Source organism: Ulvibacterium sp., assembly GCF_965248315.1.
In the GTDB taxonomy this organism is placed as follows: Bacteria; Bacteroidota; Bacteroidia; order Flavobacteriales; family Flavobacteriaceae; genus Ulvibacterium.
In genome coordinates, this window is record NZ_CBDFIX010000002.1 from 2,020,636 (window position 1) to 2,078,306 (window position 57,671).

The window sequence follows — 57,671 nt, forward strand, 5'->3', positions numbered from 1 at the left end:
AAAATAAAACTGAAGGAGTGGAAAAAGTCTACCATTAAGCGCTACACTAATATTAAAAATCTGTTACAGGAATTCGAGGAGGTGTACAACTATAAGTTGACCTTCGGTAAAATCAATAAAAAGTTCTTTACGGAGTTTACTGATTTCTGTTATGAATATAAGAATCACTACACCAATACTTTTAGCAGAAATGTGGGGCTCTTCAAAACATTTATGTTTTGGTCCCAAAAGAACGGATTTGCCTTTAATGATGCTTTCAAAGACTTCAAAAAACCGCAACGCGTTTTGACCCGTGAAGAAGTATTAGGCTTGGAGCAAATACTTGAACTATATAAAACAACCTTTAAAAGTCCGCATTTGGAGAAAGTTAAAGATGCCTTTGTTTTTCAATGCTTGACTGGAATGAGATACGGAGAGTTAAAACTTATCAATAAAAGAACGATAACCCCAACCAACTGTATTTTATTAAAGGAAGAGAAGAATAGTAATAAAGCTACCCGCCTTATTCCGTTGTCCAATATAGCTTTAGAGATATTGCAGAAGTATGATTATCAATTACCGCTGATATCCAATCAAAAACAAAACGATGCCATAAAAGAGGTCATAGAACAAATTGGTCTTACCCATGACGTCGAATACTCCAGGACGAAAGGGGTAGTGCAAGAGCGGTTTATAAAATCATTTCACGAGCGGATTTCAACGCATACTGCCAGGAGAAGCTTTATTACGATTATGCGGAATAAGGGGATAGCAGATAAGACGATTATGAGTATTAGTGGCCATACGGATATCAAATCTTTCAACCAATACCATCAAGTGGATAATTCCGCGAGGATTACTGCGGTAAACGCTGTTTTCAATGAATTCTAAGTTTTATACGTCATTCCCGTAAAAGCTTTTTCAATCGGGTTTGATACGCTTGTGCATAGTTTCTTTTGGTCTTTTCATCAAGATAGGAAAGTTCAATAAGGTCAAGAACTTTCTCTTTGTGCGAGGTGATGGTTTTAAACGCTTTTTCACTTTGTTTTTCGGAAATACCTGCTAGTTCAGCAAGTTTAAAAAACTGCTCTGTAACTTTTCCTGACATCTTATCTGGTGGTAAAAGTCCATCTTCAAGGGCAAAGTCTCTGTCTTCAATGTGAATTCGACTATTCAGTAAATCGTAAGCGGGACTCAACTTAAAATCTCCCAAAGCAGTTTCTATCAGAGAGAAATTTTTAAAATGAGCATCGCCATTTGAAATCAAATAGTTGAAAAGAAGCAGCTTGAAGAGTTTAATTGCTTCCACTTGATAGGCGGGTACATGTTTCTTCAACAGTTCAAATAGTTCCAAGTAATTGCCTGTGTATTTAAAATCTGTTCCATGGGTTTGTGGTGTTCTACCGGCTAATGAAGCAAAATCTTCTATAGCCAACTTAGAGCCATCCTTGTTAACATCAAAACGTTTCGTGATATACGCAGGGTCTCCATTTTTAAAGAACACCAAAGCATTTTCTGCAGTTTCAATTCCAAATACTTGACGTGCAATTTGCATACTTAAATGTTCGTTGGCCGGCATTTGATCTGTTCGTTTTCCTACATTGGGTATGGGTTTTAAAATATACTGTCCTTGCTCTCCTTCGTTTATCAAACGTAGTTTGTTCTTCTCCAGTAATACCGAAAACTTTTCTTGTACACCTGAAATGGATAACCGCTTTTTGTTTTCTTTGAATAGTTCTTCTGTAATAGCATTGGTAGCGGGAGATTCATAAGGTAGGGTAGGGCTAACCTTTCTGCCCTTAAACAAACGATTTAGCGCGGTCTTGCTATAGGTATTGAGTCCTTCCTTTAAGGTACCCGGACAATTGTTTATTACTATACTCATTGCTGTTTTATTTCCTTAACTTGAATCGCTCCGATAGTATCATATTTAGCAGTAGTTAACAGCAGACCGAAATGGTCTTTAGGGTCTATGCGTAATTCAAAGCAAACGTTTTGTTTATTAGACCCTTCAGGTAGCATGTTAAAAAAGAAGGGGAACAGATATTCAGATGTGTATTCTTGTTGGGTTTTAGGTAGGGTAAGACTGATTGATGACTTATCCTTAGATTTAAACCATTGGTCATGATAGCGAAAGGTGAAGTTGCCATTATCGTGTTGCGTCAACAGCCCCGCCTCCTCTCTTTTATATAAAATAACAGCTTGCCTCATTCGTCAGGTGTTCTTGTTTTTACTTGAAATGTGAGTTCCATGCCTAGCGCGTTACCCAGTTTATTCAATGTTTCTGCTGTAGGGTTGCCCTTGCCGCTTTCAAATTGTTTAAGGGTGCGCAGGCCCACACCAGAAAGGTCTGCTAACATTTCTTGGGTAACCTGTAGCATTTCTCTCCGTTCTTTTATGCTTTGTATTAGACTTGTAAAGTGCATCTTATTGCTCTTTTAGTTGTAAAAATAAATAAAAACTATAAGAAATACTATAAAAAGTGCTGTTAATTGCACTAATTAATGATTTTATGTGGTGTTTAAAATGAAAAATTCAGAATAGTGCCTTATAGTGCACCGGAATGCCCTATTCAGGAACATTAGCTTTTTTAATCGATATTACTTGCAAATACACCTATAATCGAGAAAGTCGGTCTAAGAATTCAAAGAGCATTATGCTTCAAATACGTCAATGAATTGCAAGGTTTTAGGTTTATCTTAATGAGTATATTTTTTGAATTAAAAGTTTCTACTCGAAGGATAGGAATATTTGATTTATCAGCCGACTAAGGGAATACACATCAACTGGAAATTTACTACAATTTTGGATTTATTTTTAGAAATAGTAATAGGTTTCTTGTTAAATATTCATATATTAGGATACTCCAAAGCACCAACTTACTTCCTTTTGGTTTTCTCCCCCGAAAATACCCGATAATGGGTATTTATATTTCATTGTAAATAAGCAATTTAGTATTTCACTTTTGATAGCATGCTGTATTGCTAAAAAGATATTGCAACTGTTTTACATTCGGAATAATAAAACTAGTAGTATGGCCACATTTGTACGGTCAAAAACCAATAATTATAACAATAGATTTTTTTAAAATAAAACCATGTCCAGGATAAAATTTAAGTGCAAGGGTAATATTGAGCCCGATGTCCCTTGTGACAAATATGTCTCGACTAAAAGGCACAAAGGCTTATCAATTGCGATTGAAATTCAGGAACTCCAGAGAAAGGTTAAAACTCTTGAGGGGCGTAGTAGTGAAGCAGAGGAATTAAGGAACCAAATCGAAGTTCTTGATAGTGTTCCAGATGTTCCAACGGATTGGGAATTTACACTTACTTGTTCAAGAGGACACGAAGAAGACTATACTTACGATGAGCGCGAACAATAATTCAGAGCAAAAATCCTCCAAGCCCAAAAGAATCGATAAATACTATATGTGAAATAGTTTGGACAGATTCGAAAATAGGAGCAACAGATTGCATGAATCTTTTCGAAAAGAGGTGAGCGTGTCCGGTCGAGGTCAAGCCTAGCAGTGTAATCAGCAGAAGAACATATTCCATAATCTTAATAGTATTTAGAAGTAATTACCTTAAAAATAGTAAATTGCTGAAGAGAAACAACTTCTTGAAACGGAGCGGGATTGTCAACGATTTTGTCAACGCCAAATAAAAAACCCCGCAAATAAAGGGTTTGCAGGGTTGAATAGTGGAGCCGGAGGGACCAGAACGTATCTTTTTAAAGCCCAATAAATAAGCATTTTCCAAGCTTTCCTAAAATTAAGCTCACCGAATAGGTGACTTTACAAAAGCTTAACCTGTTTTGAGGAAAAACCTCAGTTTTTCTAAGGTTTTTGTGTAAGTGCTTTTGAAAGGCTTTTTATAATTTATGATGCCCAAAATTATTAATTGGAATCCCCCTTCACCTTAACCGTGTATATCCTGCCTCAAAACGCTAAAATGCTAAAGGTGTTATTTGAACTATAAAGAATAGTCGTTTGGAGAATGGATTACTTTCTTCTTTAAACAAATTGAGAAGCATAACATTACTAACATTTAAAACTATAAAATGAGTGACCCAAAAAAGTACGTAGAAACGTTGGAATTGGATGAGGGCGGTACCGCCATTTCTTTTTTAGAATCAGGTATAAGTTCTCGACTAGAGAATGGTGAATCTACTCCAGAGGAGGCATTTACCAATTTTAAATCCGTTAACTCTTTTGCCTCCGGAATATCCAAGGCAAGACAAGATGATGTTTTAAACTCTGTTTTATTAGCTCAAAAGGCTGCTCAGAAAGCATTTCCAGAGGACAATCAAATTATAGATTGGCATAAAAAATACTTCGAAGTATTAAGTAACATTGGTTGGTTATTAGAAGGTAAAGATTTCGTTGAATATACCTCGGGGTCAAATATTTTTGAAATTGACAAGGCGGTACTCGATATTTTGGGAGCAGCCCTTACTGGAAGTCAGTTGGCAATTATTTTAAAGGCGATAGACTCTTTGAAGTCCTTGGCAAAAAACGATTCCCGATTCATAGCTTTTGAAAAAAACACTCACTCCCTATCAAAAGGATCATTCCAGATGGGATTGGCCACCGAAGTAGAAGATACTATATCAATTAACTCATCGGCATTTATGCTTGATACCTCCAATAAAATTAATCAAATACTATTCTTTAAGTCCTCTAAGGATAAAACTTCATTTAAATATAAACAGTACAAAGCGACGTTAATCGATGAGCAATATGATCGGGTAAGAATTCCGATAAAGCAAAAACTAGGTGCTGTAGTAGATGATTATATTGCTGATCTCGAAATCTAGAACATGAAACTTATACAAGAAGGTGATTCAAACAATCAAGTAATCTTTCTTCAAAAACTACTCCAGAAAGAGGGTCATTCAATTCCTAGTAGTGGCAAATTTGATAAACGAACTGATATGTATGTGAAAGAGTTTCAAAAGAAACATGGATTGAAGGTCGATGGATTAGTTGGAAGAAATACATGGATGAAACTGCTGGATGTTGCATACAATTTTTCGCTAGGTTATGAAAACTACTTTCTGAATGATAACGAATGGGTTAAAGAGATTACCGAAAAAGACACTATATACCTACATCACACTGCTGGAAGATACAATCCTAAAAAAACAATAGATTGGTGGGAAATTGATACAAATCCGAAGGGTAGAGGATTATGGCGTATCGGGACAGCTTTTGTGATTGGTAGAGCTTCAAGAGATTGTAAAGACTTAATTTGGGATGGTCGAGTTATTCGCGCCTTCAATGAAATCCATTGGGCCTACCATCTTGGCGTTAAAGGGTCAAAAAGTAAACTACTAAACCAAAAATCCATAGGGATAGAATTATGTTCTTTGGGAGGACTTCACTTAGAAGAAGGTGAATATCTGTTTAAATCGAAGAATGGGGTGATTAAAGTCCCTGAGGATAACGTTGTTAAGTTGGACATCCCATGGAGGGGATTTAGTTTTTTTCAAAAATATACAGACAAACAAATCGAAAGCTGCGAAAAGCTAATTTTAACTTTATCATTTTTGTTTGACATACCTATTGTAAATAAACCATATTCTCAAACATCATTTGAAATTGACAACGACGCATTAAATGGATGTCCCGGAATTTGGAATCATTGTAACGTACGTTCAGATAAAATCGATTGTTTCCCACAAACTGAGTTACTAGCTATGTTAAATGGATTATATGAAAAGTCAAAATCATTTGTTCCTGAGGAAGGCAATTTAGAGTCTGCCAGCTTAAGCAACCTTCCAAAAGAGAATTTCCAATTTAGCGAAATTGAGAATTATTCTTATGATTTAATGGATATCAATAGGTAATAATGACAAGTAGTGAGATAAGAGAATTATGTAGTTATATTTTAGTTGAAAAAAGATATAACTGGGTGTCTTTAAATGCATTGTTAATCCAATACACAGATATTAATATAATGCAATATAATGATGGTACTAATCCTTTTAACCTACAGTTGCCTATCATTTTGGGACAAAACATTTCAGTTGATAACCGTAAACTAGAGCAATTTTTAAAGGCCTTGCAGTCCCATTATTCTAATACGCCACTTATCGACAGATTGGTTTTTAAATATTTAAATGATCTTCCGTCATATACTACAAGTGATTCCTTTGAAAAGGAAACATTTTCAATGGAAGCCATAGTTAGTGCTATGCAACCGATGGATGTTGGAATTTTAATTTCTAATATCTATAAAACCAAGAGGTGTGTTTGTATGATTGAGTACATTAATGGTGAAGGAAATACTGTTCATGGTACAGGTTTTCTGATAGGTCCGACAAATGTAATGACTAACTATCATGTTATTGAACCAATAAAAGATAGACGGGATTTACTCTCCAAAGTCAATTTAGTTTTCGACTATGAAAGAGATGGGGATGCGCTAAATGCCAATCCTAGTATTACTTTTAAATTAAGTGTTGACAGACCAATCGAAATATATAGTCCATACTCTCGGTTGGATGAGGACTTAAGCGCAGACCCAAATCAAGAATTAGATTATCCAGATGATCTGTGTGATTTTGCAATACTAAATTTACAAGAAGAGGTTGGTAATTTACCTTTTGGATTAAACAATAATTCAGTTAATATATCTGAAAAAAAAGATGAAGCTCGAGGTTGGCTAGAAATTCCAGTTAACATCAAAGATTTGAACACTTGGGATATTTTCATTATTCAACATCCAGATGGCAGGCCCCAAAAAATAGGTATTGGTTTAGACCAAGTTATCGGTTATAGTCCTAATAAAAGAAGAATCCGTCACAAAGTCAATACTGAAGGAGGCACGTCTGGCTCTCCTATTGTTGACCGGAACTTTAATTTAATAGGTATCCATAATGCTGGCTATGATAGCATTAATCTGAGATTTAACCAGGGTGTTACTATGTTGGCTATTGTTGAATATTTAAATGAAAAAGAGTTTTTTATTGATGGAGGCAATAATTAATAGAATAGACGGTGAACTTTTAAACTCTGTAAGCTCAACAGTTCATCACTACTTTGGCACGGTAACAATATTGGAAAATTTTGTTTTTCAGCAAAATGATTTGGGTGGAAGACTAAGATATAACAATCTTGTACCTGAAAGGGAAAACTATTTAACAGGAATAACAACATATCTAAGAGAGCTAGGTCGTTTAGGGAAACTTAATGTGTTCCTGCAGGCATTCTTTAATGAAATGAATAATCGCAATAATCTCGAGAATGACGATATAGTTTTTTTAAAATCACAGCTAGAGAAATTTTTACTGTTTGAACCAGGATTAGTAATTCAGGGTTTCAATCCACATGTTTTCAATAGGATGATTACAGAGTTTGGTATGCCATTTTTGGATAGAAGGGACTTCAGGGACAAAATAAGGGATTCATTAATAGATAATGGCAGTTCGGTAATTTTTGTTCGAGGTAAGCCTAGGTCTGGTATGTCTTATTTGAAAGAATATTTGGAAAGTATTAAAGGAGTAATACCTGGATTGGAATTGTATCATTTGGATGCATCGTACTATTTGGATAATGAAAATTTGGATAAGGGGTTACTACTGGCTAAATATTTAGGCGAAAGATTTAAGCTAACAATTAATTGGGACGAATATGCAGACCCAAAGCTAAAGTTTGTCCAATTTGTTAGTTTTTTAAAATCAAAAATTGAAGAAAAAAATACTATTCCAGTTATTTTTCTACATGATTTTCATGTCGTTACAAATCTATTGGACAATGCCCATATGTTTATGTATGAGCTGGTAGAAACTTTTGTAACAAATTTTCCAAAAGCAATATTGATAATTGCAGGATATCCATGTGAAAAATTACGCAACTGGAGGCGATTGGTAAGAAAGGTTAAAGTCTATGAAATGGAAAACATAAACCCTAATGATCTATTGTTAATTGCTGCTAAGATTTATGATGAATATCAGTCCCTTCACCACTTTAACAGAGAAGAATTTGTCAACAACTTCGTTAATCAACTTCCTCCTCTTTCAGAAGGTATTAGTGAGATAGGTTTGTACATTGAAGAATTTATTGATAAAGTAAAACCTTAACGTAGTGGATAAAAATCTAGATATAAATAACCTATTTTCAGGGATGAAGACGAAATCATCAAAGGATATTTCATCTTCTCTATTGAATAAGGCTGCAATATTACTAGACTTCGACATTTTAGAAGATTTCAAAAATGCTTCTGAATCAGAACGGTCCGCATTAAAGGAAATTACTGTTAAAAAAATAAATGGTCTTAGAACCCTAAAAAAGCCAAAATTAGAAGGTATTCTAAATGATTTGGGAGCAAAAGGAAAGCTTTTGGAGACGATAAGACAACTAGGCTTGGATGAGAGAGGGTTTGGCGAATTTATTTTAAAGTTCCACAGGAAAGAAATTGACTTAATCGATTTGGGAGAACAGGAAGTTTACTTTTTATCAAAGTATTTAGAAATTTTTCCAGATGAGGAATTATCGAACAAACTAAAGTTATTTCTAGAAAGAAATCAATTTTATAGTTTTTTTGAATCAGTAACAAGTCATTTTGCGGGTAGAGAAAAGGAGATAAGACGTTTAACAAATTATGTTGATTGGCTTCCAAAAGAAAATGTTGTTTCAAGAATTAGACAAACAATAAATGAAACCTTCGGTGACGGTGGTAAACATCCTTTGCTGATAAAGGGAGTTGGGGGGGTAGGCAAAACAACTCTAATAGCGCGGTTTATTTTGTTACATAGTCGGAAGAATAAACATGGTCGACATTTACCCTTTATTTATATAGATTATGATTTGCCAGGTTTTTCTATACAAGAACCAGTTGATCTTTTGTTTGAGTGTGGAAGACAATTGAAGTTACAATTTCCATCGTTCGAAAATTTCATTATTGAAATAGAGTCGGAACTAGCTTATTGGTATGACGCATCAAGGTCAATTGAAAAAGAAGGTTCTAATAATAGGGAACGGTCTTATTTACTTGATAGAATTAATGAAAAATTGCTTTCAATAGGCCTTTCCTTAGAAGACTTTTCCAGACCTGTTTTGATGGTTCTTGACTCTTTTGAGGAAATGCAGTACAAAGCGACTTCTAACGAACTGACAGAATTTTTTTCTTTTGTAAATGAACTGATTGAGAGATTTCCTCGCTTACGAGTTGTTTATGCTGGTCGCGCAGATATTACAGATGAAAACAAGGAGCTTTCCTTTAATTTATTAGAAATCAATTCCTTTGATGAATCATCTACAATAGCACTTTTCAAAGAGTGGGGAATCAAAGATGATAAGATTGCAAAGTTGGTATATAAAAAATTAGGAGGTAATCCTTTGATATTAAAACTCGCTGAAACTGCTTATAAAAAAGACCAGTCCATTCTTGAATCTAAGGAACTCCAAAATTCAACAAAAATTCAAGAATATTTGGTAGTAAGAATATTGGGCCATATTCGTGATAAACGAGCCAAGAAAATTGCGGTTCCTGGAATGCTGTTAAGAAGAGTAAATGCTGATACGATTGAACATATTCTTGCGGAAACCTGTGATTTGAATACCCCTGTTCAAAAAATTGATACACATGAGGCAAATAAAATTTTAGAGGTTTTGAAGAAAGAAGTTTTCCTAATAAAGGATAGCGGTATGGGGGAATTTATTTTCAGACAAGACTTGAGAAAGGAATGTCTGCCTATGATAAAAGCTAGTTTGCCAGAAAGGTCTATTGAAATACATAGGAAGGCTATTGATTTTTATCGTGATAAAGAAGATAATATATCTAAAGGCGAATACTTTTATCATAAACTAATGCTTGGGGAGAAACCCAAGGAATTATTAAACGAATCAGTTTTTAAGAGCATTAGAAGTTTCATTGATTCTAATGTTAATGAGCTACCAGAAGCGTCGCAAATATTCGTGAGACAACTTCAAAAGGCACGCGTACAATCTAAAACTATAGAAAATTCAGATTTTAAAAATAGGGTTGACTACTATTCTAACCGAATAAAGGAGGCATTGGATGGTAGTGATTTGGAATTGTTTTCTCTAGACAAAGAAATAGTGTTGAATAATGAAGCTTCCTCTCCTGAACTTAAATTTTATTATGACTATATGCAATATAGGCTTTATAGGTTTCGAAAAATCTTGTTCTTCAAATATACCTATACGTCAAACCCTGATTTTTATGACTCACCGATTAGTCGAATAGAGTTTATTTTTCTGGAGAGCCGTGTATATGAATCGTTGAGAGACTATGAAACAGCTTGGCATGTTATTAGTAAAAATTCAAATTATTGGAGGGAGCTAAATTTAGATATTCAGGAGGAAAGATTTTTAAAAGCCAAGGTTTTGCTACATTCTTTAAAACTGTTTGCCAGACTAAAGGTTTCTCTTCAAGTTGATAAGCAGGATGTCAAGTCAGAATGGAGAAAGATAATCCAATACTTAGAGTTGCAAAATCAAGTTTTGACTTCAAATTTGGTCTATAATAAAATGTGGAATTATATTTTCTTAAATATAAAATTGATTGATTTTACCAGTTTTTTTGATAGTATGACATTCAAAAGACGATTAACATTTATTCATGAGGCTAATAATCAGCTGTTAGAAGAATTATCAAAGGGATATTTGGGGATTAGTTTGTATGACATAATGCCAACTGGTTCTTCGAAAATTCTTAAACAGGATTTAGCATTGGTTTGGGAGATAACATCTCCTCAAATTAATAAGTTGATGAAAGTGTTAGAATCGAAAAAGATACCAGTTCCTATTCTCATGGAGGCTAGTTTAGATACCAATATTGTTGAAAATTATAGAATCACCAATGTCGGTAAAAAACATAGGTCAATCTTATCTAAAAGCATGGGAAAATTAATTTTTGATCATATTCTAGATGAGGATGATGGAACTTTTATGTATTTGCTATATAGAGCTTTACTAAAAAATAACCATCTAAGAATAGCTGACTTTTTGGTAGGAGAAATAGAAAATATATATAATAGCATCGAATCTAATTAACCCGACTAAGGTATAAAGAAATCTGAAATTCTATAGGAACAGACTAACAATGTCCACGAAAGAATCTCTTGTTCGACAAACTAATTAAAAAGCCTTAAAGAAGAAGCATATTTTCCAATTGTAGCCTTCCCTAAAAATAGGACAGTTTAAAATTCGAAAATAGTAACTTTAAATTTTAACTGTCAGATGAAAAAAAGCAAGTTTACCGAGAGCCAGATTATCAAGGCACTCAAAGAGAACGAACAGGGCCGCAAGGTCGGGGACATATCCCGTGAGATGGGCATCGATACCAGCACCTTTTATTATTGGAGAAAGAAGTATGGTGGCATGGAAGTGGCCCATATGAAGCGCCTTAAAGAGCTTGAGGAGGAGAACCGCAAGCTTAAGCAGATGTACGCCGACGTAAGTCTGGACGTCCGCATGCTCAAGGACGTGCTGTCAAAAAAGTTCTAGGGCCTTCCGACAAGAAGCACCGCGCGAAATACCTACAAGAGGCCTATTCGGTAAGCGTATCACGTTCCTGTCAGGTTCTGGAACTTGCCCGTTCGATGTGGTACCACCACAACAGGAAGGATGACACGGAAGTTGTCGGAGCGTTATCCAGACTGGCGGAAGAACTGCCCACCAGGGGCTTTGAGGTGTATTACAAGCGGCTTCGTCGCGAAGGCCATAAATGGAACCGCAAACGGGTCTTGCGGGTATATAGGTCGATGAACCTGAAACTCAGGCGCAAACACAAGAAACGTTTGCCCGCAAGGACAAAGAACCCATTGGAGGCCCCGATGGATCTCAATGAGGTGTGGAGCATGGACTTTATGGCCGATGTGCTGTCCGATGGCAGGAAGATCAGGGTGTTCAATGTAATGGACGATTGCAACCGTGAGGTGCTTGCCATGGATGTGGGGCTGAACTACCCGGCAAAAAAAGTGGTGGAGACATTAAGCCATTTGGAGGAAGAAATGGGCCTTCCCAAAACGATCCGTTGCGATAACGGTCCGGAGTTCATTTCCAAGACCTTGGCCGATTGGTGCAAGAAGAAAAGAATCGAGCTCAGGTTCATCCAACCGGGAAAGCCCGTACAGAACGCATTTATGGAACGATTGAACCGACATTATCGCGAAGATGTACTCGATGCATATTGGTTCAATGACCTGCACCAGATAAGGACATTGACCAACGAATGGATGGAGAACTACAATACAAAGCACCCGCACTCGGCATTGGACGATATGCCACCAAGGGAATACAAAGACCGTTTCGGGGAAGAATTCTTCCCCGAAACCAACATAATTAATGAAAAATTATTGAATTTAGAGTTGTCCTAAAAAGGGTAAGGCTACATTTTTAGGGAAGGCTACAACCGTCTTATAAAACTATCAAAAAACTTACTATTATGTGACCCAGGTAGGATAGGAGTGGAATGTTTCTTGAATGGGTTTAAATGTTGATACTTAATATTTATATCTAAGGATTTAATATAAATGAATACTTGTTAAAATTTGTATATTCAATTCTATAGGCCTTCAATAACCAATAAAAGTAAATGCAAGTTCAAGAAGTAATATTCAATTTACCCTCGACCTTGAGAAATTTCCTAAGGGGGACAAGTTATAGATTCTTAATTGGATATTTAATCTCTAGAGCTATTCTTGAATTTGGTTTATACTTCGCAAGAGAAGAAGTGAACCAACTTTATTTATATATAAATGAAATACTTGGAGAGTACTTCGGAGGTCTAGTTATTCTACTGTTGAAAATTTTTGTATTCACAGATAGTTTATGGGTTTTTGGGCTTCTTGTTATTTTCATTGCGGTCCTTATCTATGTAAACTTGCAGGAAGCAAAACTTAGATATCAATCTTATAGTCAGGAATTTGATAAGCCAATCGTCTCTGAATTCTATATTGAACGTGACATTGATAAAGCTTTATTTTCAAAAGCCCGAAAGAAGAATGTTCTTTTACTAACAGGTGATTCTTTTTGCGGCAAATCGGAAATTGCAAAAAGATTGGTTTTAAAATTTATCGATAAAGGTTATGGTTATAAAAGAGTAGATAATTTTAGAGATGCTGAAAGTTTTTTGAGCCTTAAAGGAAAAAAAAGAATTTGTCTAATTGAAGATCCTTTTGGCCACAATTTCGCAAATGAAAGCCCTGATGAATTTAGAAAATTACATGATTTAGCTAAAAATCATAATCCTAAAAATATTGTAATTGTTACTACAAGAAAGGAAATCTTATTTTCTATTAAAGGAAGTAAGAGACTAGCTGATTATAAAGTAAAAAATTATGACTGGACAGATTTGACTAATAATGACTTAGTCTTTCTAATAAATATATGGACAAAAATTAGTAAGGACTCCAGCATTTTGTCTAATAATGTCCAAACAATGACTTCCGCTTTATCCACTGGTATAACTTTACAAGTTGGTCAGTTAATTCATCTTTCAAACATTCAAGAATTACAGAATACTGTCAAAACTGAAGCGGAATTAGTTCATCTAGCTCAGGTTGATGCACAGGAACTTAGCGAGGAAATTTTCAGGATACCTAATAATACTTGGTACCTCATATCAATACTTAGCCTAAGTATTGACACCTATGTAGGTGCCTCTAATCAGGACTTGGCTTATATATTATCTGATTTTGAGGAAGAATTAAGTCTAATAAAATATGATTCCCCTTTTGGAAGGTTTCTGGTAGAAGAAAGAACAGATGGTTTTGAGTTTCCTGGATATAACGTATTGAATGATGGTCACAAAAAGTTTAGTGAAGAATTATCTTTTTTGGAAAAAAGAGGTTATTTAAAGTTCATTGATGATGAATATGTTTTTTCTCATCCGCAGTATATAGAAATAGGTAAATACGTGTTCAAAGGTCTTAGCACACCCCAACGGCAACAGATAATACCAAGTGTTTACAAAATTTTTACTTGCCTAAATTTGGAAATAGCTCATATAGGTGCAAAATCATTAGATTTTGTTTGTCAAAATATAAACTCTTCACACCATAAAGAATTATTTGAACAATCTTTTAAATTATTTGAGGATAGTCTTTTCCCTAGGGTAAGCGATGAAAGCTTTCTTTTTCTTTTGAAGAACTTTAAGAATATTCGGGATAAAGAATTTCAAGAGAAAATTATGTATCGTCTGGAGTCTTTGGATGAGAAATCAGGAATCCATTTTCATGAAAATATACCGGTTAGGACTGGGTATTCTAGCGGATTAAGGGACTATTTTGTAGAAATGTCTGAGGTTAAGTATTTAGAGGTCTGTAGACTAATTAGTGAGAAACAAAATGTTGGTCTCGAGGATATTTGGGAAGCTTTAAAACGAGAAAAGCATACAAAAAGAGAAAGAAATTTAAATTTCGATCTTATAAAAGTTAGTTTAAGAAGTAATGAAGTCTTTATTCGGAACTTGGCAGCCTACCTATTTTTCTTAATAGATGGTAGTTCGGAAAATATTGAAATTAGAGAAACCATATTTTTGGACCGCTACCCATCAGTCCTGTTTAATGCTATGAAAGGTTTTTTCGAAGGCCTACCATTATATGAGAACGAAATTTATGAATACTGTCTGGGTTTTTTTCAAACCAAAATTGCTGAGAGTTCTATTTTTTGCGTTCGTGCCAGCAATTTATTGACAACCTTCTCAATTGACTACGGACCAGAAAGTTTAGACTGGGATATGTTAACCAATGAAGGAAAGAAAAAAACATGGCACGCTTGGGGTGAGTTATTCCCTCATTTTCTAAAAACATTTCCTCATGATGTAAAATTCCCTCATACTCCAAGATTCGCAAGCACTATGAGGGACTCAAGGAGGTTTCTCTTACCTAATCAAGGTCTCAATATTGCCACAAATTTATTCGAATATGTTGAAGCAAATTTGAATCGACGTTTATTCGACGGTTTTGAATTGGGTGTCATAGATTTTTTGATTGATGTTACAGAGGAAACTCCAAACATTAGGTTTCCGCTATTTAATCGTATTTTTTCAGTTAATGATACTGGTTTTATTACTTATTCCCTTAGTTGGTTATTGGAAAGTTGGAATAAAATTACAGATGAGGAAAAAGAAGTGATTTTTCGTCTACTTAATTCGGAACGAAATGATTTAAGATGGTTAAAAGCAGTTGCTATAACGGGATATTCCAATCCACCAAAGGAATTGCAGTCAATAATTTTTGATAAGGAAAATTATTTTGAATATTCGAAAAAAAATTTTATCGAAAAAATGAATCCTAGATTATTTATTGATGCTTTAACAATATTTTCTGGGCACCCCCAACCGATATGGTGGTATGGCTATCATCATTCGGGTGAAAAATGGTCTAAAATCTTGAAATTTATTTTAAAGAATAATGTTTCTGAAGGATTTATAATTGCTCTTCGGGAATATCTGAATGATATTGTTAATGGTGCTACAAGTCATATCTGGGGCAAAAAATGGAAGGAACTTTGGATAAATTTGATAAAAGACAACCAAGACACAGATAGACTGACTTTGGAATTGTTGATTATGATTTCGAAGTGTACGTGTAATTATCATAATACTAAATTTCTTGTAGCTGAATTGATAGACGGCTACGAGAAACAGGGTAGGGAAGTAGATTTTCTTAATTTTTGCACCAAACATATTGAGGTGTTTACCACAACTACTCACAATAATGATTTATTTGAGTTTTTTGAACATAAGAACTATTTACAAGATAAAATTATACCTAACCTCGAGGGTCATCAAGAAATAGTAATTATCCTCAACAAAATTGCAAAGAGCAAGGATAGGGATGAACAAATGAGACTTGTAAATTTATTTGTAATTGCTGCTACTAAAAATCCAATTAGATTGAGTATTATTTTTGATTCAATCAATAGACTAATAGAACAAAAAATAATCCTTGATGAAACTTGTATTCAAAGATTACTAGAAATCCCAAATAAAATCTCAGATGTACAAAAGGTATTCAGCGACAAGTATGATGATGAGCAATATGATTTACAAGATTGGAATGGTCTTCATAAAAACTATACCTCGTGAATTTTTCTGGTTTGGCCCTATGAACGATTTGACAAACAATTGGTTGGTGAGGTGGTTTGAAGAAAATGCGGGCCAGCGAGGGCGTGAATTTGTGGCTAACACAAAGAGCGATTGCCCTCGGCTTTGTGTTGGGGCTTGAAACGCCTGAATAGCAAAGCTATTAAGACACAAAGGGCGCGGGGAAGCATATTTTCTTCTTGATTTTTTGTTTCTTTTTTATCAAGAAAAAAGAAAGATATATTCTATTCCTAATCAGTGCTTTTTGTCTAAAAGGTAGCAATCAAAAAAAGTATTATTATCGAAAACTCCCATTTCAAAAACTTGTTCACAAATAGCCAATTTTGTTTCTGAGTCAAAATTAGTTTGATTCATTCTTTCGGCTTCAGCAATGTAATCTAACCACATACGTAAATCAATTATATCTTGATTATCGAATAGAATTTTGGCAATTTTTAAATCAGGCTCAGTGGCCTTTAGTAAAACCGTCCACTTTTCAAATCCAGCCATCCGTGCAATTAGGTGTTGAACTTTCATTAGAGTTAATTTTTCTCCATGAAGATTGAAATCGTGAATAATTAATTCAACATCAAAATACTTGGGTTCATATTCATATGGCCAAGCACTGTCTTTAATGTCGATGACAGGTTTTTTCGTTTTTAAATCTCTGTGTAAGTTTTTAGCTTGAAGCTTAAAGAAATCAATAGTATTCATAATATAATCCTTTATTCCAAAGATTATTATCCAAGAAGTTTTGCGTTCGTATGCTGTTGTGGGATAATAAGCCTTGAGGGTTTATATTATCAATTATGGTGGATGAAATCTTTGCACGAACGAGCAGGCATACCATAAACACCTAAGTAAATTTATACATTATGTTCCAAATATTTCCAGACTGAATATTTTTTTATCAACGATTAGAACATTCTAAATGGAACAAGTGTATAGAAATTTTAAAGCGTGGATTTGCGCCAGGGAAAATTTTATACTCTTGTGGTAAGCTTACGAGAAGTTCCTGAAATTTTTCTCCTCCAAATTTCCAACTAAACCAAAGGTTTCAATAAAATCGAAAAGCTGAGCTTTTAATGGCGCTGGCCAAGTGGCTGAGAATTGCGTATAAAAATAAATGCAAGGGCATTTACTTTTTATGAAAGCAATATGCTGTTGGCCGAGCGGCTATTTTACATAACGGCAAATTATAGATACAAATCTTAGCCTGTACGCAGCACACCGCTTAAAAAGGTTTCTTGTATACCGGCAAACGAATGGTTAACGTGTGCAGAATGATTGTGTGGTATTTGACATAATAGAATCATAGCTTACGAATGCGTGAAAGAAATAAAATGGCGTGTAAAACTGTTATGACATAATTGTTGACGATATGAGCCTAAAGGCAGTCATATCTACAATTATATCAAATACGGTAGTATTGCGCAGTTTTAGCCATATAGGCATTTGTACTATAATTTTTCTTATGTATAATTAGAATTTGATATTCATGAAAGTTAACTCTTTACAAATCGCACCTTTGGTAAAGAGTTTATAGTGAATAGGGATTTTTAATCTCTTCCTAAAGAATTCAAACAAAGAATGTTTAATTTCTCAATTTCTTACTCCGTTCCTTAGCCTCTATTCCCACCAACTTCTCCTTCAAAATCTTCATATCCTCCTCCACCTTCGAATCAATTATCTTTGCATAATGCTGGGTAGTGCGCAAATTTTTATGTCCCAACATTTTCCCAACGGTCTCAATAGGGACTCCATTGGTCAAGGTAACCGTAGTAGCAAAAGTATGACGGGCCAAGTGGGTAGTAAGGTTCTTTTTAATGTCGCATCGGTCGGCAATTTCTTTAAGATAGGCGTTCGACTTTTGATTACTCAATACTGGAATCACGTAATTCTTGTTAACCACCTTAGGGTGGTCTTTATATTTCTCAATAATGGCAACAGCTGTCGGCAATAGTGGAATCGTAAAACCCGTATCCGTTTTAGAGCGTTTCGATTTTATGTAGAAACTACCATCTTTATTCTGATAAATTTCGTCAGGTCTAAGGGTTTGAATATCGATATAAGCCATACCCGTAAAGCAACATAGCACAAACATATCACGAACGATGCCCAAGCGTTCTCCTTCGATTTCTTTATCGATAAGCTTCTGGAGTTCCTCCTCAGTTAGAAACTCTCGTTCTACGGTCTTAAATTGCACTTTGTAGTTATAAAAAGGGTCTTTCGCAAGCCAGTCATTGGCAACGGCGATACGAACAATCTTTTTAAAGTTGTTAACGTACTTTAGGGCGGAGTTGTGATTACAGGCTTTTGTCACCTTCAAAAAGTATTCAAAGCCTTTGATGAATTTTAAATCGATATCCTTTACAGGAATATCCTTTCGACGATATTCTAACTTGACATATTCGGCAACATGGTTTCTGGTGGTAAAATAGCGTTTCCAAGTACCAAGTGCGAATTCAACACCAACTAATTTTTCCATTTGATGATTATGTTCGTCAAAGAGTTGAAGCAGCATTTTATATTTCTTGTCCTTTCCTAGATATTTTTCTTTAACATCATGAACCGTAAACGGTTCACCTTCCTCAATAAGTTGATGCTGAATCTTGTTTACCTTATGCCGAATAGTCGCCATAAACCGATTCAATTCTTCTGCTTCGACATTTTTACCCTTTAATTTATTCATCCGTGAGTCCCATTTGGACGGGTCTATTTTCCGGTTCAAACTTATTGATGTTCGCCGCCCATCCACCGTAATTCTTAGGTATAAGCCTGCTTTTCCGTTCTTGTCGCGACGCTCATCTTTGAGGTAAAAAAGTGTAGAAAAAGAATTCATTGTTTTTTAGGTGTCGATTTATACCAAATAAAGGTACAAAAAAGAAATTACACGATTTTATAAATAACTAAAAAAGAATGAATTACAAAGAAATCGACACCACTTTTTGATTTTTAAAATAGGTGTCGATTTGGTGACTTTTTATTAGGTGTTATATGATATCAAATGAATACAAATAAAATAAAAAATCCTGTAAATCAGATATTTACAGGATTTTGTGTTAATTTGGTGTTGTAAAAGTGGAGCCGGAGGGAGTCGAACCCTCGTCCAAACAAGCAATAACCATGCTTTCTACATGCTTAGGATCTGATTGGTTTTCGATGTACACCTGACCAGAAACCGCCCAATGTACACTTAGCTTCTTTGGGTTTTAGAGACGGTGCCGAAGCTACACCCTCCTTATGTTGACTTTTATGGTGCCCCGGAACGAATCGCCATCAACAAGGGCTATTCTGGGACATCTCGCTTCTCCGCCTTGCGGAGACGAGGCTAAATCCTACTGTAATTCAGATTAAGCGGCAAGAGCGTAATTAGATTCGCCATTTAAAAGTGTGAAATATGAGATTTACGAGCTATATCCCAGCGCTCGGCATGCTTACATCGCCATTGGTCTCGCTGTCAAAACCGGTCGGCCCCATAATGGGATAGGTAAACCATTCTTCCCATTGTTTTTTCAAAGAACAAATTCGTTAGCGTTCCCTGCCCTGGGGCAGGTCGGGCTATCGCGGGTACACGCCTGCCTGTCGTGGGCGGGGTACCTGGCTCTATCCCTAACGCGGCCACCTTCATTTTCATTTCGGCGGGCGGGGCAGCAAAGCTAATAAAAACTTTGCTATCGCCATTATTCCGTGTATTTTAGGACAAAATTTGTACCAAAGTGAACCTTAAGTTTGGAATCATCAGAGAACGGAAAAACCCTCCGGATCGGCGGGTGGTATTGCCGCCAAAGGCCTGTCAAAAAGTCCAGTCCACCCATGCCAACGCACAACTGATCGTGGAACCTTCGCCTATTCGCGTTTTTACGGATGGGGAGTACCAAGAGGCCGGCATTGAAGTCGCTCCCAAAATGGAAGAGTGCGATGTGCTGCTCGGGGTAAAGGAAGTGCCTATCGAGGCCCTGATTCCCAACAAAAGATATTTCTTCTTTTCCCATACCATCAAAAAACAGCCGTACAATAGGAAATTGCTCCAAGCTATTTTGGAAAAGAACATTGAACTGTATGACCACGAGGTCATCACCAATGCCAAGGGCATACGTCTGGTAGCTTTTGGACGCTATGCCGGAATCGTAGGGGCTTATAACGGACTTAGGGCCTATGGACTTAAATCCGGCACATATCAATTACCCAAGGCCGAAACCTTGGTAGACCAGCAGGCCTTGATAAACGAGCTTAAAAAAATGGTGTTGCCGAATATTAAAATCCTATTGACCGGAAAGGGTAGGGTAGGCAACGGGGCCAAGGAAATGTTGGACGGAATGCAGTTACGGGAAGTAAGCGTAACGGAATACCTGAATCAGGATTTTGATGAGGCGGTCTATTGCCAAATCGATGTGCTGGACTATAACCAAAGAAAGGATGGCAAGCATTTGGGAACGCAAGACTTTTTCCAAAATCCTGGGGCGTATGAATCCACCTTTATGCGATTCGCCAAGGTGAGCGATTTATACATTGCCGGCCATTTTTATGGGGATGGAGCCCCTTATCTTTATACCCGGGAGGATGTAAAACATCCAGATTTCAAGATCAAGGTCGTTGGGGATATCAGTTGCGATATCGATGGACCGGTAGCAACTACCTTACGTGCCTCAACCATAGCTGATCCGATCTATGGCTATGACCCCCTATCCGAATCGGAAACCGAATATACCGACCCCAATGCCATTGCGGTCATGGCCGTGGACAACCTGCCGGCGGAACTGCCCAGGGATGCCAGTAACGGCTTTGGCGATGCCTTTGTGGAAGAGGTAATCCCCGCCTTTTTTAATGGGGACGCGGATGGCGTACTGCAACGCGCAAGGATGACCCAAAACGGCAAGCTTACGGAACGATACTCTTATTTAAATGATTATCTAGAAGGCAAATAGTATTGGGAAAGTTGGGTAGATGTCGATCAGAATAGAGGTATTAGAAATATTTATCCAGTTTTATGATAGATTCAACAATAGCTTACATTTTCTCTGAGTGGTGGCTGACCTTCATTTTTGTTTTCCCATTTTTTATGGTACTATACTTTGGAGGAATAGTGTTCATGCGGTCTGTTTTAACGCTGTTGAAAAAAAAGAAGGCTGTCCGGCCTATTCTGAATTACAAAAAACCCAAGCAAGAAAAGGTGGAAGTCAAAAATTCAATGATAAGCATATTAATTTTTGCTTTACAGGCTATTCCATTACAGCTACTCTATGAAAACGGACATGTTCAATTTGGGCAAAACAGCATTTGGAATTGTCTTTGGGAGATCCCTGTTTTATTCCTTTGGAATGAAATCTATTTTTATGTTAGTCATTGGTCGTTGCATCAAAAATGGTTGTTCATGAAAGTACATTATGTGCACCATGCGTCTAGAGAACCTACATTGTATTCGGTATACAGTTTTCATTGGTTTGAGGCTTTTCTTTTGGGTGCCGTAATTTTTGTGCCCATCCTGGTGTATCCATTTCACATATTATCGGTTTTAAGCTTACCGATTATCAGTATTTTATTAAACTTTTTAGGTCATTGTAACCATGAAGTAGAAACTATAAAGAGTCCTGATTATCTAGGCAGATTTACCTTTAGACATAGCATGCACCACAAATGGAGCAAAGGTAATTTCGGTTTTATGCTCCCTTACCTTGATATGATTTTCAATACGACAACACCAAAAAATAATATGAAATGAGCAGACCTGTTTACATAACTGCCATAGGAAAATTTTTGCCCGGTCAACCTATCGGGAACGATGAGATGGAAGACTATTTGGGGTTCATCTCAGGGAAACCTTCTCGAAGTAAAAGCCGAATGTTGTCGCAAAACGGGATCAAAAACCGCTACTATGCGATGGACAAGAATCAGAACACTACTCAATCCGTCGCAGGAATGACCGCTAAGGCCATTGATGATTGTTTGCAAAAGAACGGAATGGACAAAAAGGATATTCAGTTTCTGAGTGCGGCCACCACTCAGGCTGATCTTCCCATTCCCGGTTTTGCGAGTATGGTGCATGGAGCGTCGGAACTTCCCATTTGCGGCATAGCCAGCCACCAAAGTGTATGTGCTGCGGGCGTAATGGCCATAAAAAATGGATTTATGCACGTTGGGTCAGGCGAGGTCGATAATGCCATTGCCTGTGCCGGCGAACTTCCGAGCAGAATGTTCAAAGCGAAACGTTTTGAAAATCAAAAATCAATAGTGGACAATGGCTCGCCTCCATTGGAAACTGATTTTTTAAGATGGATGCTTTCCGATGGGGCTGGAGCTTTTTTGTTGAAGAATCACCCAAATAGGGATGATTTCAATTTAAGAATCGAGTGGATTGAATTAAAATCTCATGCAACATTATTTGAACCCTGTATGTATACAGGAATGAATAAGACCGCTGTTGGCAAACAGGGAAAATCATGGATTGATTATGATAGTTTCAGTGCCGCCGATCAGGCCGGAGCAATTAATCTAAAACAGGACATACGTTTGGTTAACAATATTGTAGGCTTAGGTGTTCAGCATTTTTTCCAACTTGTTGAAGAGGGCAAAGTAGACCCCAAAAGACTTGATTGGCTATTATGTCATTATTCTTCTGAATATTTTAAGCAACCTATTGTTGACCTATTGAAAAAGGGCGGTGTTACGATTCCAGAAAGAAAATGGTTTACAAATTTACACTCTAAAGGAAATACCGGATCTGCATCTATTTTTATAATGCTTGAGGAGCTTTTGTATCACCATGGTTTAAGGGATGGCCAAAAAATTCTTTGTATGGTTCCGGAGAGCGGACGATTCATTACATCGTTCATGATGTTAACTGTTTTAGGACCTACCGATAAAAAGAAGATATTACCATTGAGCAAAGAAGACAAGATTTTGGCTCCTTCGATTTCCACCAAAGGCAAACCCATACAAGAGAGGTTGGTTCGCGGTCTTACCTCGGTATGGGTTGACTTTGAAAATGATCTACGAAGTGTGCCTATCATTAAAAAAATATATAATGGTACGATTACTCTAGAAGAATACCGGCTTTTGTTATTAAATCTTAGACAACAAGTAGTTGATGGATCACAATGGATTGCAAGGGCCGCATCCAATATTAGTATGGAGTATTTTGACGTACGATCCTCTTTTATCTCCCATTCAAGAGATGAACATCGTGATTATCAAATGTTAGAGAAGAATTACATCAATTGTGGGGGAAACAAAGAGGATTTATACAAAGGTGAAAAAAATTTAGGAAGTGAGGCTCTTAGTGCTTTTATGTTCCATACGGCGAGCAATCCAAATCCGTTTGATTTGCTTGGGGCAATGTTTATTATTGAGGGCCTTGGGAACAGAATAGCTGGCAAATGGGGGCGGGCGGTGCAGCAATTGTTAGATTTAAACAATGATCAGGTGTCCTTTTTTACATATCACGAAATCAGCGATAGCAACGAGAACCATTTTGAAAGGTTTGAGAATGCGATTAATTCGGATGCGTTGACCGAAGATTTGGCTAAAAAAGTTTTGAAGACAGCAAAAGTAGTTGCTAAATTGTACCGCATGCAATTGGTGGAAATTGGTAATTATTGAAACATTGAGTTATGCTGCACAAAAGTGAATATTTTGAAACTTTGGAAAACAATCCGAAGGATCCCAGTCATTGGCATGCTTTATATTTAGATAAGAGCGTTCCTTTCAGTGCTGATGCAAAAGCTGCTTTTCTTTATGATTCCGGAAGAAAATCTAGACAATATCTGTTACCCTTTGTTCGGGTATTTGCCAGGTTTTTTATTATGTTAATGCAATTGTTCAAAGCAATTTCCCCTAACCTTATCAATGCTCCTAAAACATTGCATCGATCTTTATACCTAGGGATGAGATATTTAGTCAGCCCCGAAGCTAACTTTTTGATATTGCGCCATTTCTATTTGGGATCCGAAATATTGAAGTTTATCAAGGACAATGTAAAAGGAAGCGAAGAAATGCCAATGAATCCTTTAAAACCCTTATCTGTCAATGATGTCAATGATAATTTATTCTTGGAACATGATTTGAACTTATACAACTTCATAATCAACCTCAATGGCGCTATTGCTGAAAGAGGACTGAAAGTAGAAAAGGTGGACAGACCTGATTTCGGTGCAATAACGGTTGGGGAAATTCCTTTTGAGACTTTTAGGGATAAATGGTCAAATTTTTTGGACTTGTCTACCGCTATTGAAATTTTCACTCCTGTTTACCAATTTTTTCTTACCGATAATGATTTTTGGAGGGCGAGCAATTCGCTGCAATTGGATGAGGTCATAGGTATTTATGCTACTACGATAATGGACTGTCCGGAAAAGCTAGTCGGTCTTAATAATAAGCACCCTATGATACCGTTACCTACCTATGGTGCTGCATTCCGTCTAACATTACATGGGCTGTCAACTGAGATATTACATGCACTTCTGGTGGAGGCGAAAAAGAAAAATGTATAGCATTCAACTGCCTTTTGTGGTCTCGGCTTCTTTAAAAATGATGAGTAAGTATGGTATTCTTGAAGGTGCCAGAATGACCCAAAACGGCAAGCTTACGGAACGCTATGCCTATCTGCAGGATTATGTGGACGGGAAGGAGTAAGGGTTGGCAGGTGGTAAAAAGCAAATAATGATTAGTGAGCGGTGGACAATGAGCAATGAGCAATGAACAGTTGTTAGTTAGTAGTAAACAGTAAAAAGTGAATAGTAAATAGTGAGTCGTTGGCAGTGAACAGTAGGAAAAGAAAGAGCATAAAATATTGGCAACCTGATTTTTTCTTTTTTTAAACCTCAAACCTCAAACCTCAAACCTCAAACCTCAAACCTCAAACCATTAACCCAAACAATGAACCCTGCGGAAGACTACATTCTTAATCAACCGGAACCGTATCGCAGCATACTGTTGCATCTCCAATCAGTTATCGAACATACGGTACCTGGAATAGACCTTAAATTCAAATATCGTATTCCCTTTTACTATATAGAAGGAAGACCTTTCTGCTATTTAAACCATACGAAGGATTATATAGACGTCGGTTTTTGGAATGCGGCCCACCTTACGGTCCATTTGGAACATATGACAGCGGCTGGGCGTAAAATAATGCGCTCCCTGCGCTACCGCTCCTTGGAAGAAATCGATGATACCATTTTAATGGAAGTACTTCAGGATGCCTATCAGGTAAGGGATAAAAGGTTTTGGAAATGAATTTCGTTGGCGGTAGCCAGTTTACAGTATTCGGTTATTGTCAACAATAAAAGGCTCGGAAAATTCTTTTGCGGATTTGATTGCCTAATTTTACCATCGACCACCAAGCACCTTTTGGAATTTGGAATTTCAGTATTGGAATTTAACTACTTGATCCATCCATTGTCCTTGTAGATCTGAATGTACTGATTGCTGAGTTCATCGGAGTCCTTGTATTTTACACGTAGTCCTTCCAGTTTCTCCTTCAACTCGGCTACAACGGTGGCATAGGCCGGATCGTCATAGACATTGTTGACCTCCTGGGGGTCGTTTTTACGATCGTAAAGCTCCCATTCGTCCACATTGTAATAGAAATGCATCAATTTATAATCCTCAGTAGCGATTCCATAATGACGTTTTACGGCATGTACGGCGGGATATTCATAATAATGGTAATAGATGGCATCCCTGTCCCATTTTTCCTTTTCCCCCTTCAATAGGGGTACCAAACTTTCACCCTGCATTTCCTCGGTTGGGGCTGCTCCGGCAACCTCTAAAAAGGTTTGCGCAAAATCCAGGTTCTGCACCATTTCCGTGGTGGTGGTGCCCGGCGTGATTACGTTCGGCCATTTGATCAATAAAGGGGTCTTAAAGGATTCGTTGTACATAAAGCGTTTATCGAACCAACCATGCTCACCCAAATAAAAACCTTGATCCGAGGTATAGACGACCAAGGTGTTTTCATCGAGCCCGGTCTCATCCATATAATCCAGAAGTCGCCCTACATTTTCATCCACAGCGGCAATGGTGGCGAGATAATCCTGCATATATCGTTGGTATTTCCAAATAGTCAGGGTGGAATCGTTCATGCTTGGATAGTCCTTTCTGAATTGCTCGCTTATGGGGCCATAGGTGGCATCCCAGGCCGTTCTTTGTTCGGGAGTCATACGATCCAATGGTGACCACTCGTATTTGTCCTCTACCTTCAAAGCATCGGTTACGGCTTGGGTAAGTTTATTGTCATAGCGCAATTGCATTTCCTTCAAAATCCCCATCTCTGCGGTTTTGGCAGCGGTACCCCTCGTTTCATAGGTATCAAAAAGTGTTTCGGGCAGGGGGAAACTTTTTTTGGTAAATTCGGTATAATGCCTTTCGGCTGGGAGCCAAGTTCTATGGGGTGCCTTATGCAGATACATCAGCAAAAAAGGTCGGGCCGTATCCCTGCGCTTTTGCATCCAATCCAGCGTAAGGTCCGTGATGATATCCGTCACATATCCGGTTACAGTGGTATCCCCTGCTGAGGTAATAAACTTGGGGTTATAGTAGTCGCCCTGACCAGGTAATATCTTGAACTCGTCAAATCCCTTGGGATTGTTACCAAAATGCAATTTTCCGAACATTGCGGTCTGGTATCCCGATTTTTGAAGGAGCTGCGGGAAGGTTACATTAGTAGTATCAAAAGGCATACGGTTATCAATCTTTCCATTGAGATGGCTGTGCTTTCCCGTCAGGATTACGGCCCGGGACGGAGCGCAAATGGAGTTGGTAACGCTGGCATTGGTAAACAACATACCCTCATTGGCAATACGGTCTATATTTGGGGTTTGTATCAGCCTTGCGTCATAGGCACTGATCGCCTGATAAGCGTGGTCGTCCGACATAATGAACACGATGTTAGGTTTTTTCGGAGTTTTGACCATTTCTTTTTCCGGATTGCTCTTACATGAAAGCAGGCAAAGAAGGCTGAAGATGGTGAATGTGACGGTAATTTTTTTCATGGATTCTTGGTTTTATAGGTTTCCAGTACTTTTTTGAACTGTTGTATAAGCGAGGTTACGTCGCTGGACTGGTTGGTAATATCCAAAGGATTGTTCTCAAAGGGGTCATCTTCAAGATTGTAAAACGCTCCGTTTTCATACAACTTCCATTTTCTGTCCTGTACATATCTTCGGGCTTGGAACTTCCCCCAATTTGGGGCATAATCACAAAAAATCCAATCCCTGACCTTGGTTTCCTTACCCAACAACTGAGGATAGAAACTAAGGCCATCTGTTTGGATGCTATCGGGCAGTTTTCCCGTTGCCACTTCCAAAAGGGTCGGTAAAAAATCAGTAAAATCTATAAGATTTTCATTGACACTACCTGGTTTTATTTTTCCTTTCCAATTGGCAATCAAGGGAACATGGGTCCCTGCATCAGTAGTATTGCCTTTGTCTCCCGTTAATTCTATTCCGTTAATAATTGAAGTTACATCGGTGTCCGTTCCGTTGTCCCCGATAAAAAGGATAAGGGTGTTCTGGCGTATGCCCAAGTCTTCCGTTTTCTTAACAATTTTACCTACCAAAAGATCCATATAGCTAACCATTTCCCCAAAATAGGTAGTATCATTTGTTTTCGAAGTATTTTCAAAAGTTTTGAAGTCTGGATTGTTTGGAGTTGGGACAAAAGGATCATGGGTCAAAACCATAGGGTAATAAATGAACATGGGATCCTCCCTATAGGTTTCCATAAACCCCTCCATGTATTCAACAAAGAGATCGGGCCCGTAGGCATCTGGATAGGTAACCGTCCCGTTTTTTTTGCTCGTCAAATGTGGATTTTTGTAGCGTGATCCCCGTTCATCTATTTGCCAAAGGCAATAGTCATCAAATCCAGCTTTTTCAGGGGTTGTGCCGGTTCTTCCACCGGCCAGTTCCTGTTGCCGTTCATTGCCCCACAATTGCCACTTTCCCGTTATCAAGGTTTTGTAACCGGTCTCTTGCATATAGTGCCCAAAGGTTTTTTCTTTTGAATCTAGCAATCCAAAACTGACGTAATTCCTAAAATTGTATTTCCCGGTCATGATCTGCACACGTGAAGGGGTACATAAGGGCGTGGAATAGCAGTAATCAAAACGCATTCCTTCATGGGCTAATTTATCTAGATTAGGGGTAACATAGCTGTTACTACCATAGATACCCAAGGTTTCATAGCCAAGGTCATCCGCCATAATGAGGATGATGTTGGGTTTGTTGGGGCGCTGCTCCAATTCTTTACGCTTTTCGGAACAGGAAATACAGCACAGCGCAATTACGGAAATCGAAAAAAACAACAGGGATTTCAAGAAAGCCGGTTTAGAAATCCCAAGATAGTAATTTTATGGTTGCGCGGTTTTTTTCTTAAGTACTACCAAGGAATTTTTTTGGATGTCCACCGCTTCGTTGAACAATGACTTTAAGGCCTGGTAATCTTTTTCGTTAAAATAGGAACTGTTCAGTGATAGTTCAAAGGAAAATGAGATCTGACTTGTATTCCCGGTACTGTAAAACTTGAGCGTAGCCAGGGTATCACCTAAGGCAATCGACTTATTTTCAGGTAATTCTTGAATAACATACCCATCAGGAATCGTGAGGATAATTTGATACCTATATTTTCTTGGATGACCAAAATCTATGGGATAATTACGTTCTTCCAATTGAAAAGGATTCTTGTCAAAGAATCGGATAAAAAAAGGATTTACATAGGCCATGTCTCCATTGAGTACGTCCTCTATTTCAAACTTGAATCGTTGCGATACTCCTTGTTTGTCAGTTCGTTGCTTTACCAATTCATAGGAGGTAATCGCAAAATTCCCGGAAATTTCCTCTTCTACCGAGTCCAGGTATTCCTCTTCACTTTTTTCGTTCAAGGTCTTATGCATATTTATGGCATTGTACCCCGTGCTTACAGCGTCAAATACGCCTACGGCCTTATTTTCCTCTGGATTGAATTTTATCTGGGCCCTAACTTGATATCGGTTCTTGGTTTGGGGTTTAATATCGTACCAATAGCTGTCGTTTTTAAAATCCATGACCCTGCCATAGTGATTTAGGGCCCTAAAAGGTAAAAAACCAAAAGGCATATACTTATCGGTAGCATCCAATAGATAACTCTTTCCGTCAATTTCGGTTTTGGCTACGACATAGTTGAAGTTGGACATTACCGGATGGATTTTTGTAGGTAATCCCTTTTTTCTAGTAGATAACAGCATCAGGTTAGTGGGAATGTTCGCTGCATTCAGTAAGTTAATGAGCGACATGTTTATTTCCCAGGCATTTCCCTTTCCGGTATCGAATGCTTCCTTTACCCTTGCTTTTCCATAGGACGAATATTGTTCGTTCCAGGTATAGTGTTGTTGCACAAATTCGAAAATACTCTTGGCCCTAGTCAGTTCATCGCCTTCGATTAGAAGCTTTTCGGGTACGTGCCGTTCAAAAAAACCTTTTTTGGCCAGTTGTCTACCAATATCTTTATCCGACCTAAATTCCCTATCCACATCCTTCCAACTTTTGGTATACTTATTTGTAGTACCATCAAGTTTGTTGTATTGGGAAAGCTCAAAATCTAATCGTGATCGGTAATTTTCCGGCGAAAGCATAAATTCCTTTTCTTCCTTGAAGGCCGGAATATCTTTCATGGTATATTTTAATACCTCGCAATCCGCAGCTTTTGGATATCCCTCAATAGTGAAACACCCTTTTTGAATGTGTGCATCGTTCACGTCCAATTCCAAACTGCCGCGTAAAGAGCGGTTATAGACCCAATTTCCAGGAATTTTGGCATTAAATTCACTATAAATTTTTGGAATAGATCCTTGGAAGTCCCATCCGTTGAAATTAAAATCATATGGTGTGGTTATAGTATATGAATATTCTAGGATGCTTCCTTTTTGCATCTTTGGAAAAGTAAAGGTTTTTACCCTCCACCTTTCGGAATGGTCATTTTCAAAGATTTCGGAGGGTAGAACATTATATTGGGTATTACCGTTATGAGTCACCGCCTTTAATGCGGTAACTTTTTCAGCCAATGCATTGTTATGGTATAGGGGAATTTCTACGGTTCCATGATCAAAGCCTTTTTCATCCAAAATTTTGATTTTAACATGATATTCCTTGATTAGGCGTATGTGGCGATTGACGACCTTAAAATAATTATTGCCCCTTTCATAAAGTACCACGGCATGGGCTGAAGGATCTTTTTCATAAACGGTCAAGTTTTTTTCAGCATTGGTAAGCTTTCTGAAGGTACCTTTCTGTTGGGCAGGAAGCGAAAGAGCACAAAAAAACAAAAGAGCGAAAACAAAGAAAAATGGTCGCATGGTTTGGTATCGGTTTGGGGGTTGTTAAGAATTAACTGATTTTAAATAGAATTATTGTGATTCAGTTTTTAAAAATAACACTGGTAATTTCCTTTTTAAAGAGGTCATAGGAAAAGAGCTTTTGACCCTTCTATTGCTTCCAGGATACTAAAAGCAAAAAACCGCCCCAGGAGTCTTCTGGAGCGGCCACCGCAAAAACAAAAACATGAAATTAATCACCAATATCCGGGTTTTTGTCAAAACCCTTCATTTTCCAAAATTAGGAACCGGTATCATCGTCATCGTCATCTTCCTCAACAGCTTCCAAATCAATTACCGTTGTATTGCCATTGCCATCGGTCTCGGTTGCAATAGCATCACATTCTCCATCACCATAGTCCAATGTGGTCATTTCCATGTTCTGTGTGTTTACTACAACCCCACTTACATAGTAACGGCACCGGGGTTCGCTACGTAAAGGTTCTGTAATTTCGAATGTGTAACTGTCCCCATTGTTGAAGGTTGTTTCACCACTGCCGGTCACCAAATTATGGAAATCAAAGATGGTTTCATCCTCGCTACCGAATATTGTTTCCGTGGAGTAATTGCTACTGTCCGTTGCCTCGGTGCCATCCGGCCAAGCGAATGAAAATTCCGATTCGTAGGCATAGACCAAATTCCCTTCCTCGTTTTCAAAATCGTATACGGCCTGGGCACTTCCTGTGACCATTATGTCATTGTACGCATAATCCTCTAATGTATAATCAATGGTAAAGTCATTGTCCGCACTATCGTCCGAAGTATAGGTTACAAGAATTCTTCCTGAGACAACATCACCATTTCTAAGCTCACAGGCTTCCCCATAATCGATGATTACCTCAATATTTCCATCTTCGTCCTCATCGGAAGTAATCTCCATACAAGTAAAGGTCTTCTCGGTACTTACGGTTTTGCTTGTACTTGTATCTACTCCAAAATTATTGCCAACGGCACTGTTTATTTCGTTGACCGCAGCTTCCAGTTCATTTTTTTCTGCTTGGGTAATCACGTCTGTAGCATTAATTTCAGACGGATTACTGGTTTCATTGTCATCTTGACAACTCATAACTAATATAGTCCCCATGAAAAGGGAAACTATTTTTACAATTCGCTTTTTCATAATAGTTCAAATTTTTTGTTGAAAAAATGGATTCCCGACCTCCCATAAGCCATGGCAGGTAAACATACCGATAAAGGGGCTTGACAGGTGTAGCTCCATGGATGAAGACGCGCGCGGTGAACACCTGCTCAATGTGATGGATATCCCTATCCATTCGGTAAGGCCAACACGGTACTAGATCAAATTCAGGTTTGAAGATACCCTGAACTCAAACACGGAAAAAAAATGATATACTAATAGTCCGATTTTGTAGACGAAAAAAGAATTTTTATCGATAAGCATTTATTAAAAAACAAGGGTTTTTGAATTCAAAATCACATGTGTATTTTCATTGGAATTCAGATAGTTACGCGTGTTTTTAAGGTTCTAGTAAAGTTCGTTCACAGTTTTCCTCAGTACAGTAAGATTGGTCAAAAGTTGTTCCAGGCGATCCAAGGGAAGCATATTGGCCCCATCACTTTTGGCATTCGTTGGATCAAAATGGGTCTCCATAAAAAGTCCATCTACCCCGGTAGCAATTCCCGCCCGTGCCATGGTCTCTATGAGTGCGGGTCTTCCACCGGTTACCCCAGAGGACTGATTGGGCTGTTGTAGGGAATGGGTCACGTCCAAAACTACAGGGGCGAATTCTTTCATAGTGGGGATTCCCCTAAAATCTACCACCATATCTTGATATCCGAACATAGTACCACGGTCTGTAATGACCACTTGTAAATTGCCGGAATCCTTTACTTTGGTCACGGCATGTTTCATACTTTCAGGACTCATAAACTGCCCTTTTTTTAGGTTTACCATTTTTCCGGTTTTTGCAGCGGCAACCACCAAATCCGTTTGCCGTACCAAAAAGGCAGGGATTTGAAGCACATCTACATACTCTGCGGCCTTATCCGCATCTGAAATTTCATGGATATCCGTTACCGTGGGCACTTCAAAGGTCTCGGAGACTTTTCGTAGTATTTTCAAAGCTTTTTCATCACCAATTCCAGTAAAAGAATCGACCCTACTTCGATTGGCCTTTTTAAAACTTCCTTTAAATACATAGGGAATACTTAGTTTGTCCGTGAGTTTTACAATCTGCTCTGCAATGCGTAAGGCCATTTCCTCCCCTTCAATAGCACATGGGCCTGAGAATAGAAAAAAATTATCACCTTGGGCATGCTTTATTTGGGGAATAGCGGAAAGGTCCATATCATAAAATTTCCTCAAATATAGTGTTTACCCTTGGTTTCCTTGTTAGATTTATCCGCATTAAAACCAAGGGTATGCTTAGAAAAGTCTTTTATTTGGCGGGTTTGGCACTCCAATTTACAGTTCCATCCCTTTATGGGCAAGTAAGGGAAAAGGGAGAAGTTTTTGATCTAGTTCATCTAGAACGACATCAATTCAAATTTGATCTTTTTGCCCCCGGGTTAAGCTATGAACTCGGAGTTTTTAGAAACCAAACCGTGTCTACCAGTCTAGGTTTAGGTTTGGCTACCTATCAAGAGGGGTATGCCCTTGGGCTGGCATGGAACAATAGATACCGTTACTATCATAATTTGAGCAGACGAGCTTCCAACAATAAAAACGTTTCGGGAAATTCGGGCAATTATATCGCAGCGGCCCAGGCTATTTTCTTTTCACAACTTCGTCTAGCCACGGATATTGGAGGCCCAGACGACTTTAATTTAGGATTCTATGGCTTAGTCTATGGTATTCAGCGGACGTATCCCAAGGGTTTTAATTTTAATGTGGAGCTTGGTGCGGGTTATTACCGCGGTGATGGGGCGGTTTCCGGCTATGGTCCGCTCCTCAGTTTAAATTTCGGATGGGTGGCTACCAAGCGGAAATCAAAAAGGCCTGTATTTGAATAAAATCCAATCAATCTTTAAAATTCTGGGCACTATAAAATAACCTGCTCAAAATCAACAACATAAAAATAATATAAGATCTGGTTTACTAGAGAAAATTAGATGTATCTTTGCACGCTTAAAATTAGGGTATGACCAATACAAAGAATATTGCCATCATCGCGCACGTAGACCACGGGAAGACTACCTTGGTCGATAAGATCATGCATCATTGCCAGTTGTTTCGGGAGAACGAAAATACGGGCGAGTTGATTTTGGACAATAACGATTTGGAACGCGAACGTGGCATTACCATAGTTTCCAAGAATGTATCCGTAACCTACAAGGATACCAAAATAAATATCATAGATACCCCTGGGCACGCAGACTTTGGCGGGGAGGTAGAGCGTGTTCTGAATATGGCGGACGGTGTGCTCCTACTGGTCGATGCCTTTGAGGGGCCTATGCCACAAACCCGATTTGTGTTACAGAAGGCTATAGATTTGGGGCTTAAACCCTGTGTGGTCATCAATAAGGTGGACAAAGAGAATTGTACCCCGGAAGAGGTACATGAAAAAGTATTCGATCTGATGTTCGAACTTGGCGCAGAGGAATGGCAATTGGACTTTCCCGTAGTCTATGGATCGGCAAAGAACAATTGGATGAGCGATGACTGGAGAAAGGAAACGGACTCCATAGAACCCTTATTGGATATGGTCATTGAACATATTCCCAGTTTTGAGGTGGAAGAGGGCAATACCCAAATGCTGATCACCTCCTTGGATTATTCTTCCTTTACCGGTAGGATTGCCATAGGAAGATTACAACGGGGAAGCTTAAAGGAAGGACAACAAATTTCCTTGGTCAAGAGGGATGGAAGCATTGTAAAATCTAAAATAAAGGAACTCTTCACCTTTGAAGGTTTGGGCCGAAAAAAGATAAAAGAAGTAGCTACCGGTGATATCTGTGCCATTGTTGGTTTGGAAGGGTTTGAAATAGGGGATACCATTGCCGATATTGAAAATCCTGAGGGGTTAAAGACCATAGCCATAGATGAACCTACCATGAGTATGCTCTTTACCATTAATGATAGTCCATTTTTTGGACAGGATGGTAAGTTTGTAACTTCAAGACATATTAAGGAACGACTGGAACGGGAACTGGAAAAGAATCTGGCCCTAAGGGTCGAAGAGACGGACAGTGCCGATAAGTTTATGGTCTTTGGACGTGGGGTACTCCATCTTTCCGTTTTGATTGAAACCATGCGCAGGGAAGGATATGAACTACAGATCGGTCAGCCTCAGGTTATTATCAAGAACATTGACGGTACAAAGTGCGAACCTATAGAACAATTGACTATAGATTTGCCAGAAGAGGTTTCAGGCAAGGCAGTTGAAATGGTCTCTATCCGTAAAGGGGAAATGACCAGTATGGAGGCGAAAGGTGGGCGAATGGTTTGTGAGTTCCATATTCCATCACGAGGAATTATTGGCTTGCGAAACCAATTGTTGACGGCCACTGCCGGTGAAGCCATAATGACACACCGCTTTTTGGAATACCAGCCTATGAAGGGCGATATCCCACAACGTCAGAACGGATCATTGGTCTCCATGGAGAACGGGAAAGCTATTCCTTATTCTATCGATAAGCTTCAAGAGCGTGGCAAGTTCTTTATAGACCCAGGGGAGGACATTTATGAAGGGCAGGTCATTGGAGAAAATTCCCGGGGCGATGACATGACGGTTAATGTAACCAAGACCAAAAAGCTTTCCAATGTTCGTTCTGCAGGTGCCGATGACAAAGCCAAAATTGTTCCTGCCATAAAATTTTCCCTGGAGGAAGCTTTGGAATATATACAAAAGGACGAGTACGTGGAAGTTACTCCAAAACATCTTCGACTTCGTAAGATATTCTTGAAGGAAGTGGACCGTAAGCGTAATAAAATTGATTGATGTCTACCTAAAAACCTCGAATCCAATTCGAGGTTTTCTTTATTTTGGGAGGTCTCTTTTACTAAATCTGTAAAATCCGGGCCCAGTATTTATAGCTTCGATATTAATTGTATAAGCCGAGTTTTTTTTATCCGGATTGCCATGTAATTTGTATAAATTGAAGAAGCTAATTCATTCTACGAAAATCGATTTACATGAAACTAAGGGGAAAAAAAGTCCTTATTACGGGCGGTTCCCGTGGTATCGGGAGGTGTATGATCGGCGAACTCATAAAAAACGGAGTCAAGGATATTGCGGTCATAGCTAGGGATAAAAAAAAATTGGAACAGCTCTCCATTGACTTTGAGGAAGCAAATTTTCTTTTCGTCAATGGAAATGTAGGCGATATAGGTGTGCTTCGAGAAATGTCCTCTAAAATTGAGGATCGGTGGGGTCGTTTGGATGTTCTGATTAATAATGCCGGAATCGTTTCGGCCGGGGCGTTGGAAGATATCCCGGATGAAGAGATCTATGACCAGGTGGCCGTAAACCTTATGGCGGTACTGTTCCTTACCAAATATTGCCTACCCTTGCTAAAATCCTCTAGGCAAGCCGCAGTCTTAAATGTCTCTTCAGGACTGGGGCTTTTGGGTATGCCCTTTTATACAGTTTATGGAAGTACCAAGGCAGGCATACGTCAATTTTCGGATTCCCTTCGGCGCGAACTTCAGCCTTTTAATATTTCGGTGACTTGTGTATACCCCACTGCCACGGATACGGAAATGATGCAAAAATTTGAGGGACGGGAGATGGATTCCCCGGAGTATGTGGCCGAGAAATCCATACAGGCACTGATGAAAAAAGAACTACATTTTATCTTTGGAGGGTCACAGCGTCTTAAAGATAATCGACTCAATTTTGAGTCCCCCAAAAAGTTCGACAAGCAGATTTCAGAAAGCTATGAACAACACAAGGAAGCCAGTCGTTCACACAAGGCAATTTAGTTTTGAGGTAAGCAATAATAGTTTGGTCTTTCCGGATTAAACGATACTATCCAAGGCAGTTTTAATACTGGAAAAATCTGTATTAACGTTCAAAAATTATCTAAAATGGACGGTCTAATCTATTGGAGCCTGATGCAATGCTGCCGCAGCTGCCCCAACGATACCCGCGTGATTGCGGAGTTCTGCCGGTATTACCGGAGTATCGATTTTTATGTATTCCTCAAATTCGTTAAAATCCTTGGAAGTACCACCTCCCAAAATAATCAGGTCGGGGGACACTAGCAATTCCACAAATTCCAAAAACACATTGAATCGTTTGCCCCATTTTTTATAACTAAGCTCTTCGCGTTCCTTGGCAGATGCAGCTGCCCAAGTTTCAATTTTTGTATATTTTTTATAGGGAATCTGCCCAAGTTCAAAATTAGGAATCAACTCCCCATCCAAAAAAGCACCACTGCCTAATCCTGTGCCAATGGTAATCATAATGACAAGGCCTCCCTTTCCCTTGCCTATGCCATAGTTCATGGTAGCGTAACCTGCGGCATCGGCATCATTGATGACTGTTACCGGGAGTCCCGTAATATCACTAAAAAGTTCCTTTACGTTGACGCCTAACCATTTTTTATGAAGATTGCCCGGCGATTTACAGATACCACGCTTAATAACCGTGGGAAACCCACATCCTATTGGGCCCTTATGTTCAAAATGGTCTACGATTTCCTTGAAGACCTTGGCCATATCCTTGGGTTTTTTTGATTCCGGGGTAGGAATCCTAAAGCGCTCCGATAGCATTTCTCCCGTTAACGAATCTATTAAAGCCCCTTTCATCCCGGAGCCGCCAATATCAATACCAAGAACGTTCATCGCTAGATTTTGAATTACGCAGGCAAATGTAACAAAAGTTTTTACTTATGCTAATCCTATGTTGTGAAGCCCGTTTTTTCTGTAGTTAAAAGTTGTATAATCCGGTATTGCCCTGCTCTAAAATGGGCATTAGGGCTTGTATAACTTCTGGATTGTCCTTTGCAATGTTCTTGGACTCCTCAGGGTCCAGAGTGTGATCATAAAGCTCTATGGTAGGTTTTTCCTCCCGATAATATTGGGTCAACCGGTGGGAATCCGTTCGTAGGGTAATACCATTTTTAAAATAGCCATAGGCCACTCCATTTGATTGCTTTTGAGTAGATTCCATGGTATGGGCAAAACTCTCTCCGTCAACGTAATGATTAATTTTAAGGTCACAGAGTTCCAAAAGTGTTGGATAGATATCCACGGTTTCCACAATATGGTCCACCTTTTTATTTTCATGTTCTAGATAGGGCGATTTTATGATCAAGGTGCTTTTCAAGGCATTTTCAAACAGGGTGTGTTTGCCCCATACACGTTGGTCTCCCAAATGCCAGCCATGATCGCCCCAAATAACGATAATCGTGTTTTTATCCAGTCCCAAAACTTTGAGTTCCTTCCAAAGTCTCCCGATTTGAGCATCTATATAACTTATGGAAGCTACATACGCATGCCTTAGTTTCTTTGCGTAAGCATCGGAAACTACTTTTGATAAACCCGCTTTTTCCTCGCCCAAGGCATATTGATTGAATTCTCCACTTTCATGAAGGCTTTTTGAATGGATGCCTTCCGGAATTTTAGGGTAGGCGGCAAGGGGAATACTATCCCTGTCGTATAAATCCCAATACTTTTTTGGGGCATTAAAGGGCAGGTGCGGTTTAAAGTAGCCCACGCCCATAAAAAAGGGCTCTTCCTTGTTTTTCAGCTCTTGCAACTTGGCAAGAGCAAGTTTAGTGGTAAGCCCATCCGGATAGCCATCGTCACCCACATCGCCTTTTTCATAGGGTTTTACCTGTTTTTTTAGGCTCTGCCGATTTTCTCCATTGGCGTAGGCGAAAAAAGCATTCCATCCGGTTTCCCATGGTCCGGGGTCAAAGAGCAGTTCGTTCCAGCTATGGGGCAGTTCTCTTTTGTTTGAAACAGGCTCTTCATACCCATATACCAACCCGTCAGCGGAATGGCTTATTTTTCCTATACCTACTGTGTGGTAGCCTTCCCTTTTTAGTTTATGGATAAAAGTTTCGGGAGTTGCCTGTTCCGGTTTGCCAGAGATTTCCTTTTCTATAGCTCTATTGGACAAGTGTATAGGTTTTGAGGGCCGCATTCCGGTCAATAAGGCATGACGGGAGGCACCACAGGTGGGTACCTGGACATAATGATGTGTGAAATAGGATCCCGTTCGGGCCAAAGAATCCATATGGGGGGACTTGGCAATGGAATTGTAAACACCCAGTTCCGTTCGCAGATCATCAACGGCGATAAAGAGTATATTGGGCTTTGTTTTCTTGAGAGGAGGGTTTTTAAAGGTTCCTGAAAAAAGGAAGGTAATGATTAGAATTAAAAAAAACCTGAGCATCTTTTGATATATTAAACCCTATAAAATCCAAGGTAGTCAAAAAAAAAGAAGTAGGCCAAAAGATAGGTTTATAAACCCGTTTTAAGTAGATGTACTATTTTCACGATTAAGAAGGCCGGCATTTTAACCACCAATTCCGATTGGTTAATGACGGTTACTACCGTGATATCCAAATTCTCCAAATAGGCTAAATAACAGGTATATCCCGGATCAAAACCACTATGGCCCATTACCCTTCCCGTTTTTTTCGACTTGTCAAAGAGCATTACCCCCAGACCATAACCTTTCTTAAAATCCAGCATTTTTTGTAAAGTGGCTTCCGATTGGAACAACTTTCCTTGAAACAATGCCCGTGCAAATACGCTCAAATCATCTACATCGGTAAGGATGCCTCCAGCAGGGTTCAATTTGTTGAAATGCAGGGTAAAATCGGTTAGGTCCCAATCCGTATAGTATCCCTTGAACATTTGGGGAATAACATCATCGGAAGGCCGTAAGGAGGTATTTTTTAACCCTAGGGGGACAACAATTCTACGGTCAATAATATCGGCAATGGTAGCATTATCCACTTTTTCGGCAATCATTCCCAAGAGAATGTAGTTGGTATTGGAATACCCGTATTTCCCCAGTTTATGGGTCGCCGTCCCCAATTCCAGGGCAAAGTCTATTCGTTCTTGAAGTGTATACTCGCGTTCTGGTTGGTTTTTGTAGCCATTTAAATGCACCTGACCCTTATTGAGATAATCAAAAATACCACTCGTATGGCGCAGAAGATGTTCTAAAGTCAATTCCTGCTCAGAGGATTTTCCATTATACTCGGTTAGTTTTTTAATGGTGGATTCATCCAGATATTGGATAACCTTATCGTTGAGCGAAAGGAGTCCCTCTTCTTCCTGCTGCAAGATACAGGCGGCCACAAATGTTTTGGTAATGCTTGCCGCGATGAATCGTTCATTACCGGACAGCACAATGTTCTCATCTCTCCCTACGCTTCCAGTACTGTATTTCCAATCGGCCGCGTTTGGATAGCTGACCGAGGCGATTACCCCGCTGGCCTCGGGATTTATTTTTAAATATTCATTGCTCAAGGAAATCAATTCTTTTTGAAGTGATTCGGACTGTGCACGGAGTTTTGGATGTCCAATACAACAACAGATACCATAGATTAGAACAAATTTTAAACTTGAACCTCTTAGCATAGTAGTTTATTTTAACAGTATAGAGAGGACGGTTCAGTAAAAATGTTACAGAAAGAAATAGTTCACGCTAAATCACTTAGGTGTGCAAACCTTTATCGGTTATATTTGGAAAAAAGACGTAACCTTTGGCTTCCTTGATTTTCAGTATGATGAATGCAATAAAAATACTAGTCCCGTTTCTCTTAATTGTTCTTTTCCAAGCAGATGGAATACTTGCCCAAGGGACTCCTTCGAGAATAAAGGTACTGAGCTATAATATTCACTATGGTGCGGGAATGGACGGAAAAAAAGACCTTGAGCGGATTGCCGATGTCATTAACACCACAAACCCTGATATAGTGGGTCTTCAAGAAGTCAAGGACTCTACTATGATGGTTACCTTGGGCCAATTGACCAATATGCATTATGTCTTTGGAGCTTCCACCGAAAAGGAAACGCCCAACCTGTATCGTTTGCTGGACATTCCTGTACCGGCTTCCCAATTGCACTATGGCGATGGCATATTATCCAAGTACCCTTTTGCCTATTTAGGTAATCTTTCCATTCCGAGTGCAAGTAGCAGCCGATATGAGGCGATGTGTGTTGAAGTGGATTTGTCCAAGAAATCGAGTGAAAAACGCATGGTTAGATTTATCACCACCCATTTCGATTATTTAAATACCATTGGCTCCGAGATTGCTAGAAAGGCAGCCGTTGAAGTGATCGAAGCCGCCTTTATAACTGAAGATAGTGATAGGACGTACATTATGACCGGTGATTTGAACGCGACTCCCGATTCTGAAGTCCTGAATCTGTTGGAACATAAGGGTTGGATAAATGAGGACTTTGGCAAGGCATTGCCAACGGTTCCCTCAACGGCACCTCGTAAGCAGATCGATTACGTTTTAGTACGACCAAAAGAGCGATGGAAAATCATTGATGTCCGTGTGATCGACGAGCCGATGGCATCGGACCATCTGCCTATTCTCATGACCTTGGAATTGATTCCAGGAGATTGATTTTACTACCTATTTGCAAAACGCTTTGAATGCAATGGTCAGGCCTTGGCCACACATTATCGGCTGTTAATAAGTTAGTTTTAGTTTCAACGGGAGATGATCGGAAAAACCATTGGGTTGAAAATTCGGGTTTTCGGATCGGTACCGAAATGAGCGTGGTCTACCGCTGGCAGTGGCCAAAATAGGGTCATCAATAATATCAAAGCTATCCAGATCCGCTTCCAAACCATTTCCGGATAGTAACCCTCGGGTAACCACCAACTGATCCAACATTTGATAGCGATTGGTAAAGGTAGTCCCATCCCTAAGGCCACTTAAAAAATAGGTCCCCGTATTGCCCAAGAAGGATTTATTCATAATTCGGGTACTCACATTGTATAGGAAAACATCCTGTTGCCGATACTTGGAAGTTTCCTCGAATTTATCGATATCATTGGTCCCTCCTTTTACCTTGTCCAAATCACGGGAAGCCCTTAGGTGCTTAATGAGGCTACGATCAAAGGGCTCGTCGTTAAAATCTCCTACTACCATTACCTTGCTTTCCCATTTGGCCTGAATGGAAGGGAGATTAGCAGCATTTCGTAAATTTTCATATTCCCCGGGCTGCACTTTTACATGGTCCTCCACCAGGTACGCAATATGTTCCGCTACCGCGATCCGCAAAGGTTCGGACTCGTATTGCCCCCGACTCCTGGACGGCCAATGGGATGCTATGACGACAAATTCCTCGCCAGTAGTATTGATTCGAAAAACAACTTCGAAGATATCTCGGGTTCGATAGCGTAAATGTACCAGGTGGGAGGTTTTGGAAACCACTGTAAGTTTACTGGGGTTAAAGGCCATGGCCACATCGATGCCACGGAGATCACTGGTACCAGATTCGTCCAGTACCACCTCCAAATGGTTCATACCCGCCTCTTCCAACAAGTCCTCCAACAGGGCATCCTTTTCTATTTCACATACGGCCAGGAGATCTATACCCTCATTGGGCCATAGCAGGTTTAATCCAGCGGCGAGGTTGGCCTTTTTTATTTGAAACACTTCGTTGGTCCATCCATTTTCGGGAGTAAAGCTAAAGTCGTTGGAAATGGAATCGTCATCCGTATCAAAGAAGTTTTGGAGGTTCCACCAGGCAAAATTTAAATTGGGCATATCGAACTATTTTAAGGATTGGTATTCAATTAGTAGTACAAATACAATAAAGAGTTTTAGATTAAGGGTAAACGATTCATTATCAAATTGCAATATCTGTCGAGTTTTATGCTAAAAGTAAGAATTATAGTAAATAATCGATGTAATATTGTAGGGTTTTACGTATTTTCTGTGTGAATGGTAGCTTTTAAGACATAGAAGGAAATGCTTCTTTCCTTGAACTAACCAAACCGCTATAAAATTCCAAAGTGTCCGGATAGCCTAATCCTATCCTAGGATAAAAGCGTAAATTAGGGTAGTATTACAAATTGTAGAATGTATGGACGTATTTTTGTAATCTATATGACATCCACTAAATAGATATGGACGGAAAGAACAGGGAAGCTATCATTACGGTCGTCGGTTTTTTAGGAGCGGGAAAAACGACACTATTGAAACACTTGATGACCAGCTATATGGATGAGGGCTGGAGTCCCTTTATTATTCTAAACGATTATGAAAATGCAAATCTGGATATTCAACAGTTTATTGAACGGATAGAACCGAAGTGGGTCAGGGCACTTAGCGGTAGTTGTATTTGCTGTAGCGGTATAAACGAGCTTAGGGATTTTGTGAATAGAATCCCAGAGCGAACGAAAGGAATAACGCTTATTGAGGCCAATGGTACTTCTGATGCCTGTTCACTTATGAGTTTCCTAGGTGTTGGGCTCAACGAACGGTTTCTACCGCCTATTCAAATATCCGTGGTTGATATTAAAAACTGGCAAAAGAGGGAAGAACACAATGAACTTGAAGCGAATCAGATTCAGGTATCTTCCATGATTGTATTGACACATATGGAAAATGAATCAGTGGATCGACTAAATTTTGTGGTAGGAGAGCTTAAGAAATTGAATCCATTGGCAGAAATCATAAACGCGGATGAACTGGACATTTCCCTTCTTCCGAAACTTACTCCTTCCCAAAACGATGCCCAAAAACTTGACCATCTTAAAGCGCATTGGTCTTCTTGCTCCATAGATTTACCCAATTTGCCCGATCACAATTGCATTTATGCCATGTGTGATGCCTTACCCAAAGATATCCTTCGAGTGAAAGGCTGTACCCAAATCGGGAAAGAGGATCAATACACCTATTTTGAACGTACCCCGGATGGCGAAGTATATATTAGGCCTTTTAATGGAGTCCCGATAACAGGTCCGAAACTTTTGACCATAGGTCCTGGAAGTAATCTTGTATTACTTGAAAAAGCTATTGGAATTGGGCTTTCACAACAGAATCAAGTGCAAAGCGAGAATGAGTTAAAAAGCCCCGCGGCGATACATAAACGGCATTAAAACGCTCAACATTGTCTCCAATTCAAACAAATGAAGAGAAGAACTAAAAATAATTTTGGGCTGATTCTACTTCTTCTGGTTGTGATTGCCTTTTCGATTTACTATTACCAACGGGATATCAGTTTTTATCTTTTTGCAGATACCAGTGAATATAGTGCAATCCGCTTGCAATTTAGGTGGTGGATAATCGCCCATTTTGGATTTGCTGCTTTTACCCTATTTATTGGCCCGCTTCAGTTTGTTTCGCAAATCAGGAAAAAATACCCCAAATTTCACAGATTCGCCGGTCGTTTTTATATCATAGGCTCTATTGTATCGGCAATTACGGTTTATGTGCTATTGGCAACAACCTATGAGTTGCCCGGAGCAATTCCCTCATTGGGTCTGTTGGCCGCCATATGGCTATTTACTACCATCGCGGCATACCGGTTTATACGAAAACGCAATGTTCTAAGGCACAAGGAATTTATGCTAAGAAGCTATGTTTGCGGTCTTGCTTTTGTATTTATCCGTTTACTCCCTGGCGTACATGAATTTACGGGTTTGTTCAGTTTCATTGAGGATAATGAGATGAGAAGGACCGTTTATGAGTGGATTTGTTGGGTGTATCCATTGATATTAGTGGAATTTTGGTTGGTTTGGAGAAAGCAGCTTCTCCAAGCGTAGCGATGGGCCAATTGTATAATTTAAAAATTCATGAGGACAATCATTACAGGAAGCACGGGAATGATAGGAGGTTTGGTTTTGAAGAGTTGTTTGAACGCTGATAAGATAACCGAAGTAATTAGCCTGGTTCGAAAACAAACCGGGCAAAGGCATGCCAAACTCACGGAAATAATGGTTCAGGATTTTGAGGACTACCATAAACACAACAGTTTGTTTAAAGATGTAGAGATTGCTTTCTTCTGTCTTGGGGCCTACACGGGACAAGTTTCCGACGAGTTGTTTAAAAAAATCACTGTGAATTATGCGGTTGAATTTGCCAAGACCTTGGAGAATAATAGTCCTGGGGCGACACTATGTCTATTAAGTGGGGCAGGAGCGGATAGGACAGAAAAGAGCAAAACTTCCTTTGCACGTTACAAAGGAATGGCCGAAAACCAAATTTCCAATTTAAACCTTAGGTTTTATAGTTTTAGACCGGCATACATTTATCCGGTGAAACCAAGAAAGGAGCCGAATTTCGGATATAGGATACTCAGAGTATTATATCCATTGCTTAAACTCTTTGGCGAACGCTATAGCATTACATCAACAGAGTTGGCAGAAGCCATGTTCCATGTTGGACTTAACGGTGGAGACAAGGAAATTTTGGAAAATCTGGATATTAAAACACAAATACATTAAAGCCTAGAATCGAATCAAAATCAAAAACAACATCGAAAATGAAATCATCTGGTATCTTTGCTATAGCCGTTTTTTTACTCTTTACTTTTTCTATTCAGGGACAGACCCCAAAGGACTCCCTGGAGATTAAACAGGTTGCGCTGGATTATATCGAATCCCAACATAACGTGAAACCTGAACAATTTGAACGGGCCGCTCACCCAAGAATGGTCAAAAGAACTTTTTGGACGGACAAGAAAACAGGGAAGGAGTATCTACGGGAAACCTTTACCGATGCCATGATCTTGCTTGCCGAGACCTATAACCAAGACGGGCACCAATTTCCGGAGAATCCAAAAAAGGAGGTCATTATTCTTGATATTTATGATAAAACCGCCTCGGTAAAGCTTATAGCAGATGACTGGATCGATTATATGCACATCGTAAAACTGAACGGAAAATGGCAACTGGTAAATGTATTGTGGCAATTCAATGATTCCGGGAACCATTAATATATAGCGCAGCTGTATGTAAAACGCACTTTACACTGGACGCTTTAGCCAAAGGCAGATTAAATGAAAATGGAAGAAAAGGAAAAACCCAGACTTTCGAGATTAACGGCCATTATTACGCAGTTGCAATCCAAAAGGCTTATTACCGCAAAATACCTGGCCGAAAAGCATAACGTAAGTATACGGACCATCTACAGGGACATCCGTACCCTTGAAAAATCTGGGATACCCATTGTTACGGAAGAAGGTAAGGGATATTCCATTATGGAGGGGTACCACCTTCCACCCGTCCTCTTTACGGAAGATGAGGCCAATGCCCTGATTACCGTAGAGCAATTAGCGATTCACAACAAAGATCGATCGTTGAGCGAAAATGTTTCCAGTGCCATTGAAAAAATAAAAGCTATTTTGAGGTATTCCCAAAAGGGAAATGCGGATTTGTTGGCAGGTAGAATCTACTTTGGAGGTCATCAGCGTGTAAAGAAGTCGAGCAGTAACCTAATGCAGATACAATCGGCCATTACCCAATATAAAGTCTTGACCATCGATTATCTTTCTTTGCAAGATAAAAGGACCACTAGACACATTGAGCCATTTGCGATCTATAGTATCAATGGAGATTTCCTGTTAATTGCCTTTTGCCGGTTACGTAACGATTTTAGACATTTCAGAATAGATTTCATCAAGAAACTTGTGGTAGAAAACGAAACCTTTAGTCCACATAATATGACGATACAGGAGTATTTTGAGAAATACATAAAAAATCAACAATACCCCTGACACATCTCTGTCACAACTCCATTTTAGTTTTACCGTGAAGCAATCTTAAAAACAATAAAAATGGAAATTGTGAAAATCGTTATCCTCTCGGTATCAAGCCTTATGTTACTTTATGTAGGTGCAATGCGTTTAAGTAACCCCATAAAGAACTATTTGGAAAATTCTGGAATTACCTTACCAAACGAGGTCAACCTGTTAAATGAAATGCGGGGCGTAAGTTCCGTAATGCTCTGCGGAGGAATTATTATTCTTTTGGGAACGATCATACCAAGTTTAACCCTTACGTCATATGTGGTGGCAGGATTGATTTTTCTTGGATTTGCACTAGGTAGGTTTATTAGTATGGCTGTTGATGGGAAACCAAATAAAAAGATAATCCAAGGTATTTGGTTTGAAATTGTTTTGGGTATAGCAAATGTTTTTGGCTCGGTGAACACCTGGGTTTAGAAATTTGAATCGATCTATAAAAAACACAAGCTATAAACATTACGATTTAATCGGGGCAGATGAACAGGCTTACCAGAATAACGGCAATTTTAATTCAATTACAGTCAAAAAAAATAGTTACCGCAAAGGAAATTGCCGGACGGTTTGAGATTAGTTTGCGAACCGTTTACAGGGACATTAAAACGTTACAAGATGCCGGTGTGCCCATTGGTTCGGAAAATGGGGTCGGCTATTATATAGTCGATGGGTATCGGCTACCTCCGGTCTCGTTGACCGAGGATGAAGCAAATGCCTTGATCGTTTCCGAAGAATTCATAAAGAGGCAGGGGGATAGATCGTTATCTAAAAATTATGATTCGGTCATTACCAAAATAAAATCGACCCTGAGAAGCTTTCAGAAGGACCATATTGAATTCCTCGCAGACCGTACCTTTAGTTTTGTTAAGGGTAAGGTGATTGAAAGTAATGGGTTGTCCGAAATACAAAAAGCTATTTCCCATAAAAAAGTACTCGATATTTCCTACCGATCTATTTATAAGGAAGAGTTGACCCATCGAAAGATCGAACCTCAGGCTGTTTATTTTACCAATAATCTGTGGGTCACCATCGCTCATTGCCGACTTCGGGGTGAGTTCAGAGAATTTAGATTGGACAGAATCGATCGATTAACAGTTACTTCTGAGACTTTTGAACCCAATCTGCAGTTCAGCTGGCAAAATTATTTTGGACGTTTCCAGGTCTAGTTGACATAGGGCTGTCACTAGCTCACTTTACTTTTGAACTATGAGAAAAAATGATTACAGGTTTAACAGTTTTGACGGCTTATGGGTACAGCCTGTCAGGCACAAAAAAAGTAAAATGAAACGAGCTCAAGTTTTAGAAATGGTGTTATGGAAATCCAAGGAAGGTATTAGCACGGAAGAAGCAAAAGAATCCATTACAAGGCTTAATGGTTTTATAAAAGATCAACCCGGATTTATCTCCAGAAAGACTTCATTGGCCGATGACGGAAAGTTCTTGGATATCGTACTATGGACGGACCTTACTTCTGCCAGGGCAGCTTCGGAAAAAGCTATGAAAAACAAGGACCTCGAGGAGATATTTAGTACAATCGATGAAAGGGGAATGAGTTTTCAACACTTTGAAGTTTTTAATAGTACGGATTAGTCGGCTACAAAACGGTATTGGAGTTATAGCGGTTTGGGCACTGACCTAAACCGCTTTTTTTTTATATTATCCGCAAATTGTCAAAATAAAAAGGTTTGCCTTTAGCTGGCTACCACATATACGCGAACCTGTTGGTTGTATTTTCAAATGCTACACACGAAATGAAATATTTAACTGGAATGAGATGTCTTATCATGGTAATAACCATTGTTTTTAGTAATGTGGGATCTGGTTGCGAACAAGACATAAAAACACCAACGGATAATCGAAAGGAAGCAGCTTCTTATTTCGTTCCCAAGATAACAGGTAATTACGCGCGATTTAAGGGGGATAAAATAGGCGGAGTAAAAATGAACTATGAATCCGCCACAATTTACCCTGATTCTTCCAATAGCGAATTAATTCTAAAATGGGATAATGTAGCCAGTACATTATTTAAGGACAGTACTTCTTTTAGGCTTACCCTGGTTTCGGATCTAAATACCTTTCAAAAGTTTTCAGTGTACACAATGGGCAATGTACTGATAGATTCAATGGATTTGTCCTTAGGGACGCCATTTCAGTTGGTACAATGTAAAATACAGGAGGAATATGTATCAGATGTCCTTGAGAATGGATTGAAAGTTCGGTTAAAAGGAAAAGGATTACCGGTAGGGGTAATCACTCAAACAGAACATAATTTGGACAACTTCTTACCCCATTTGCTATTGCCAGGCAACCGGCCGACCCGTGAGGAGTTTTTGGATAAAATGGCTTCCTTGGCCTGCCTTACCGAGTACGGATGGCAAGAAGGTTGCGTAATTGATGGAATAGCCCGGTTATCCGAAACAGCAGAGGATGGGATGCGATATAAAAAAAACCTTGAAAAACATCTATCGGTTATTTTCCCGGATGACGAAGGCATAAATCATGATTACGAAAAGATAGGGATGGAGTTTACCTCTTGCCTCGCCCAATTGGCATTATGGAAACCGGATCACCCCGAAATCAATTCCGTTTTGGACTATTGGAAAAGTAAAACCGATTCCATTGGGGTGATTAAGAATGGAAATAAAATTGTTGCCGAGGGAAATTATACTGTGGCATGGCCATTGGCCGTTATTGCAGAACAATTGGATAGGCCCGAATTAGCGAATGAAGCTATCCATCAGCTAAGGTTGCGTCGCAAATACCTGGTGGACGAACGGGGTGCTATTTGGCTTAGATATAATTTCGAAACACAGGAAAGAACATTCCCGATGTGGTCCAGGGGATTGACCTGGTATGTATTGGGGCTTGCAAAAACATTGGATGCCCTTCCAAATCCTCCAAAGGACCTAATTGAAGAGTTACAACGGGCAACCGACTATTTGATTTCCATTCAAGGAGCGGATGGAATGTGGACGGTCTTTGCGGGAGATCCCGAGACCGCACCGGAAACATCGGGCACAAGCGGTGTGGCCACGGCAATGGCCATTGGAGTGCGAAGAGGATGGTTAGGGAAAGATGCGGAAGCATCGGCATTATTGGCAATGAAAGGGGTAGAAAAAAGACTAACGCTCGATGGCTTTCTAGATGGTGTTGCCGAGGAAAACAAAGGTGGCCTTGAATTTCAAAGAGAAACAAACGGATCTCTATGTAATTGGGGTATGGGTTTATTTGCACAACTTCTTGCCGAATTGGCCCCACCGGTAAACTAGTTCGACAAAATGTTATAAACAACCACCGATACTGTCCATGTAATTCAGTTTATGTAATTACATGTTCTCGCCCCATTGTTCCATTAATTCAATGATAGGTATTAATTCCTTGCCTTTTTTGCTTAAACTGTATTCGACATTTACCGGGATCCTATCCGTTAACACGCGTCTTTCAATAATGCCATCCTGTTCCAGCTCACGTAATTGTTCCGTTAAGACCTTATTGCTGATACTCGGAATGAAATGATTGATCTGCCCAAAACGTTTGGCCGACTTCCGGATAGTGTAGAGTATGATGAATTTCCACCTTCCGCCCAAGACGGACATTATCTTGGTAACAGGGCAATTCTCGGGATTATTGTAGACATACCTCATTTTGTGGTTACTTGCAGGTTACTACAAACAGCATTGTTGCTTCCGAATCAGGAATTCTAGGCCATATCTTTGCCACACAAAGTTACATAAATAAACATAGTTACCTAAAGAAACTGATATATTATGAAAAACAATAATCTACAGGTAGAGGTATTCAAAGGCAAAGAGGCCTCCGTAAACAGTTATATCTTCAACAATACCAAATCCATAGTGGTCATGGACGTGCTGCGTAACTCAAAAGAAGCCCTGGAATTGGCACAGTACATCAAATCAAAAGGATTGCCACTCACCCATATCTTGATCACTCATGGGCACCCCGACCATTATATAGGAATGGATTGCCTTAAAAGAGAATTTCCCGAGGCCAAGATAGTGGTGTCCATTCCGGAAGTAAAACAGGACATCATTGGTTTCAGCAAATGGATGGAAAGCATCGGCTGGCTGGACAACGAACCTAATTTAAAACCAAAATCCGAGGAGAACCCAACCGGATTTGATTACGAAAACCAAATAGAGGTGCTCGATAACGGTAGTATTACCTTGGAAGGAGGGGGTACTTTAGAATTGAGCAATGACTACAATCCAGCAGAGGCAGAACACTTGACTACGGTGTACTCCAAGGATCTAAATGCTCTCTTTACTTCAGATTTCTGTTATAACGGAGTGCATCTATGGCTCGGGCAAGGGGTAGACGCGGCCCATATAGCCAATTGGAAGGCACAACTCGAAACCTTTAAGGCCCGTTATCAAGATACAGATTTGATAATTTATCCGGGGCATGGAGCATCCTCTGATATTCAACTATTTGATGTTGTGCTAAAATACATTTCCGATTTTGAGGCTTCCGTAGTAAATGAAACAACAAAAGAGGACGCCCTTACTAAAATGAAAGCTTTGTATCCCGATTGGGAACAATCTGATTTCTTGCTAGCGTACAGCGTGGATTACCACTTTAGCTTAAAAGCAAATGGATGATACTGATAACATTTGGGCTATTCGTGATGGTTCTTACCCTCTTTTATCCTCAAAACAAAGGAGAACTTGTGGTTGGTGAAAGAATCCATTTCAGCAAGATCGAGTCCAATAAAACCATCACGACTATAGAAGAAATCAAGTTTAAAAGTTCCATCGAGTGCGTAAAGCACTATAATAAATTGGTTTGTAAGCTCGCAAAGCAGAATACGGGCTACGATTTGGATACTTGGACCCATAACACCTTTATAATCTCAAATGGTTCTCTGGAGGTATCTAGGTTTGGAAATCATATCAGATTAACGAAGACCTTGGAAAAATAAGGAAATGCATCCGTACAGGTAACGACGGTTTGGGAAAACGCCCAAACCGTTTTTTGTATAATTAGAGTATCTTGTAATCACAAACGCCCCTGCCGCTAATACATAAGATATTTGAATACCATTTTCATACTTGCAGCCAATGCATAAGATAACGCTAAAAAAAGGGGAAATTCTACAAAAACCCGGAGAGTTTAATAGCAAAATCTATGTAGTAAAGTCGGGTTTGTTACGGAGTTACACCATCGACAAAAAAGGAAAGGAACATATCTTTATGTTCGCTCCCGAGGGTTGGGTCATCGCCGATAACATTCCTCCCGAATTGCAAACGGGTTTGTACATAGATGCCCTCGAAGATTCCAGCATTATTATTAGAAACAAGGACATAAACAACGAAGGTGAAAATGTGGGCCCTTTGGTAAAAAGACTGTGGGTCCTTCAAAAAAGGGTGCTCATGTTAATGAGTTCTTCCGCCATAGAACGCTATCAGGATTTCATTGAGACGTATCCGGAAATTACAAAAAGAATTCCACAGCGTATGATAGCCTCTTATTTGGGGATAACCCCTGAGGCATTAAGCAAAGTTAAAACTGAAAGAATGCGCAAATCCTAACGCCATTTCTTAATCTACATTAATGCGTAACCCCATGAGATGTAGGATATTTGATTTTTAAAATCTATTCTAATGAAAATCATATCAGTTTTATTCAAGATATCTTCCATCCTATGGATTATTTGGGGTTTGGTACATGTGCTTGCCGGGATAATGACAATGAAAGGTGTATTGACCGATGATATTTCGGCCTCGATTATTGGAATTGCCGATGCCGTTGACCCAAGCATATTGCAAATGGACTATCCCAAAGCCGCTGGAGCCGTCATTGGACAACATGGATTCAATTTATTTTGGATTGGACTGGTAACTTTTTTAGCCGCATTCTATATTTGGAAGGGAAATAAAAATGCTGTTTTTTTGGCCGCAATAACCGGAGGTCTAGCGGATTTGGGCTATTTCATTTTCATGGATTTGGGGAACTATGTAAAGTTCTTTCCAGGAACGGTTATGACCATAGTCTCATCATTGGCCATTATCACTAGTTTTTATGCCTTATTCAAAAATAAGAAGCCGGATAGGGCGGAATAAAAATCAGCATATAACATATTGGATAATAGCGGCAATAGCGCAAACTATTTAGTTTGCGCTTTTTTAGTATCTTTTGATCGCGAAAAATCGCATGGGGAAATCTCGGGATAAGGCGATAACTGCTCAAAAATCTGGTATATATGAAACAAGTAATGACCTGTATGGTTTTGGTAATTATGGCTGGTTCCTGTAAGGATGCGAAGAAACCCGATGAAGCACCAAAAACGGTTGTGGATAAAATAACGGAAGAAGAAGCCCTGGGTTTGCTACATCAATGGACGGAGGCCTATCTGGCCGGTGATGCAACTCCGTTGCAGGAAATCCTTGATGAATCTTGGGTGTACTCCGGTTCCCCGGATGGCACGGTATCGGATAAGGATGCTACCATTACCGAATTTGCCAATGCAGACTATACATTTGAGGACATTACTTATGAAGGTTTGTATGTTCGTCTTTATGATGATGTTGCAGTGGTCCGAGGATCGGAAAGAATGGTAATCGTCGGAAATTCAGGTAAGGACACCACAAAGTTGGCACTTCGTTTTACTGATGTATATCAAAAAAAGGATGGGAAAATCAGGGCTATAGCCACGCATAGCTCTCCCATCACGGAAGAGTGAAACGGTTTATTGCGAATATTCATTGGGTGCTACGGTTTTATGAACAAGGTTGGATCGGTTACGCTAATTCCATCAGGATGCTCCAGAAAATAATCCGCAATATGTTTGTATAGCTGAAGATGGTCCTCAACGCCATCCCAATTCCAATTGTCATTGATTTCGTCTTGCGGGGTATGTATCCCTCCCAAACCAAGAGGTTCTGCAATTTTACCTCCTTTTAAACGATTCCCAGTCCAAAGTGTCAATGCCGGAATTCCTTTTTTAAGGAATGATGCCGTATCAAAATTCGCGTTCAGATCATCTACCCAATCAGGACTGATATAATACCAACCCAAGGGATTTAGTATCGTTTTGACTTCATCAATAAAATCGACTCCCTGTCTGGGAAAAATAAAATAATCCTCCCGCGGTCCGGAAACATTAAAGCCATCGATATTTAGACAAATTATAATGTCCTCACTTGGAAAAATGGGATGGTCTACATAAAATTTGCTTCCATGAAGACCAAGTTCCTCACCCGCAGTTGCTACGAAAACCAAGTTATACCTTGGAGTGCCGGCGTTTTTGAATTTCCGGGCAAGTTCCAGCAGTGCGGCGACCCCCACGGCATTATCCCGTGCACCGTTATATATGGTATCTTTTTGGCCTTCTTCTTTTTGTATGCCCAGACCGTCATAATGTGCCATAAACACTACTGATTTTTTGCTTGCGGTACCGGCCTTGATAAATCCTACTACATTGGATTCCATTTCTGCTTCCCCGGGAAATGGAAATTTTTGGTAAAAAGAGTTACCATTAATAGGCTGAAGCCCTATTGACTTCAACTGCTCGGCGATATAGTTTGCGGCAAGGCGGATTCCCCGGCTGCCGGTTCCCCGACCTTCCAATTTATCCGAAGCTAGAAATTCGGTATGGGTCCTTATATTTTCCTTGGACTGTGTATGGAGTACAAATGGTAATACCAGTAATATGAAACTCCACGAGATTCTTTGATTTAAAATCATCATAAAAATGCATTAGGGTTCCCTTTAATGAGTCCGGTTTTTCCCATTCGTTTCATCGGTAGGTAAAAAAACTTAAATGAGCAGAAGAAGGTTTTTGGAATAGAGAGAAGTATATTGTAGCTTTTAAGGGTATTGCAATACATGTGCAAGAGACCACTGTAAATCTCTCTGTCCAACTTAAGAAAAAAGTATGACCCAATTAAGATTACCGGAAGCTCCAAATTCCATTCAGAAAGGTGTCCCCTTGAAACTTGTTCTGGACAGGCCAGCAATTACGCAGTTGGGAAGCAATTTGAACTTGGTGTACAAAACTTTTGATAAACAGTCCTTTGTTAAGGAAGCGATATCCCATATAGAACCTCTAACCCTTAAGGAACGCGGTTTAAAGATAGCGGAGGTATTAAAAAAGTATTTGCCCAATACCTATTCAGAGGCGATTGCCGTACTATTGGCATCACTTACCCCACCCTTACAGGATACGGAAAACCTGGGACTGTCCGGAATGTTCTATTTGCCCCATGTAAGTTTTGTGGAACAATATGGCCTGGACAGAAATTATAATAACAATGAAGATCCCTTTGCCATTTCTATGAAGGCACAATACGAACTGACAAAACGGTTTTCTTCGGAGTTTTCGATCCGCACCTTTATTATCGACCAACCCGATCGAACATTTTCCGTTTTGTATGATTGGATGAACGACCCAGATCCGCATGTACGAAGACTGTGTTCGGAAGGGACCAGACCTAGATTACCTTGGGCACAAAAAATCAGTTTATTGGTGGAAGACCCAAATCCCTCTTTGCCGATTCTAGAAAAATTAAAGAATGATGAAAACCTTTATGTAAGGCGAAGCGTGGCAAACCATGTTGGGGATATTGCCAAGGACAATCTGGATTTGGCCTTGCAATTGTGTGAAAGCTGGCTTAAGGATGCTTCCAAGGAGCTAAAATGGGTCATTCGTCATGCTTTGAGGCATCCGGCGAAAAAAAATGTGGAGAAGGCCCTGGAACTTCGTACAAGGGCAAAATAATAGGATGCCAAAATTCCTATCGCCCAAACCACCACACACTCCGGTCAATTCAACTTCTCCTTAAAAAAGTCGATCGTTCTTTGCCAGGCCAGTTCCGCTGCCTCCTTGTCGTATCGCGGCGTGCTGGTATTGTGAAAGCCATGGTTTACATCCGGATACATGAACGCCTTATATTCCTTCCCAAGGGCTTTTAAGGCTTCTTCGTAAGCTGGCCAACCCGCATTTACCCGGGTATCCAATCCGGCAAACTGAAGCATAAGGGGTGCATTAATTTGATCGATATCCTCTTTGGGCTGTCCTCCATAAAAAGGAACGGCCGCGGCCAGGTCCGGTATTTTTACGGCCATCATATTGGAAATCCAGCCCCCGAAGCAAAAGCCGACCACCCCGATTTTTCCGCTACAATCCTTGTGTGATTTTAGATAGTTATACGCAGCGATAAAGTCCTCCAACATTTCATTCCGGTCCCTTTTTCGTTGTAGGATCCTCCCTTCATCGTCATTGCCAGGATACCCGCCTAGAGGGGTCAAGGCATCGGGTGCCAAGGTAATGAACCCGTCCAGGGCCGCCCTTCGTGCCGTATCCTCAATATAGGGGTTCAACCCCCGGTTTTCATGGACTACGACGATTCCTCCCAACGTTCCTTTAGCGTCCTTGGGTTTGGAGAGCAGCCCTTTGATATCTCCACCGCCTTGGGGTGAATTATAGGTTATATAATCCGAATCCAATCTGGGATCATTTTTTTTGACCAGCATAGTATCTACGTAGTTGGGCATTAAAAAACTCATCAACGAAGAAACGGTCATACCGCCCACGGCATAGAGCCCTAATTTTTCAATGAATTCCCGACGTTGGATTTTATTGTGGGCATAGTCATCATACAGGTCAAATACTTCTTGTTTGATGTCCTCTTTCTTAAGGTTTTCCATTTTACCGTCTTTAATGTTGCCTATTTCGCCAGATTATAACAAAGTCTTTAAAAAATCTTCTTTGTAGGCCCTTCCGATAGGAACTTTGTTTTGATTTATAAGATAAATCAAATTCCCCGAAATCCGTTCGATCTTTTCTGAATTTATGATATAGGATCTATGTACGCGGAAAAAGGGAAGCCCTTCCAGTTCATCCATCCAGTGCCGTAAGGGTTCGTTGGACAGCAGTTTCCGTTTAAGGGTACATATTTCAGTATAATCTGCGTCTGATTGGATATGGATGATATCGCTTATCCTAATTTTTATGTGTTCGTGTCCCGATTTGATGTAGATCTCCTTTTTCAGCTTGTTTTCCATGGTTATTTTACCGCCTTCATCCATTTGACTTATACGAGGTACTTTGGAAATGGCCTGCAGGAAGCGTTGAAACGAGAAAGGCTTTAAAAGGTAATCCACCACGTTTAAATCGTATCCTTCCAGGGCATAATCTGGGAATGCAGTAGTTAATATCACATGCGGCGGATGGGGTAAGGTTTTTAAAAATTCTATTCCGGAGATTTTGGGAAGGTGAATATCCAGGAACATCAGATCTACCTTTTCCTTTTTCAAGAATTCCATGGCCGAAATGGCATCGGAAAACACCTCTTTTAGGGTTAGGGTACCCACATCGGCAATGAATTTTTTTAAAATCCGCTGGGCCGGTGGCTGATCCTCTATAATGATACAATTCATTGTGCTTTCGTTTTTTCCAATTGTAGCTCCAAATGCACTTCAAAATTTCCATTTCTCCGGTCGATGTCCAGTCGATGCTTATTGGGATATAGCAGTTGCAAACGTTTTTTTACGTTTTCTAGACCAATACCCTTGGCCACAGTATCCAGGGCATCGGATGATTCAAAATTGTTTTTACAATAGAATTTCAAGGTATGGCCCTCTAATCGTAGATCAATATCAATGGTAATATTACTAGACTGCCCGGATTGGCTGTGCTTAAAGGCATTTTCAATAAAAACGATTAAAATCAGGGGCGCTATTTTATAGTCCGAGGCGATATTTTGCGTGTTAAACTTGACCTCCCCTCGTTCCTCGATTTGCAGTTTATTCAACTTTACGAAATTATGCAGCTGTTCTATTTCCTTGGCCAAGGGAACAAACTTCTCCTTGCATTCGTACAACATATACCGAAGTACCCCGCTAAGCTCAAGAATAATTTCCGGGGTCTTGGCCGAATTTTCCAAGGCATGCGAATAGAGATTATTCAAATTGTTGAACAAAAAATGGGGATTGATCTGGGAACGTAAAAACTGAAGTTCGCTTTCTTGGATGGTACTGGTGAGCTCGTCTATTTGTCGCTGTTTTTGAAGGGCATCCCATCCAAATTTGAATCCGGATAGAATTACAATGATCGGCAGTACGTCAAATAAGGCAAAATAAATCCCTGGGAAGATCCGGGCCCTACGGGTACCGGCAAAAAATATTTGTTCCAATATGAATTCCTCGATCAAAATCACAGCAAAAATGACCAAGGCCACCCATCCGAAGAAAGCCCACTGTTTTTTTCGGTACAGGAATCGGGGCATTAAATAATAGGTTATAAAGGCGGCTGCCAGGGCATAGCTCAAAAAAGACCATATTTGGAATCCATCAATGCCTGGATTGTTCCTATCAAAGGAATAGAATAGCAGCACCAGGATGTGCAATACAATCTGAAAAAAGAGTTCTTTTCTTGAAATCACAAGAATGGAAATTTGAATAGCCTAAACTAAAGTATAAAAGGTAACCCATAAAAAGATGTATTCCAAACGACGTTCTTTCCCCCCTGAACAACAGGGCTACATGAATTTTCAAGGATAATTGTCGATTGGGGCCATATACATGTCGTTTATAGGATTTTGTTTTCAATTTTTTCTTAAGAATTACATCTTTGAAAGCATAATTGGAATACCCTATGAATTTGAAATCAAAATGTCTTGCTTATTTCTTGTTT

General features: G+C 39.3%; 53 protein-coding genes and 1 other RNA gene (1 of these 54 running past the window's edge). 34 read left to right on the forward strand and 20 right to left on the reverse strand.

Features of this window, described 5'->3' with window-relative positions; translation table 11 throughout:
• A protein-coding gene (locus ACP2AF_RS10255) for a tyrosine-type recombinase/integrase (RefSeq protein ID WP_425236064.1) crosses the window boundary here: on the forward strand, window positions 1-870 show its 3' portion. Its footprint begins 366 nt before the window's first position; 870 of the gene's 1,236 nt are visible here — the last part of the coding sequence; its start codon lies beyond the left edge, outside the window; the stop codon is at window positions 868-870.
• 10 nt (window positions 871-880) lie between these two features.
• On the opposite strand, the gene ACP2AF_RS10260 is transcribed toward ACP2AF_RS10255, so the two are convergent.
• From ACP2AF_RS10260 to ACP2AF_RS10270, 3 genes are read right to left on the reverse strand one after another with little or no spacing between them, the layout of a single operon-like run.
• The gene (locus ACP2AF_RS10260) at window positions 881-1,864 is read right to left on the reverse strand and encodes a type II toxin-antitoxin system HipA family toxin (protein ID WP_425236065.1); all 984 of its coding nucleotides are present in this window, start codon (window positions 1,862-1,864) and stop codon (window positions 881-883) included.
• Entirely contained in the window at window positions 1,861-2,190 is a 330-nt protein-coding gene (locus tag ACP2AF_RS10265; RefSeq protein WP_425236066.1) for a HipA N-terminal domain-containing protein, read from the reverse strand. The genes ACP2AF_RS10260 and ACP2AF_RS10265 overlap by 4 nt, the downstream gene beginning before the upstream one ends.
• Window positions 2,187-2,405 (reverse strand): helix-turn-helix domain-containing protein, encoded by a 219-nt coding sequence (locus ACP2AF_RS10270; protein ID WP_425236067.1) that lies wholly within the window; start codon window positions 2,403-2,405, stop codon window positions 2,187-2,189. The genes ACP2AF_RS10265 and ACP2AF_RS10270 overlap by 4 nt, the downstream gene beginning before the upstream one ends.
• 671 nt (window positions 2,406-3,076) lie before the next feature.
• On the opposite strand from ACP2AF_RS10270, the gene ACP2AF_RS10275 reads away from it, so the two are divergent.
• The 8 genes from ACP2AF_RS10275 (at window position 3,077) to ACP2AF_RS10310 (ending at window position 16,040) form a co-directional block, all read left to right on the forward strand.
• A complete protein-coding gene (locus ACP2AF_RS10275; protein ID WP_425236068.1) occupies window positions 3,077-3,361 on the forward strand; it encodes a hypothetical protein in 285 nt (94 codons plus the stop codon).
• Between the two features lie 677 nt (window positions 3,362-4,038).
• On the forward strand, window positions 4,039-4,794 hold the full coding sequence (locus ACP2AF_RS10280; RefSeq protein WP_425236069.1) for a hypothetical protein: 756 nt from the start codon (window positions 4,039-4,041) through the stop codon (window positions 4,792-4,794).
• A 3-nt stretch (window positions 4,795-4,797) separates the two neighbouring features.
• Window positions 4,798-5,826 carry a peptidoglycan-binding protein gene (locus ACP2AF_RS10285; RefSeq protein WP_425236070.1) on the forward strand — a complete coding sequence of 343 codons (1,029 nt, stop codon included), beginning with the start codon at window positions 4,798-4,800 and terminating at the stop codon, window positions 5,824-5,826.
• A 2-nt stretch (window positions 5,827-5,828) separates the two neighbouring features.
• On the forward strand, window positions 5,829-6,968 hold the full coding sequence (locus tag ACP2AF_RS10290) for a trypsin-like serine peptidase (protein WP_425236071.1): 1,140 nt from the start codon (window positions 5,829-5,831) through the stop codon (window positions 6,966-6,968).
• Window positions 6,952-8,061: a hypothetical protein gene (locus ACP2AF_RS10295; protein ID WP_425236072.1), complete on the forward strand. Its 1,110-nt coding sequence runs from the start codon at window positions 6,952-6,954 to the stop codon at window positions 8,059-8,061. Before ACP2AF_RS10290 ends, ACP2AF_RS10295 begins: the two co-directional genes overlap by 17 nt.
• Before the next feature lie 4 nt (window positions 8,062-8,065).
• Window positions 8,066-10,999, forward strand: a complete 2,934-nt coding sequence (locus ACP2AF_RS10300; RefSeq protein WP_425236073.1) for an NACHT domain-containing protein — start codon at window positions 8,066-8,068, stop codon at window positions 10,997-10,999.
• A 186-nt stretch (window positions 11,000-11,185) separates the two neighbouring features.
• Window positions 11,186-12,324 (forward strand): IS3 family transposase gene (locus ACP2AF_RS10305; RefSeq protein WP_425234704.1). Its coding sequence is split into 2 segments (ribosomal slippage): window positions 11,186-11,447 and window positions 11,447-12,324, totalling 1,140 coding nucleotides; the frame shifts between segments, so codons are not numbered across the junction.
• 218 nt (window positions 12,325-12,542) lie between these two features.
• A complete protein-coding gene (locus ACP2AF_RS10310; protein WP_425236074.1) occupies window positions 12,543-16,040 on the forward strand; it encodes a hypothetical protein in 3,498 nt (1,165 codons plus the stop codon).
• A gap of 252 nt (window positions 16,041-16,292) precedes the next feature.
• Here ACP2AF_RS10310 and ACP2AF_RS10315 read toward each other — a convergent pair whose 3' ends face one another.
• The 3 genes from ACP2AF_RS10315 to ssrA form a co-directional block, all read right to left on the reverse strand.
• Complete coding sequence (locus ACP2AF_RS10315; protein WP_425236075.1) at window positions 16,293-16,751, reverse strand: hypothetical protein; 459 nt, start codon at window positions 16,749-16,751, stop codon at window positions 16,293-16,295.
• A gap of 880 nt (window positions 16,752-17,631) precedes the next feature.
• Complete coding sequence (locus ACP2AF_RS10320; protein ID WP_425236076.1) at window positions 17,632-18,879, reverse strand: site-specific integrase; 1,248 nt, start codon at window positions 18,877-18,879, stop codon at window positions 17,632-17,634.
• A 237-nt stretch (window positions 18,880-19,116) separates the two neighbouring features.
• Window positions 19,117-19,515: a transfer-messenger RNA gene (ssrA, locus tag ACP2AF_RS10325) on the reverse strand.
• A 241-nt stretch (window positions 19,516-19,756) separates the two neighbouring features.
• Here ssrA and ACP2AF_RS10330 point away from each other — a divergent pair.
• From ACP2AF_RS10330 to ACP2AF_RS10355, 6 genes are all read left to right on the forward strand, one after another.
• The gene (locus ACP2AF_RS10330) at window positions 19,757-20,965 is read left to right on the forward strand and encodes an NAD(P)-dependent oxidoreductase (RefSeq protein ID WP_425236077.1); all 1,209 of its coding nucleotides are present in this window, start codon (window positions 19,757-19,759) and stop codon (window positions 20,963-20,965) included.
• Between the two features lie 263 nt (window positions 20,966-21,228).
• On the forward strand, window positions 21,229-21,759 hold the full coding sequence (locus tag ACP2AF_RS10335) for a sterol desaturase family protein (RefSeq protein ID WP_425236078.1): 531 nt from the start codon (window positions 21,229-21,231) through the stop codon (window positions 21,757-21,759).
• Window positions 21,756-23,636, forward strand: coding sequence for a 3-oxoacyl-[acyl-carrier-protein] synthase III C-terminal domain-containing protein (locus ACP2AF_RS10340; protein ID WP_425236079.1), 1,881 nt, complete (start codon window positions 21,756-21,758; stop codon window positions 23,634-23,636). The genes ACP2AF_RS10335 and ACP2AF_RS10340 overlap by 4 nt, the downstream gene beginning before the upstream one ends.
• Before the next feature lie 11 nt (window positions 23,637-23,647).
• Window positions 23,648-24,526, forward strand: a complete 879-nt coding sequence (locus ACP2AF_RS10345) for a DUF6999 family protein (RefSeq protein WP_425236080.1) — start codon at window positions 23,648-23,650, stop codon at window positions 24,524-24,526.
• On the forward strand, window positions 24,519-24,668 hold the full coding sequence (locus tag ACP2AF_RS10350; protein WP_425238053.1) for a hypothetical protein: 150 nt from the start codon (window positions 24,519-24,521) through the stop codon (window positions 24,666-24,668). Before ACP2AF_RS10345 ends, ACP2AF_RS10350 begins: the two co-directional genes overlap by 8 nt.
• Window positions 24,669-24,911: 243 nt before the next feature.
• Window positions 24,912-25,271, forward strand: coding sequence for a DUF1801 domain-containing protein (locus tag ACP2AF_RS10355; protein WP_425236081.1), 360 nt, complete (start codon window positions 24,912-24,914; stop codon window positions 25,269-25,271).
• Window positions 25,272-25,417: 146 nt separating this feature from the next.
• Here the strand turns inward: ACP2AF_RS10355 and ACP2AF_RS10360 are convergent, their stop codons facing one another.
• From ACP2AF_RS10360 to kdsA, 5 genes are all read right to left on the reverse strand, one after another.
• Complete coding sequence (locus ACP2AF_RS10360; RefSeq protein WP_425236082.1) at window positions 25,418-27,028, reverse strand: sulfatase family protein; 1,611 nt, start codon at window positions 27,026-27,028, stop codon at window positions 25,418-25,420.
• On the reverse strand, window positions 27,025-28,353 hold the full coding sequence (locus ACP2AF_RS10365; protein ID WP_425236083.1) for a sulfatase-like hydrolase/transferase: 1,329 nt from the start codon (window positions 28,351-28,353) through the stop codon (window positions 27,025-27,027). The genes ACP2AF_RS10360 and ACP2AF_RS10365 overlap by 4 nt, the downstream gene beginning before the upstream one ends.
• 33 nt (window positions 28,354-28,386) lie before the next feature.
• Window positions 28,387-30,366 carry a DUF3857 domain-containing protein gene (locus ACP2AF_RS10370; RefSeq protein WP_425236084.1) on the reverse strand — a complete coding sequence of 660 codons (1,980 nt, stop codon included), beginning with the start codon at window positions 30,364-30,366 and terminating at the stop codon, window positions 28,387-28,389.
• Window positions 30,367-30,625: 259 nt separating this feature from the next.
• Window positions 30,626-31,504: a hypothetical protein gene (locus ACP2AF_RS10375; RefSeq protein ID WP_425236085.1), complete on the reverse strand. Its 879-nt coding sequence runs from the start codon at window positions 31,502-31,504 to the stop codon at window positions 30,626-30,628.
• A 366-nt stretch (window positions 31,505-31,870) separates the two neighbouring features.
• Window positions 31,871-32,692, reverse strand: a complete 822-nt coding sequence (gene kdsA / locus ACP2AF_RS10380; RefSeq protein ID WP_425238028.1) for a 3-deoxy-8-phosphooctulonate synthase — start codon at window positions 32,690-32,692, stop codon at window positions 31,871-31,873.
• Between the two features lie 74 nt (window positions 32,693-32,766).
• On the opposite strand from kdsA, the gene ACP2AF_RS10385 reads away from it, so the two are divergent.
• The 3 genes from ACP2AF_RS10385 (at window position 32,767) to ACP2AF_RS10395 (ending at window position 36,268) form a co-directional block, all read left to right on the forward strand.
• Entirely contained in the window at window positions 32,767-33,357 is a 591-nt protein-coding gene (locus ACP2AF_RS10385; RefSeq protein WP_425236086.1) for a hypothetical protein, read from the forward strand.
• A gap of 128 nt (window positions 33,358-33,485) precedes the next feature.
• Window positions 33,486-35,285, forward strand: a complete 1,800-nt coding sequence (gene typA / locus ACP2AF_RS10390) for a translational GTPase TypA (RefSeq protein ID WP_425236087.1) — start codon at window positions 33,486-33,488, stop codon at window positions 35,283-35,285.
• Window positions 35,286-35,479: 194 nt separating this feature from the next.
• A complete protein-coding gene (locus tag ACP2AF_RS10395) occupies window positions 35,480-36,268 on the forward strand; it encodes an SDR family NAD(P)-dependent oxidoreductase (RefSeq protein ID WP_425236088.1) in 789 nt (262 codons plus the stop codon).
• 114 nt (window positions 36,269-36,382) lie between these two features.
• On the opposite strand, the gene ppgK is transcribed toward ACP2AF_RS10395, so the two are convergent.
• The 3 genes from ppgK to ACP2AF_RS10410 all read right to left on the reverse strand — a co-directional run bounded on the left by ppgK (window position 36,383) and on the right by ACP2AF_RS10410 (window position 39,889).
• Window positions 36,383-37,132, reverse strand: a complete 750-nt coding sequence (gene ppgK, locus ACP2AF_RS10400; protein WP_425236089.1) for a polyphosphate--glucose phosphotransferase — start codon at window positions 37,130-37,132, stop codon at window positions 36,383-36,385.
• 85 nt (window positions 37,133-37,217) lie between these two features.
• Window positions 37,218-38,690 (reverse strand): sulfatase, encoded by a 1,473-nt coding sequence (locus ACP2AF_RS10405; RefSeq protein ID WP_425236090.1) that lies wholly within the window; start codon window positions 38,688-38,690, stop codon window positions 37,218-37,220.
• Window positions 38,691-38,758: 68 nt separating this feature from the next.
• Window positions 38,759-39,889, reverse strand: a complete 1,131-nt coding sequence (locus tag ACP2AF_RS10410) for a serine hydrolase domain-containing protein (RefSeq protein WP_425236091.1) — start codon at window positions 39,887-39,889, stop codon at window positions 38,759-38,761.
• A gap of 146 nt (window positions 39,890-40,035) precedes the next feature.
• Between ACP2AF_RS10410 and ACP2AF_RS10415 the strand changes: the two genes are divergently transcribed.
• A complete protein-coding gene (locus ACP2AF_RS10415) occupies window positions 40,036-40,887 on the forward strand; it encodes an endonuclease/exonuclease/phosphatase family protein (protein WP_425236092.1) in 852 nt (283 codons plus the stop codon).
• A gap of 66 nt (window positions 40,888-40,953) precedes the next feature.
• Here the strand turns inward: ACP2AF_RS10415 and ACP2AF_RS10420 are convergent, their stop codons facing one another.
• Window positions 40,954-42,039, reverse strand: a complete 1,086-nt coding sequence (locus ACP2AF_RS10420) for a hypothetical protein (protein ID WP_425236093.1) — start codon at window positions 42,037-42,039, stop codon at window positions 40,954-40,956.
• A 362-nt stretch (window positions 42,040-42,401) separates the two neighbouring features.
• On the opposite strand from ACP2AF_RS10420, the gene ACP2AF_RS10425 reads away from it, so the two are divergent.
• The 9 genes from ACP2AF_RS10425 to ACP2AF_RS10465 all read left to right on the forward strand — a co-directional run bounded on the left by ACP2AF_RS10425 (window position 42,402) and on the right by ACP2AF_RS10465 (window position 49,287).
• Window positions 42,402-43,376: a GTP-binding protein gene (locus tag ACP2AF_RS10425; protein WP_425236094.1), complete on the forward strand. Its 975-nt coding sequence runs from the start codon at window positions 42,402-42,404 to the stop codon at window positions 43,374-43,376.
• Window positions 43,377-43,406: 30 nt separating this feature from the next.
• Window positions 43,407-44,042: a DUF2306 domain-containing protein gene (locus tag ACP2AF_RS10430; protein ID WP_425236095.1), complete on the forward strand. Its 636-nt coding sequence runs from the start codon at window positions 43,407-43,409 to the stop codon at window positions 44,040-44,042.
• 30 nt (window positions 44,043-44,072) lie between these two features.
• Window positions 44,073-44,723, forward strand: coding sequence for a hypothetical protein (locus ACP2AF_RS10435; RefSeq protein ID WP_425236096.1), 651 nt, complete (start codon window positions 44,073-44,075; stop codon window positions 44,721-44,723).
• A 38-nt stretch (window positions 44,724-44,761) separates the two neighbouring features.
• The gene (locus tag ACP2AF_RS10440; protein ID WP_425236097.1) at window positions 44,762-45,214 is read left to right on the forward strand and encodes a nuclear transport factor 2 family protein; all 453 of its coding nucleotides are present in this window, start codon (window positions 44,762-44,764) and stop codon (window positions 45,212-45,214) included.
• Between the two features lie 63 nt (window positions 45,215-45,277).
• Window positions 45,278-45,994, forward strand: a complete 717-nt coding sequence (locus ACP2AF_RS10445; protein WP_425236098.1) for a helix-turn-helix transcriptional regulator — start codon at window positions 45,278-45,280, stop codon at window positions 45,992-45,994.
• A 60-nt stretch (window positions 45,995-46,054) separates the two neighbouring features.
• Window positions 46,055-46,441 (forward strand): DUF4345 domain-containing protein, encoded by a 387-nt coding sequence (locus ACP2AF_RS10450; RefSeq protein WP_425236099.1) that lies wholly within the window; start codon window positions 46,055-46,057, stop codon window positions 46,439-46,441.
• Between the two features lie 59 nt (window positions 46,442-46,500).
• A complete protein-coding gene (locus ACP2AF_RS10455) occupies window positions 46,501-47,184 on the forward strand; it encodes a helix-turn-helix transcriptional regulator (RefSeq protein WP_425236100.1) in 684 nt (227 codons plus the stop codon).
• Window positions 47,185-47,299: 115 nt separating this feature from the next.
• The gene (locus ACP2AF_RS10460) at window positions 47,300-47,608 is read left to right on the forward strand and encodes a hypothetical protein (RefSeq protein ID WP_425236101.1); all 309 of its coding nucleotides are present in this window, start codon (window positions 47,300-47,302) and stop codon (window positions 47,606-47,608) included.
• A gap of 179 nt (window positions 47,609-47,787) precedes the next feature.
• Window positions 47,788-49,287 (forward strand): glycoside hydrolase family 88 protein, encoded by a 1,500-nt coding sequence (locus ACP2AF_RS10465; protein ID WP_425236102.1) that lies wholly within the window; start codon window positions 47,788-47,790, stop codon window positions 49,285-49,287.
• A 57-nt stretch (window positions 49,288-49,344) separates the two neighbouring features.
• Here ACP2AF_RS10465 and ACP2AF_RS10470 read toward each other — a convergent pair whose 3' ends face one another.
• Window positions 49,345-49,662, reverse strand: coding sequence for a winged helix-turn-helix transcriptional regulator (locus ACP2AF_RS10470; protein ID WP_425236103.1), 318 nt, complete (start codon window positions 49,660-49,662; stop codon window positions 49,345-49,347).
• 123 nt (window positions 49,663-49,785) lie between these two features.
• Between ACP2AF_RS10470 and ACP2AF_RS10475 the strand changes: the two genes are divergently transcribed.
• From ACP2AF_RS10475 to ACP2AF_RS10495, 5 genes are all read left to right on the forward strand, one after another.
• Complete coding sequence (locus tag ACP2AF_RS10475) at window positions 49,786-50,637, forward strand: MBL fold metallo-hydrolase (protein ID WP_425236104.1); 852 nt, start codon at window positions 49,786-49,788, stop codon at window positions 50,635-50,637.
• Window positions 50,634-50,957: a hypothetical protein gene (locus ACP2AF_RS10480; RefSeq protein ID WP_425236105.1), complete on the forward strand. Its 324-nt coding sequence runs from the start codon at window positions 50,634-50,636 to the stop codon at window positions 50,955-50,957. The genes ACP2AF_RS10475 and ACP2AF_RS10480 overlap by 4 nt, the downstream gene beginning before the upstream one ends.
• Window positions 50,958-51,096: 139 nt before the next feature.
• Entirely contained in the window at window positions 51,097-51,567 is a 471-nt protein-coding gene (locus ACP2AF_RS10485; RefSeq protein WP_425236106.1) for a Crp/Fnr family transcriptional regulator, read from the forward strand.
• Between the two features lie 72 nt (window positions 51,568-51,639).
• Window positions 51,640-52,098, forward strand: a complete 459-nt coding sequence (locus ACP2AF_RS10490; protein WP_425236107.1) for a hypothetical protein — start codon at window positions 51,640-51,642, stop codon at window positions 52,096-52,098.
• A 140-nt stretch (window positions 52,099-52,238) separates the two neighbouring features.
• Window positions 52,239-52,718, forward strand: a complete 480-nt coding sequence (locus tag ACP2AF_RS10495) for a nuclear transport factor 2 family protein (protein ID WP_425236108.1) — start codon at window positions 52,239-52,241, stop codon at window positions 52,716-52,718.
• 29 nt (window positions 52,719-52,747) lie between these two features.
• On the opposite strand, the gene ACP2AF_RS10500 is transcribed toward ACP2AF_RS10495, so the two are convergent.
• Window positions 52,748-53,725 carry a M20/M25/M40 family metallo-hydrolase gene (locus ACP2AF_RS10500; protein ID WP_425236109.1) on the reverse strand — a complete coding sequence of 326 codons (978 nt, stop codon included), beginning with the start codon at window positions 53,723-53,725 and terminating at the stop codon, window positions 52,748-52,750.
• A gap of 187 nt (window positions 53,726-53,912) precedes the next feature.
• Here ACP2AF_RS10500 and ACP2AF_RS10505 point away from each other — a divergent pair, with 187 nt between their 5' ends.
• Window positions 53,913-54,755, forward strand: coding sequence for a DNA alkylation repair protein (locus ACP2AF_RS10505; protein WP_425236110.1), 843 nt, complete (start codon window positions 53,913-53,915; stop codon window positions 54,753-54,755).
• A 44-nt stretch (window positions 54,756-54,799) separates the two neighbouring features.
• On the opposite strand, the gene ACP2AF_RS10510 is transcribed toward ACP2AF_RS10505, so the two are convergent.
• The 3 genes from ACP2AF_RS10510 to ACP2AF_RS10520 are packed head-to-tail and all read right to left on the reverse strand — an operon-like array spanning window position 54,800 to window position 57,420.
• Window positions 54,800-55,684: a dienelactone hydrolase family protein gene (locus ACP2AF_RS10510; protein WP_425236111.1), complete on the reverse strand. Its 885-nt coding sequence runs from the start codon at window positions 55,682-55,684 to the stop codon at window positions 54,800-54,802.
• Window positions 55,685-55,717: 33 nt separating this feature from the next.
• On the reverse strand, window positions 55,718-56,416 hold the full coding sequence (locus ACP2AF_RS10515; RefSeq protein WP_425236112.1) for a LytR/AlgR family response regulator transcription factor: 699 nt from the start codon (window positions 56,414-56,416) through the stop codon (window positions 55,718-55,720).
• Window positions 56,413-57,420: a sensor histidine kinase gene (locus ACP2AF_RS10520; RefSeq protein WP_425236113.1), complete on the reverse strand. Its 1,008-nt coding sequence runs from the start codon at window positions 57,418-57,420 to the stop codon at window positions 56,413-56,415. The genes ACP2AF_RS10515 and ACP2AF_RS10520 overlap by 4 nt, the downstream gene beginning before the upstream one ends.
• Window positions 57,421-57,671 lie beyond the last annotated feature (251 nt).

What these genes read in the sequence shown, in the direction of transcription:
- ACP2AF_RS10265 (WP_425236066.1), bottom strand. Translation starts at nt 2,190, where the DNA reads ATGAGGCAAGCTGTTATTTTATATAAAAGAGAGGAGGCGGGGCTGTTG.
- ACP2AF_RS10485 (WP_425236106.1), top strand. Translation starts at nt 51,097, where the DNA reads ATGCATAAGATAACGCTAAAAAAAGGGGAAATTCTACAAAAACCCGGA.
- ACP2AF_RS10415 (WP_425236092.1), top strand. Translation starts at nt 40,036, where the DNA reads ATGATGAATGCAATAAAAATACTAGTCCCGTTTCTCTTAATTGTTCTT.
- ACP2AF_RS10395 (WP_425236088.1), top strand. Translation starts at nt 35,480, where the DNA reads ATGAAACTAAGGGGAAAAAAAGTCCTTATTACGGGCGGTTCCCGTGGT.
- ACP2AF_RS10490 (WP_425236107.1), top strand. Translation starts at nt 51,640, where the DNA reads ATGAAAATCATATCAGTTTTATTCAAGATATCTTCCATCCTATGGATT.
- ACP2AF_RS10425 (WP_425236094.1), top strand. Translation starts at nt 42,402, where the DNA reads ATGGACGGAAAGAACAGGGAAGCTATCATTACGGTCGTCGGTTTTTTA.
- ACP2AF_RS10445 (WP_425236098.1), top strand. Translation starts at nt 45,278, where the DNA reads ATGAAAATGGAAGAAAAGGAAAAACCCAGACTTTCGAGATTAACGGCC.
- ACP2AF_RS10420 (WP_425236093.1), bottom strand. Translation starts at nt 42,039, where the DNA reads ATGCCCAATTTAAATTTTGCCTGGTGGAACCTCCAAAACTTCTTTGAT.
- ACP2AF_RS10385 (WP_425236086.1), top strand. Translation starts at nt 32,767, where the DNA reads ATGCTTAGAAAAGTCTTTTATTTGGCGGGTTTGGCACTCCAATTTACA.
- ACP2AF_RS10275 (WP_425236068.1), top strand. Translation starts at nt 3,077, where the DNA reads ATGTCCAGGATAAAATTTAAGTGCAAGGGTAATATTGAGCCCGATGTC.
- ACP2AF_RS10290 (WP_425236071.1), top strand. Translation starts at nt 5,829, where the DNA reads ATGACAAGTAGTGAGATAAGAGAATTATGTAGTTATATTTTAGTTGAA.
- ACP2AF_RS10315 (WP_425236075.1), bottom strand. Translation starts at nt 16,751, where the DNA reads ATGAATACTATTGATTTCTTTAAGCTTCAAGCTAAAAACTTACACAGA.
- ACP2AF_RS10405 (WP_425236090.1), bottom strand. Translation starts at nt 38,690, where the DNA reads ATGCTCAGGTTTTTTTTAATTCTAATCATTACCTTCCTTTTTTCAGGA.
- ACP2AF_RS10410 (WP_425236091.1), bottom strand. Translation starts at nt 39,889, where the DNA reads ATGCTAAGAGGTTCAAGTTTAAAATTTGTTCTAATCTATGGTATCTGT.
- ACP2AF_RS10270 (WP_425236067.1), bottom strand. Translation starts at nt 2,405, where the DNA reads ATGCACTTTACAAGTCTAATACAAAGCATAAAAGAACGGAGAGAAATG.
- ACP2AF_RS10285 (WP_425236070.1), top strand. Translation starts at nt 4,798, where the DNA reads ATGAAACTTATACAAGAAGGTGATTCAAACAATCAAGTAATCTTTCTT.
- ACP2AF_RS10320 (WP_425236076.1), bottom strand. Translation starts at nt 18,879, where the DNA reads ATGAATTCTTTTTCTACACTTTTTTACCTCAAAGATGAGCGTCGCGAC.
- ppgK (WP_425236089.1), bottom strand. Translation starts at nt 37,132, where the DNA reads ATGAACGTTCTTGGTATTGATATTGGCGGCTCCGGGATGAAAGGGGCT.
- ACP2AF_RS10495 (WP_425236108.1), top strand. Translation starts at nt 52,239, where the DNA reads ATGAAACAAGTAATGACCTGTATGGTTTTGGTAATTATGGCTGGTTCC.
- ACP2AF_RS10510 (WP_425236111.1), bottom strand. Translation starts at nt 55,684, where the DNA reads ATGGAAAACCTTAAGAAAGAGGACATCAAACAAGAAGTATTTGACCTG.
- ACP2AF_RS10370 (WP_425236084.1), bottom strand. Translation starts at nt 30,366, where the DNA reads ATGCGACCATTTTTCTTTGTTTTCGCTCTTTTGTTTTTTTGTGCTCTT.
- typA (WP_425236087.1), top strand. Translation starts at nt 33,486, where the DNA reads ATGACCAATACAAAGAATATTGCCATCATCGCGCACGTAGACCACGGG.
- ACP2AF_RS10440 (WP_425236097.1), top strand. Translation starts at nt 44,762, where the DNA reads ATGAAATCATCTGGTATCTTTGCTATAGCCGTTTTTTTACTCTTTACT.
- ACP2AF_RS10355 (WP_425236081.1), top strand. Translation starts at nt 24,912, where the DNA reads ATGAACCCTGCGGAAGACTACATTCTTAATCAACCGGAACCGTATCGC.
- ACP2AF_RS10465 (WP_425236102.1), top strand. Translation starts at nt 47,788, where the DNA reads ATGAGATGTCTTATCATGGTAATAACCATTGTTTTTAGTAATGTGGGA.
- ACP2AF_RS10345 (WP_425236080.1), top strand. Translation starts at nt 23,648, where the DNA reads ATGCTGCACAAAAGTGAATATTTTGAAACTTTGGAAAACAATCCGAAG.
- ACP2AF_RS10375 (WP_425236085.1), bottom strand. Translation starts at nt 31,504, where the DNA reads ATGAAAAAGCGAATTGTAAAAATAGTTTCCCTTTTCATGGGGACTATA.
- ACP2AF_RS10455 (WP_425236100.1), top strand. Translation starts at nt 46,501, where the DNA reads ATGAACAGGCTTACCAGAATAACGGCAATTTTAATTCAATTACAGTCA.
- ACP2AF_RS10280 (WP_425236069.1), top strand. Translation starts at nt 4,039, where the DNA reads ATGAGTGACCCAAAAAAGTACGTAGAAACGTTGGAATTGGATGAGGGC.
- ACP2AF_RS10475 (WP_425236104.1), top strand. Translation starts at nt 49,786, where the DNA reads ATGAAAAACAATAATCTACAGGTAGAGGTATTCAAAGGCAAAGAGGCC.
- ACP2AF_RS10295 (WP_425236072.1), top strand. Translation starts at nt 6,952, where the DNA reads ATGGAGGCAATAATTAATAGAATAGACGGTGAACTTTTAAACTCTGTA.
- ACP2AF_RS10340 (WP_425236079.1), top strand. Translation starts at nt 21,756, where the DNA reads ATGAGCAGACCTGTTTACATAACTGCCATAGGAAAATTTTTGCCCGGT.
- ACP2AF_RS10260 (WP_425236065.1), bottom strand. Translation starts at nt 1,864, where the DNA reads ATGAGTATAGTAATAAACAATTGTCCGGGTACCTTAAAGGAAGGACTC.
- ACP2AF_RS10460 (WP_425236101.1), top strand. Translation starts at nt 47,300, where the DNA reads ATGAAACGAGCTCAAGTTTTAGAAATGGTGTTATGGAAATCCAAGGAA.
- ACP2AF_RS10310 (WP_425236074.1), top strand. Translation starts at nt 12,543, where the DNA reads ATGCAAGTTCAAGAAGTAATATTCAATTTACCCTCGACCTTGAGAAAT.
- ACP2AF_RS10500 (WP_425236109.1), bottom strand. Translation starts at nt 53,725, where the DNA reads ATGATGATTTTAAATCAAAGAATCTCGTGGAGTTTCATATTACTGGTA.
- kdsA (WP_425238028.1), bottom strand. Translation starts at nt 32,692, where the DNA reads ATGGACCTTTCCGCTATTCCCCAAATAAAGCATGCCCAAGGTGATAAT.
- ACP2AF_RS10350 (WP_425238053.1), top strand. Translation starts at nt 24,519, where the DNA reads ATGTATAGCATTCAACTGCCTTTTGTGGTCTCGGCTTCTTTAAAAATG.
- ACP2AF_RS10360 (WP_425236082.1), bottom strand. Translation starts at nt 27,028, where the DNA reads ATGAAAAAAATTACCGTCACATTCACCATCTTCAGCCTTCTTTGCCTG.
- ACP2AF_RS10450 (WP_425236099.1), top strand. Translation starts at nt 46,055, where the DNA reads ATGGAAATTGTGAAAATCGTTATCCTCTCGGTATCAAGCCTTATGTTA.
- ACP2AF_RS10335 (WP_425236078.1), top strand. Translation starts at nt 21,229, where the DNA reads ATGATAAGCATATTAATTTTTGCTTTACAGGCTATTCCATTACAGCTA.
- ACP2AF_RS10480 (WP_425236105.1), top strand. Translation starts at nt 50,634, where the DNA reads ATGATACTGATAACATTTGGGCTATTCGTGATGGTTCTTACCCTCTTT.
- ACP2AF_RS10470 (WP_425236103.1), bottom strand. Translation starts at nt 49,662, where the DNA reads ATGAGGTATGTCTACAATAATCCCGAGAATTGCCCTGTTACCAAGATA.
- ACP2AF_RS10435 (WP_425236096.1), top strand. Translation starts at nt 44,073, where the DNA reads ATGAGGACAATCATTACAGGAAGCACGGGAATGATAGGAGGTTTGGTT.
- ACP2AF_RS10515 (WP_425236112.1), bottom strand. Translation starts at nt 56,416, where the DNA reads ATGAATTGTATCATTATAGAGGATCAGCCACCGGCCCAGCGGATTTTA.
- ACP2AF_RS10430 (WP_425236095.1), top strand. Translation starts at nt 43,407, where the DNA reads ATGAAGAGAAGAACTAAAAATAATTTTGGGCTGATTCTACTTCTTCTG.
- ACP2AF_RS10505 (WP_425236110.1), top strand. Translation starts at nt 53,913, where the DNA reads ATGACCCAATTAAGATTACCGGAAGCTCCAAATTCCATTCAGAAAGGT.